Origin of the sequence: Roseivivax sp. THAF197b (assembly GCF_009363255.1) — a bacterium.
GTDB lineage: Bacteria > Pseudomonadota > Alphaproteobacteria > Rhodobacterales > Rhodobacteraceae > Roseivivax.
This window is the reverse complement of record NZ_CP045318.1, coordinates 2,726,317-2,781,265: the sequence shown is the minus strand read 5'-3', so window position 1 is coordinate 2,781,265 and position 54,949 is coordinate 2,726,317. Positions and strand designations below refer to the sequence as shown.

54 protein-coding genes (2 of these 54 running past the window's edge) are annotated in these 54,949 nt (G+C 64.7%); 28 read left to right on the top strand and 26 right to left on the bottom strand.

The features are described 5' to 3' along the window. Window positions 1-267 carry the 5' portion of a thioredoxin family protein gene (locus FIV09_RS13315; protein WP_152452589.1) on the bottom strand. Its footprint begins 114 nt before the window's first position, so the window shows 267 of its 381 coding nt (coding positions 1-267); it begins with the start codon at window positions 265-267; the stop codon falls past the left edge of the window. Window positions 268-343: 76 nt separating this feature from the next. Between FIV09_RS13315 and FIV09_RS13310 the strand changes: the two genes are divergently transcribed. From FIV09_RS13310 to FIV09_RS13260, 11 genes are all read left to right on the top strand, one after another. Then, entirely contained in the window at window positions 344-1,081 is a 738-nt protein-coding gene (locus FIV09_RS13310) for a cytochrome c biogenesis CcdA family protein (protein ID WP_152450526.1), read from the top strand. Between the two features lie 31 nt (window positions 1,082-1,112). Next, a complete protein-coding gene (locus tag FIV09_RS13305) occupies window positions 1,113-1,694 on the top strand; it encodes a thioredoxin family protein (RefSeq protein WP_152450524.1) in 582 nt (193 codons plus the stop codon). Between the two features lie 140 nt (window positions 1,695-1,834). Further along, window positions 1,835-2,308, top strand: coding sequence for a sulfur oxidation c-type cytochrome SoxX (soxX, locus tag FIV09_RS13300; protein ID WP_152450522.1), 474 nt, complete (start codon window positions 1,835-1,837; stop codon window positions 2,306-2,308). Window positions 2,309-2,343: 35 nt separating this feature from the next. Continuing rightward, a complete protein-coding gene (gene soxY, locus FIV09_RS13295; RefSeq protein WP_152450520.1) occupies window positions 2,344-2,772 on the top strand; it encodes a thiosulfate oxidation carrier protein SoxY in 429 nt (142 codons plus the stop codon). A gap of 22 nt (window positions 2,773-2,794) precedes the next feature. Then, window positions 2,795-3,124: a thiosulfate oxidation carrier complex protein SoxZ gene (soxZ, locus tag FIV09_RS13290; RefSeq protein WP_152450518.1), complete on the top strand. Its 330-nt coding sequence runs from the start codon at window positions 2,795-2,797 to the stop codon at window positions 3,122-3,124. A 72-nt stretch (window positions 3,125-3,196) separates the two neighbouring features. After that, a complete protein-coding gene (gene soxA, locus FIV09_RS13285; RefSeq protein ID WP_152450516.1) occupies window positions 3,197-4,039 on the top strand; it encodes a sulfur oxidation c-type cytochrome SoxA in 843 nt (280 codons plus the stop codon). A gap of 123 nt (window positions 4,040-4,162) precedes the next feature. Next, complete coding sequence (gene soxB, locus FIV09_RS13280) at window positions 4,163-5,863, top strand: thiosulfohydrolase SoxB (RefSeq protein ID WP_152450514.1); 1,701 nt, start codon at window positions 4,163-4,165, stop codon at window positions 5,861-5,863. An 87-nt stretch (window positions 5,864-5,950) separates the two neighbouring features. After that, window positions 5,951-7,228: a sulfite dehydrogenase gene (gene soxC, locus FIV09_RS13275; protein WP_152450512.1), complete on the top strand. Its 1,278-nt coding sequence runs from the start codon at window positions 5,951-5,953 to the stop codon at window positions 7,226-7,228. Continuing rightward, window positions 7,212-8,459, top strand: coding sequence for a c-type cytochrome (locus FIV09_RS13270; protein WP_152450510.1), 1,248 nt, complete (start codon window positions 7,212-7,214; stop codon window positions 8,457-8,459). The genes soxC and FIV09_RS13270 overlap by 17 nt, the downstream gene beginning before the upstream one ends. 3 nt (window positions 8,460-8,462) lie before the next feature. Continuing rightward, the gene (locus tag FIV09_RS13265; RefSeq protein WP_152450508.1) at window positions 8,463-9,170 is read left to right on the top strand and encodes a c-type cytochrome; all 708 of its coding nucleotides are present in this window, start codon (window positions 8,463-8,465) and stop codon (window positions 9,168-9,170) included. Window positions 9,171-9,223: 53 nt separating this feature from the next. Beyond that, window positions 9,224-10,483, top strand: a complete 1,260-nt coding sequence (locus FIV09_RS13260; RefSeq protein ID WP_152450506.1) for an NAD(P)/FAD-dependent oxidoreductase — start codon at window positions 9,224-9,226, stop codon at window positions 10,481-10,483. Between the two features lie 216 nt (window positions 10,484-10,699). Here the strand turns inward: FIV09_RS13260 and FIV09_RS13255 are convergent, their stop codons facing one another. Beyond that, a complete protein-coding gene (locus FIV09_RS13255; protein ID WP_152450505.1) occupies window positions 10,700-11,920 on the bottom strand; it encodes an FAD-binding domain-containing protein in 1,221 nt (406 codons plus the stop codon). Between the two features lie 198 nt (window positions 11,921-12,118). On the opposite strand from FIV09_RS13255, the gene FIV09_RS13250 reads away from it, so the two are divergent. Both FIV09_RS13250 and clpX read left to right on the top strand, forming a co-directional pair. Continuing rightward, window positions 12,119-12,751, top strand: coding sequence for an ATP-dependent Clp protease proteolytic subunit (locus FIV09_RS13250; RefSeq protein WP_152450503.1), 633 nt, complete (start codon window positions 12,119-12,121; stop codon window positions 12,749-12,751). A 159-nt stretch (window positions 12,752-12,910) separates the two neighbouring features. Continuing rightward, the gene (gene clpX, locus FIV09_RS13245; protein WP_152450501.1) at window positions 12,911-14,176 is read left to right on the top strand and encodes an ATP-dependent Clp protease ATP-binding subunit ClpX; all 1,266 of its coding nucleotides are present in this window, start codon (window positions 12,911-12,913) and stop codon (window positions 14,174-14,176) included. A gap of 81 nt (window positions 14,177-14,257) precedes the next feature. Here the strand turns inward: clpX and FIV09_RS13240 are convergent, their stop codons facing one another. Both FIV09_RS13240 and FIV09_RS13235 read right to left on the bottom strand, forming a co-directional pair. After that, a complete protein-coding gene (locus FIV09_RS13240) occupies window positions 14,258-15,355 on the bottom strand; it encodes a DUF563 domain-containing protein (RefSeq protein WP_152450500.1) in 1,098 nt (365 codons plus the stop codon). A gap of 1 nt (window position 15,356) precedes the next feature. After that, window positions 15,357-16,043 (bottom strand): FkbM family methyltransferase, encoded by a 687-nt coding sequence (locus tag FIV09_RS13235; RefSeq protein WP_152450498.1) that lies wholly within the window; start codon window positions 16,041-16,043, stop codon window positions 15,357-15,359. A 207-nt stretch (window positions 16,044-16,250) separates the two neighbouring features. On the opposite strand from FIV09_RS13235, the gene FIV09_RS13230 reads away from it, so the two are divergent. After that, the gene (locus tag FIV09_RS13230) at window positions 16,251-16,634 is read left to right on the top strand and encodes an NADH:ubiquinone oxidoreductase subunit NDUFA12 (protein WP_152450497.1); all 384 of its coding nucleotides are present in this window, start codon (window positions 16,251-16,253) and stop codon (window positions 16,632-16,634) included. Beyond that, window positions 16,631-17,002, top strand: a complete 372-nt coding sequence (locus tag FIV09_RS13225) for a DUF2155 domain-containing protein (protein WP_254702434.1) — start codon at window positions 16,631-16,633, stop codon at window positions 17,000-17,002. Before FIV09_RS13230 ends, FIV09_RS13225 begins: the two co-directional genes overlap by 4 nt. On the opposite strand, the gene aat is transcribed toward FIV09_RS13225, so the two are convergent. The 10 genes from aat to FIV09_RS13175 form a co-directional block, all read right to left on the bottom strand. After that, entirely contained in the window at window positions 16,966-17,601 is a 636-nt protein-coding gene (gene aat, locus FIV09_RS13220; protein ID WP_152450493.1) for a leucyl/phenylalanyl-tRNA--protein transferase, read from the bottom strand. The genes FIV09_RS13225 and aat overlap by 37 nt on opposite strands. Then, window positions 17,598-18,950 (bottom strand): acetyl-CoA carboxylase biotin carboxylase subunit, encoded by a 1,353-nt coding sequence (gene accC, locus FIV09_RS13215; RefSeq protein WP_152450492.1) that lies wholly within the window; start codon window positions 18,948-18,950, stop codon window positions 17,598-17,600. Before accC ends, aat begins: the two co-directional genes overlap by 4 nt. A gap of 7 nt (window positions 18,951-18,957) precedes the next feature. After that, window positions 18,958-19,449, bottom strand: a complete 492-nt coding sequence (gene accB, locus FIV09_RS13210) for an acetyl-CoA carboxylase biotin carboxyl carrier protein (protein WP_152450490.1) — start codon at window positions 19,447-19,449, stop codon at window positions 18,958-18,960. Between the two features lie 162 nt (window positions 19,450-19,611). Continuing rightward, window positions 19,612-20,028, bottom strand: coding sequence for a hypothetical protein (locus FIV09_RS13205; RefSeq protein ID WP_152455676.1), 417 nt, complete (start codon window positions 20,026-20,028; stop codon window positions 19,612-19,614). A 197-nt stretch (window positions 20,029-20,225) separates the two neighbouring features. Next, on the bottom strand, window positions 20,226-22,187 hold the full coding sequence (acs, locus tag FIV09_RS13200) for an acetate--CoA ligase (protein WP_152450486.1): 1,962 nt from the start codon (window positions 22,185-22,187) through the stop codon (window positions 20,226-20,228). 217 nt (window positions 22,188-22,404) lie between these two features. After that, window positions 22,405-23,160 (bottom strand): ABC transporter ATP-binding protein, encoded by a 756-nt coding sequence (locus tag FIV09_RS13195; RefSeq protein ID WP_152450485.1) that lies wholly within the window; start codon window positions 23,158-23,160, stop codon window positions 22,405-22,407. 83 nt (window positions 23,161-23,243) lie between these two features. Beyond that, window positions 23,244-23,999, bottom strand: a complete 756-nt coding sequence (locus FIV09_RS13190) for an ABC transporter ATP-binding protein (RefSeq protein ID WP_152450483.1) — start codon at window positions 23,997-23,999, stop codon at window positions 23,244-23,246. 10 nt (window positions 24,000-24,009) lie between these two features. Then, window positions 24,010-25,212 carry a branched-chain amino acid ABC transporter permease gene (locus tag FIV09_RS13185; RefSeq protein WP_152450482.1) on the bottom strand — a complete coding sequence of 401 codons (1,203 nt, stop codon included), beginning with the start codon at window positions 25,210-25,212 and terminating at the stop codon, window positions 24,010-24,012. A 4-nt stretch (window positions 25,213-25,216) separates the two neighbouring features. Further along, window positions 25,217-26,248, bottom strand: a complete 1,032-nt coding sequence (locus FIV09_RS13180; protein WP_152450480.1) for a branched-chain amino acid ABC transporter permease — start codon at window positions 26,246-26,248, stop codon at window positions 25,217-25,219. A gap of 129 nt (window positions 26,249-26,377) precedes the next feature. After that, complete coding sequence (locus tag FIV09_RS13175) at window positions 26,378-27,742, bottom strand: substrate-binding protein (RefSeq protein ID WP_152450478.1); 1,365 nt, start codon at window positions 27,740-27,742, stop codon at window positions 26,378-26,380. Window positions 27,743-27,959: 217 nt separating this feature from the next. On the opposite strand from FIV09_RS13175, the gene FIV09_RS13170 reads away from it, so the two are divergent. From FIV09_RS13170 to FIV09_RS13150, 5 genes are all read left to right on the top strand, one after another. Next, window positions 27,960-29,345 (top strand): helix-turn-helix domain-containing protein, encoded by a 1,386-nt coding sequence (locus FIV09_RS13170; protein ID WP_152450476.1) that lies wholly within the window; start codon window positions 27,960-27,962, stop codon window positions 29,343-29,345. A gap of 90 nt (window positions 29,346-29,435) precedes the next feature. After that, window positions 29,436-29,807, top strand: a complete 372-nt coding sequence (locus FIV09_RS13165; RefSeq protein ID WP_152450474.1) for a response regulator transcription factor — start codon at window positions 29,436-29,438, stop codon at window positions 29,805-29,807. Continuing rightward, window positions 29,804-30,085, top strand: coding sequence for a hypothetical protein (locus tag FIV09_RS13160; protein ID WP_152450472.1), 282 nt, complete (start codon window positions 29,804-29,806; stop codon window positions 30,083-30,085). The genes FIV09_RS13165 and FIV09_RS13160 overlap by 4 nt, the downstream gene beginning before the upstream one ends. Then, a complete protein-coding gene (locus FIV09_RS13155; RefSeq protein ID WP_152450470.1) occupies window positions 30,082-32,766 on the top strand; it encodes a sensor histidine kinase in 2,685 nt (894 codons plus the stop codon). The genes FIV09_RS13160 and FIV09_RS13155 overlap by 4 nt, the downstream gene beginning before the upstream one ends. A gap of 68 nt (window positions 32,767-32,834) precedes the next feature. After that, complete coding sequence (locus FIV09_RS13150) at window positions 32,835-34,016, top strand: FliM/FliN family flagellar motor switch protein (protein ID WP_172975729.1); 1,182 nt, start codon at window positions 32,835-32,837, stop codon at window positions 34,014-34,016. Between the two features lie 125 nt (window positions 34,017-34,141). Here FIV09_RS13150 and FIV09_RS13145 read toward each other — a convergent pair whose 3' ends face one another. The 3 genes from FIV09_RS13145 to FIV09_RS13135 are packed head-to-tail and all read right to left on the bottom strand — an operon-like array spanning window position 34,142 to window position 35,445. Then, window positions 34,142-34,576 carry a TIGR01244 family sulfur transferase gene (locus FIV09_RS13145; RefSeq protein WP_152450466.1) on the bottom strand — a complete coding sequence of 145 codons (435 nt, stop codon included), beginning with the start codon at window positions 34,574-34,576 and terminating at the stop codon, window positions 34,142-34,144. A gap of 9 nt (window positions 34,577-34,585) precedes the next feature. After that, window positions 34,586-35,020 (bottom strand): DUF6691 family protein, encoded by a 435-nt coding sequence (locus FIV09_RS13140; protein ID WP_371417705.1) that lies wholly within the window; start codon window positions 35,018-35,020, stop codon window positions 34,586-34,588. Beyond that, window positions 35,020-35,445, bottom strand: a complete 426-nt coding sequence (locus FIV09_RS13135) for a YeeE/YedE family protein (RefSeq protein WP_152450462.1) — start codon at window positions 35,443-35,445, stop codon at window positions 35,020-35,022. Before FIV09_RS13135 ends, FIV09_RS13140 begins: the two co-directional genes overlap by 1 nt. Before the next feature lie 227 nt (window positions 35,446-35,672). Here FIV09_RS13135 and FIV09_RS13130 point away from each other — a divergent pair, with 227 nt between their 5' ends. Beyond that, the gene (locus FIV09_RS13130; protein ID WP_152450461.1) at window positions 35,673-37,679 is read left to right on the top strand and encodes an enoyl-CoA hydratase-related protein; all 2,007 of its coding nucleotides are present in this window, start codon (window positions 35,673-35,675) and stop codon (window positions 37,677-37,679) included. Window positions 37,680-37,808: 129 nt separating this feature from the next. After that, window positions 37,809-39,710: an acyl-CoA synthetase gene (locus FIV09_RS13125; RefSeq protein ID WP_152450459.1), complete on the top strand. Its 1,902-nt coding sequence runs from the start codon at window positions 37,809-37,811 to the stop codon at window positions 39,708-39,710. A gap of 84 nt (window positions 39,711-39,794) precedes the next feature. On the opposite strand, the gene FIV09_RS13120 is transcribed toward FIV09_RS13125, so the two are convergent. From FIV09_RS13120 to pcaD, 5 genes are read right to left on the bottom strand one after another with little or no spacing between them, the layout of a single operon-like run. Continuing rightward, a complete protein-coding gene (locus FIV09_RS13120) occupies window positions 39,795-40,874 on the bottom strand; it encodes an alcohol dehydrogenase catalytic domain-containing protein (RefSeq protein ID WP_152450457.1) in 1,080 nt (359 codons plus the stop codon). After that, window positions 40,871-42,085 (bottom strand): MFS transporter, encoded by a 1,215-nt coding sequence (locus FIV09_RS13115; protein WP_152450455.1) that lies wholly within the window; start codon window positions 42,083-42,085, stop codon window positions 40,871-40,873. Before FIV09_RS13115 ends, FIV09_RS13120 begins: the two co-directional genes overlap by 4 nt. A gap of 3 nt (window positions 42,086-42,088) precedes the next feature. Next, window positions 42,089-43,414, bottom strand: coding sequence for a lyase family protein (locus FIV09_RS13110; protein ID WP_152450453.1), 1,326 nt, complete (start codon window positions 43,412-43,414; stop codon window positions 42,089-42,091). Further along, on the bottom strand, window positions 43,411-44,121 hold the full coding sequence (locus tag FIV09_RS13105) for an alpha/beta fold hydrolase (RefSeq protein ID WP_152450450.1): 711 nt from the start codon (window positions 44,119-44,121) through the stop codon (window positions 43,411-43,413). Before FIV09_RS13105 ends, FIV09_RS13110 begins: the two co-directional genes overlap by 4 nt. 11 nt (window positions 44,122-44,132) lie before the next feature. Further along, window positions 44,133-44,924: a 3-oxoadipate enol-lactonase gene (gene pcaD / locus FIV09_RS13100; protein ID WP_152450448.1), complete on the bottom strand. Its 792-nt coding sequence runs from the start codon at window positions 44,922-44,924 to the stop codon at window positions 44,133-44,135. A 159-nt stretch (window positions 44,925-45,083) separates the two neighbouring features. Between pcaD and FIV09_RS13095 the strand changes: the two genes are divergently transcribed. After that, a complete protein-coding gene (locus tag FIV09_RS13095; protein ID WP_152450446.1) occupies window positions 45,084-46,265 on the top strand; it encodes an alpha-hydroxy acid oxidase in 1,182 nt (393 codons plus the stop codon). On the opposite strand, the gene FIV09_RS13090 is transcribed toward FIV09_RS13095, so the two are convergent. Beyond that, window positions 46,228-47,367 (bottom strand): MFS transporter, encoded by a 1,140-nt coding sequence (locus FIV09_RS13090; RefSeq protein ID WP_254702433.1) that lies wholly within the window; start codon window positions 47,365-47,367, stop codon window positions 46,228-46,230. The genes FIV09_RS13095 and FIV09_RS13090 overlap by 38 nt on opposite strands. A 216-nt stretch (window positions 47,368-47,583) precedes the next feature. On the opposite strand from FIV09_RS13090, the gene FIV09_RS13085 reads away from it, so the two are divergent. The 3 genes from FIV09_RS13085 to FIV09_RS13075 all read left to right on the top strand — a co-directional run bounded on the left by FIV09_RS13085 (window position 47,584) and on the right by FIV09_RS13075 (window position 49,468). Continuing rightward, window positions 47,584-48,249 (top strand): 50S ribosomal protein L25/general stress protein Ctc, encoded by a 666-nt coding sequence (locus FIV09_RS13085; protein ID WP_152450441.1) that lies wholly within the window; start codon window positions 47,584-47,586, stop codon window positions 48,247-48,249. 120 nt (window positions 48,250-48,369) lie between these two features. Next, the gene (gene pth / locus FIV09_RS13080; protein WP_152450439.1) at window positions 48,370-49,068 is read left to right on the top strand and encodes an aminoacyl-tRNA hydrolase; all 699 of its coding nucleotides are present in this window, start codon (window positions 48,370-48,372) and stop codon (window positions 49,066-49,068) included. A gap of 19 nt (window positions 49,069-49,087) precedes the next feature. Continuing rightward, window positions 49,088-49,468, top strand: a complete 381-nt coding sequence (locus FIV09_RS13075; protein ID WP_152450437.1) for a DUF2237 family protein — start codon at window positions 49,088-49,090, stop codon at window positions 49,466-49,468. A gap of 366 nt (window positions 49,469-49,834) precedes the next feature. Here the strand turns inward: FIV09_RS13075 and trpB are convergent, their stop codons facing one another. The 3 genes from trpB to trpA all read right to left on the bottom strand — a co-directional run bounded on the left by trpB (window position 49,835) and on the right by trpA (window position 53,458). After that, a complete protein-coding gene (trpB, locus tag FIV09_RS13070) occupies window positions 49,835-51,055 on the bottom strand; it encodes a tryptophan synthase subunit beta (protein WP_152450435.1) in 1,221 nt (406 codons plus the stop codon). Window positions 51,056-51,141: 86 nt separating this feature from the next. Beyond that, window positions 51,142-52,455, bottom strand: a complete 1,314-nt coding sequence (locus FIV09_RS13065) for an NAD(P)/FAD-dependent oxidoreductase (RefSeq protein WP_152450433.1) — start codon at window positions 52,453-52,455, stop codon at window positions 51,142-51,144. Window positions 52,456-52,666: 211 nt separating this feature from the next. After that, a complete protein-coding gene (trpA, locus tag FIV09_RS13060) occupies window positions 52,667-53,458 on the bottom strand; it encodes a tryptophan synthase subunit alpha (protein WP_152450431.1) in 792 nt (263 codons plus the stop codon). 99 nt (window positions 53,459-53,557) lie between these two features. On the opposite strand from trpA, the gene FIV09_RS13055 reads away from it, so the two are divergent. Together FIV09_RS13055 and ppk2 are read left to right on the top strand one after the other, a co-directional pair. Continuing rightward, window positions 53,558-54,460 (top strand): NAD(P)-dependent oxidoreductase, encoded by a 903-nt coding sequence (locus FIV09_RS13055; RefSeq protein ID WP_152450429.1) that lies wholly within the window; start codon window positions 53,558-53,560, stop codon window positions 54,458-54,460. 83 nt (window positions 54,461-54,543) lie between these two features. Further along, window positions 54,544-54,949, top strand: partial view of a polyphosphate kinase 2 gene (gene ppk2 / locus FIV09_RS13050; protein WP_254702432.1) — the start only. Its footprint extends 494 nt past the window's final position; 406 of the gene's 900 nt are visible here — the first part of the coding sequence; the start codon lies at window positions 54,544-54,546; its stop codon lies off the right edge, out of view.

The following is a 54,949-nucleotide window of genomic DNA, read 5'->3' as shown; positions in this document are numbered from 1 at the left end:
CTCTCCCTCGTCGATCAGGATGAAGGTCGGGGTGAAGTTCACGCGACGCTCGTAGGTGACGCCGTCGGGTGCGCCATCGCGGAGCTGCGCGCGCAGGAGGGGCGCGAAGCTGCCTTCCGCCGTGTTGGGATAGGTGGGCGCGATTTCGTCGTCCCAGGCCGCGCAATAGGCGCAGCCGGGTTGTTCGACCATGATAAGCCGCACCTCCGCCCAAAGGGGCAGGGGCAGCAATACGAACGCGTAAAATAGGGCCGCGAGGCGTCTCACGTCTTTCACCGATTGACCTTTCCGCTATCCACTATGTAATTTGAATATGTGAATTGGACAAGAAAATAGGCGCGTCATGTTCGAAATCAGCTACCTTGGCGCGCTTTTTGCAGGACTTCTGAGCTTTTTCACCCCCTGCATCCTGCCCATGGTGCCGTTCTATCTGTGCTACATGGCAGGAATGTCCATGACCGAGCTGCGCGCGGATAGCGGGATCGCGCCGGGGGCGCAGCGGCGGCTGTTCCTGCAATCGCTGCTCTTCGCGCTGGGCGTGACCACGATCTTCGTGCTGCTCGGGCTCGGGGCCACGGCGCTGGGTCAGGCCTTCGCGGATTACCGCGAGCCGCTGAGCTATGTGGCCGCGGGTATCCTCGCGATCTTCGGGCTGCATTTCCTGGGCGTGGTGCGGGTGCCGTTTCTCTACCGTGAGGCGCGTGTCGAATCCGCGGTGGAGCCCACGACCATGATCGGCGCCTATGCGATGGGGCTGGCCTTCGGCTTCGGCTGGACCCCATGCGTGGGGCCTGCGCTGGCCTCGATCCTGATGATCGCAAGCGGTATGGGCGATCTGACGCGCGGGGGCTTCCTGCTTTTCGCCTATGGCGCCGGGATGACCGCGCCCTTCATCGTCGCCGCGGCGTTTTCGGGGCCGTTTTTGCGCTGGACCGCGCGGAACCGTCGGTATTTGGGCTATGCCGAGAAGGTGATGGGGGCGATGCTTCTCGTCTTTGCTATCCTGATCGCGACGGGCACGGTGAACTGGATCGCAAATCTGATGCTGGAATGGTTCCCGGGCTTTGCCTCGCTGGGCTAGGGCGCGGGATCCGAAAGGGAGGAGAGAGACCATGAAACACTGGATCACGACCATCGCGACCGTCCTGGCGCTTGCAGCGCCGGTCGGTGCGGCCGAGCTTGGCGATGACGGGCTGCACAAGGCAGACTGGATGCGCGATACCTTCAAGGACCTGCAGGAGGACCTCGCCGAGGCCAATGCCGAGGGCAAGCGCCTGCTTCTGATGGTGGAGCAGCGCGGCTGCGTCTATTGCACGAAGATGCACCAGGATGTGTATCCGCAGCCTGTTCTCGACGAGTACATCACAGAGAATTTCTTCGTTGTGCAGATCAATCTGCATGGCGATACGGAAATCATCGACACCGATGGCGAGGCGCTGAGCGAAAAGGATGCGGTGGGCAAGTGGCGGGTCCTCTTCACGCCGACGCTTGTCTTCCTTCCCCAGGAGGTCCCCGAGGACCAAAGCGCCATCGAGGCGTCGGTCGCGGTCATGCCGGGCGCGTTCTCGCTAGGCACGACCCTCGACATGTTCACCTGGGTCAACGAAGAGCGGTATCTCTTGGATAACGGGGAAGATTTCCAGCGGTACCACGCGCGCATGATTCGCGAACGGGATGACGGGCGGACCGATTGAGGGTCGGGGTAACGCGCCCGACTTACTCAATTATTCGCAATTGTGAATTTGTTCTTGCTCAAAACGAGTACCTGCGCATAGGGTACACAAAAGAGTACAGGGTCGCAAAAGGCCCGCATGATGTAGCCAAGGGAGGGATCATGAGGCTCGTAGCAATTACGGCGGCCGTTGTTGTCGCTGGCGGTGCGTTCGCCGCCGAAGTCGCACCGACAGAAGTGTCTTACGGAGAATACGGGGCGGTGGAGACATCTTTGTCCGGCACGCCGGGCAATGCCGAAGAGGGCGCGCTCATCGCGGGCGACAAGAGCCGCGGCAATTGCGTGGCCTGCCACCAGATCTCCGCGCTCGAAGATGTCCCGTTCCAGGGCGAGGTTGGCCCGCCGCTCGACGGTGCCGCCGATCGCTGGGAAGAGGCCGATCTGCGGGGCATCGTGGCTAATGCCAAGATGACCTTCCCCGAAAGCGTGATGCCCGCCTTCTACAAGACCGTCGGCTTCACCCGTCCCGGTGACGCCTATACCGGCAAGGCCGCGCCCGATGATCTGCCGCCGATCCTGTCGGCGCAGGAAATCGAGGACGTCGTCGCCTTCCTGATGACCCTCAAATACGAATGATCCGGGCCTGGCCCCGATTGACCAAGGAGACAGACATGACCTTTACCAGACGTGAGACCCTGGCCATCGGCGCGGGCGCGGCACTGACCGTGATGCTGCCCGTGCAGGGCTTCGCCGAAGCCCATGCCGACCTCGAAGCGCTCGTGACCGAGTTCACCGGCGGCGCCGAGACCGGTGCCGAGGGCGTGACCATCAACGCCCCCGAGATCGCCGAGAACGGCAACACGGTTCCGATCGAAGTGTCCGCCCCCGGCGCCACCGCGATCACCGTCTTTGCCGCGGGCAATCCGACGCCGCCGGTCGCGACCTTCCGCTTCGGCCCGATGGCTGCCGCGCAGACCGCATCGACGCGGATCCGTCTCGCGAAGACCCAGGATATCGTCGCGGTCGCACAGCTTGCCGATGGCAGCTTCGCGCGCACCTCGGCCAACGTCAAAGTGACCATCGGCGGCTGCGGCGGCTGATCGGGCAGAAGGAGACAGACACATGGCAGACAACGTCAAACCCCGCGTCAAGGTGCCCTCGAAGGCCTCGGCTGGCGATGAGATCACGATCAAAACCCTGATCTCGCACCCGATGGAATCGGGTCAGCGCAAGGACAAGGAAGGCAACGTCATTCCGCGTTCGATCATCAATCGCTTCACCTGCGACTTCAACGGCGAGAACGTCGTCGACGTGACCCTCGAGCCCGCGATCTCCACGAACCCGTATTTCGAGTTCATGGCCAAGGTGCCGGAGAGCGGCGAGTTCAAGTTCACCTGGTACGATGACGACGGCTCCGTCTACGAGGACGCCAAGTCGATCACGGTCGGCTGATATCCAAGATCGCCACGCGCTCCGGTCAGCCGCCGGGGCGCGCAAGAGCGGCTCCAAGGGAGGGAACCAAACATGAGAACACTGACACTGACCGCGATCATGGCGCTCACCGCCAGCGGCGCGGCATTTGCCGACGAAGACGCGGACCTCGTCGTCAACGGCGAGATCGAGATGGTCGTGCGCACCGACGCGCCCGCGCACATGGAAAACATCGACACGATCTATTCCGGCTGGGTTTTCCGCTCGGACGAGACGCAAGCCTTCCAGATGGACGATTTCGACAACCCGGGCATGATCTTCGTCGATCAGGCCATGGATGCCTGGAACACCGTCGAGGGCGCGGCCGAGAAGTCCTGCGCCTACTGCCATGAAGGTCCCGAGGACAGCATGAAGGGCGTCCGCGCGGTCTACCCCAAGTGGAACGAAGAGGCGGGCGAAGTCCGCACGCTGGCGATGCAGATCAATGCCTGCCGCACCGAGAACATGGAAGCCGAGCCTTATGGCTACACGTCGGGTGACATGGCCGCGATGGAAGCGCTGATCTCCGTGCAGTCGCGCGGCATGCCCGTGGACGTGGCCATCGACGGTCCCGCAGCGGATACATGGCAGGCTGGCAAGGATCTCTACTACACCCGCACCGGTCAGCTTGAGCTGTCCTGCGCCTCCTGCCACGAAGAGAATTACGGAAACTACATCCGTGCGGATCACCTGAGCCAGGGGCAGATCAACGGATTTCCGGTCTACCGCCTGAAGAACACGAAGCTCAACACGGCGCATGCGCGCTTCAAGGGCTGCGTGCGTGATACGCGGGCGGAAACCTTCGACCCCGGCAGCGACGAGTTCGTCGCCCTTGAGCTCTATGTCGCATCGCGCGGCAATGGCCTGTCGGTCGAGGCCCCTTCGGTCCGTAACTGATCCCAGCTTCAGGCCCCGCTTGATTGCATCAGGTGGGGCCGAGCCCGCTCAAATACATGCAAATATGCGAATGTATATTCGGTTGATCCCGGCATTCGCCACGCCAATCGAGAGGCCCATCCCATGATCTCACGCCGCGATTTCCTGCAAGCCTCCATGGCCGCCTCGGCCCTTATCGGCGCTTCGGGCTTCGGCAATTGGTCCCGCCTCGCGGCGCAGCAGGCGCTGAGCCAGGATCAGCTTCTGCAGTTCGACACGTTCGGGAATGTCTCGCTCATCCACATGACGGATATCCACGCGCAGCTGACCCCGATCTATTTCCGCGAGCCCGAGGTGAATATCGGCGTGGGCGGAAACAAGGGCGAGGTGCCGCATATCACCGGCGCCGAGTTCCGCAAGCTCTACGGCATCGAGGATGGATCACCCTCGCATTACGCGCTGACCTACAACGACTTCGCAGCGCTCGCGCAGGCTTACGGGCGTATGGGCGGTCTCGACCGCATCGCCACGGTGGTGAAGTCCATCCGCGCCGCACGGCCCGACGCGCTTCTGCTCGATGGCGGGGATACCTGGCACGGCTCCTATACTTGCCTGAAGACGCAAGGGCAGGACGTGGTCGACGCGATGAACCTGCTGAAGCCCGACGCGATGACCTTCCACTGGGAATTCACGCTGGGTTCGGAGCGGGTGCACGAGCTGATCGACGGTCTGCCCTTCGATGCACTTGGCCAAAACGTGTTCGACGCCGAATGGGACGAACCGGCCGAGCGCTTCGCGCCCTACAAGTTCTACGAGACGGGCGGCGTGAAGGTCGCCGTGATCGGCCAAGCCTTCCCCTACATGCCCATCGCGAACCCCGGCTGGATGTTCCCCGAATACTCCTTCGGCATCCGCGACGATCGCATGCAGGAGATGGTCGACGAGGTCCGCGCGCAGGGCGCGGAACTGGTCGTCTGCCTGTCGCACAATGGCTTCGACGTGGATAAGAAGATGGCGAGCGTCGTGTCCGGCATCGACGTGATCCTTTCGGGCCACACCCATGACGCGCTGCCCGAGCCGGTTCTGGTGGGCGAGACGATCATCGTGGCCACCGGATCGAACGGCAAGTTCGTTTCCCGCGTGGATCTCGACGTGCGCGACGGCCAGATGATGGGCTTCCGCCACAAGCTCATTCCGATCTTCTCGGACGTGATCGAAAGCGATGCGGAGATGGCCGCGCAGATCGCCTCTTCCCGTGCGCCGTTCGAGGCCGAGATGTCCGAGGTGATCGGGCAGGTGGGGCAGGGCACGCTCTATCGTCGCGGCAATTTCAACGGCACGTGGGATGATGTCATCTGCGACGCGCTGTTGTCGCAGCGGGACGCGCAGATCGCGTTGTCGCCCGGCGTGCGCTGGGGCCCGTCGCTGATCCCCGGTCAGGACATCACGCGCGAGGATCTCTTCGGTGTGACCTCCATGAGCTACCCCGAAGCCTATCGCACGGAGATGACGGGTGAGTTCCTGAAAGTCGTGCTCGAGGATGTGGGCGACAACATCTTCAACCCCGACCCGTTCTACCAGCAGGGCGGCGACATGGTCCGCGTGGGCGGGCTTGGCTACCGGATCGACGTGACCAAGCCGCAGGGTGAGCGGATTTCTAACATGACGCTTCTCGCCACGGGCGAGGCCATCGACCCCGCCGCCTCCTACACGGTCGCGGGCTGGGCTTCGGTCAACGAAGGCACCGAAGGCCCGCCGATCTGGGACGTGGTCGAGGCGCATATCCGCGAATTGGGCACCGTCGAGGCCCGCGAGAACACAAGCGTCGAGGTGGTGGGGGTCTGACCCCCCGCCCGCCGCGACAGGTCAAAAAAATTTCGCCAATTCATTCACATAGGCGAATTTGATGATGAGAGTTGAGAGGAGAGAGACATGGCCGATACGTCCGATCTGACGCCGTCCCGGCGCGCCTTCCTGAGAGGTTCGGCTGCCGGGCTCGCCGGCGCCGCAATGGGGGCGGGGGCTGCGCACGCGGCGGAGCCCGACCCGCTGATCACCGAAACCCAGGGCTTCGCGCAGGGCCTCGGCGACGGTGTCGACGCCACACCTTACGGGCTGCCGATCAGCTACGAGGACGACGTGGTCCGCCGCAACGTGGAATGGCTGACCGCCGACACGATTTCGTCGATCAACTTCACGCCGATCCATGCGCTCGACGGCACGATCACGCCGCAGGGCTGCGCCTTCGAGCGGCACCATTCCGGCGCGATCGAAATGTCGAAATCCGAATACCGGCTGATGATCAACGGTCTGGTCGATCGCCCGCTGGTCTTCACCTATGAGGATCTGGAGCGTTTCCCGCGCGAAAACCACGTCTATTTCTGCGAATGCGCAGCGAACACCGGCATGGAATGGGCAGGCGCGCAGCTCAACGGAGCGCAGTTCACCCACGGCATGATCCACAACATGGAATATACCGGCGTGCCGCTTCGCACGCTTCTGCAGGAAGCGGGTCTTGGCGACGATCTGGAAGGCAAGTGGGTCTTCGTCGAAGGCCATGATGCCTCCTCCAACGGCCGCTCGATCCCGATGGAAAAGGCGCTCGACGACGTGCTGGTGGCGTTCAAGGCCAATGGCGAGGCGCTGCGCAAGGAACACGGATACCCCGTGCGGCTCGTCGTGCCGGGCTGGGAAGGCAACCTCTGGGTCAAGTGGATCCGCCGGATCGAGGTCACGGACGCCGCCGTCGAAAGCCGCGAGGAAACCTCCAAATACACCGACACGCTGGCCGATGGCACATCACGCAAATGGACCTGGGTGATGGACGCCAAGTCGATCATCACCTCGCCCAGCCCGCAGATGCCGATCACCCATGGCCCGGGGCCGATGGTGATCTCGGGCCTCGCCTGGTCGGGCCATGGCGCGATCACCCGCGTCGATGTCTCCAAGGATGGCGGCAAGACCTGGGAGACCGCGCGTCTCGCCAAGCCCGGCGAGAAGATGGCGCTCACGCGCTTCTATCTCGACACCAACTGGGACGGCGAGGAAATGCTCCTGCAGGCCCGCGCCATCGACGAGACCGGCTATGTCCAGCCCACCAAGGCGCAGCTGCGCGAGGTGCGCGGCGAGAACTCCATCTACCACAACAACTGCATCCAGACCTGGCATGTGAAGACGAGCGGGGAGGCAGAAAATGTCGAAGTCTCTTAAACTTTTTGGCGGTGCATTGGGCGGGGCGGTCGTCGTCCTGCTCGGCGCCGTGAATTTCGCCGACCGCTTCGTGACCGAAGCTCCTGCGCCGAAGCCGCGCGTGGTCGCGGCCCAGCCCGCGCCGTCCTCGCCGCCCGCGCCCGAAGTGGCGGAAGCCGCGGCGGAGACCGCCCCGGAGAGCGGCGGCTTGCTTGTCGCCGCGGCCAATGCCGACGAGCAGAGCGCCGCCACCGGCAAGTTCGGCATCGGGCGCGAAGCCCTGCCCGAAGAGGTCGCCGCGTGGGACGTCAACATCATGCCCGACGGCACGGGTTTGCCTGAAGGCTCGGGTTCCGTTGCTGATGGCGAGATCCTGTTCTCGGACAATTGCGCCGCCTGTCACGGTGAGTTCGCCGAGGGCGTGGGCAACTGGCCCGAGCTTGCGGGCGGCGAAGGCACGCTTGCGGACAAGGATCCGGTGAAGACCGTGGGCTCCTACTGGCCCTACCTCTCGACCGCTTGGGATTACGTGCACCGCTCCATGCCCTTTGGCAATGCGCAATCGCTGAGCGCCGACGAGACCTACGCGATCGTGGCCTATATCCTTTATTCCAACTGGATCGTGGAGGATGATTTCGTCCTGTCGAAGGAGAACTTCCTCGAGGTCGAGATGCCCAATGCGGACGGGTTCATCGTCGATGACCGGGCCGAGACGGAATATGCCCAGTGGCGGAGCGAGCCTTGCATGTCCGACTGCAAAGACGCGGTCGAGATCACCATGCGCGCCACGGTTCTCGACGTGACCCCCGATGAAGGCGGCGACGAAGAGGCCGCCATGGCCGAGGAGGAGACCACCGCGACCGAGGCTGCCCCGACCGAAACCGCCGCCGTTGCAGAGGAGGCGTCGGCCGAGGAGACCACCATGGCCGCCCTCGATCCCGAGCTTGTCGCCGCGGGCGAGAAGGTCTTCCGCAAATGCTCCGCCTGCCACAAGGTCGGCGAGGGTGCCAAGAATGGTGCCGGCCCTCAGCTCAACGGGATTGTCGGGCGCGAAGTCGGTGGCGTGGATGGCTTCAAATATTCCTCGACCATGGCCGATCACGGCGGTGTCTGGGACGAGGCCTTGCTGGCCGCGTTCCTCGCCGATCCGCGCGGCTCCATGAAGGGAACCCGGATGGCCTTTGCCGGTCTGAAAAAGGAAGCCGATATCGACGCGGTCGTGGCCTTCCTGAAATCGACCGAAAGCCAATAAGCGATGCGGCGCTCCCTTCTCGCCGCCTTGCTGGCCTGGATCCCGCTTGCCGGGGTCCAGGCCGACCAGATCGCGATCCCGCTCGGCGATCCGCAATCCGGTGCTGAGATCTACAAGAAATGCCGCGCCTGCCACCAGGTGGGCGAGGGCGCGGAAAACCGCATCGGCCCGCATCTCAACGGCGTCTTCGGTCGCGCCGCTGCGGGGCTCCCGGATTTCGATTATTCCGACAGCATGGAGCGCGCAGGCGTAGATGGTGTCGTCTGGGACATCGAACATCTCGATGCCTTCATCGAGAACCCGCGCAGCCTCGTCTCCAAGACCCGCATGGCCTTTCCCGGCATCAAGGACGAGACCGAGCGCGCGAATTTGCTGGCCTTCCTGCGCCAATATTCCGACAATCCGGCCAACATCCCCGAGGCCGAGCCGACGGCGCTTCCTGCGGAGGTGGCCCTGTCCGCCGAGGTGCTGGCCCTTCAGGGCGACCCTGAATACGGCGCCTATCTCGCCTCGGAATGCCTGACCTGCCACCAGGCCGATGGCGGCAATGACGGCATCCCCTCGGTGACGGGCTGGCCCGACGAGGATTTCGTGGTGGCCATGCATGCCTACCGGCAGAAGGTGCGTCCGCATCCCGTCATGCAGATGATGGCCGGGCGCTTGTCGGACGAAGAGATCGCGGCCCTTGCCGCATATTTCGGCGATCTTTGAGGAGGGATTGCCCGCGACTTTGCACTGATTGCAGCCAAAGGGAGGAACCGGCCATGCAATTCAACAGAAGAACGTTTCTCGGGACATCCGCAGCCGCGTTGACGCTGAGTGCGCCGATGCTGAAGGCGCAAGGCACGCCGCGTGTCGTCGTCGTCGGCGGCGGTGCGGGCGGTGCCACCGCGGCCCGCCAGATCGCGCAGGACAGCGAAGGCGCCATCGAGGTCACCCTGATCGAGCCCTCGCGTACCTATTACACCTGCTTCTTCTCGAATCTCTATATCGGCGGCTTCCGCGAGATGAATTCCATCGCGCATAATTACGCGACGCTGGCCTCCGACTACGGCATCAACGTCGTGCATGACTGGGCCACGGGTGTGGACCGCGATGCCAGGACCGTGGCCCTCGCAGGCGGCGGGGCGGTGCCTTACGACCGTCTGATCCTGTCGCCCGGCATCGATTTCGTGGGTGGCGCCGTGCCGGGCTGGGACCTCTCGGCGCAAGGCAAGATGCCCCATGCCTACAAGGCCGGCACGCAGACGGCGCTCCTGAAGGACCAGATCGAGGCGATGCCCCAGGGCGGCACCTATGTCATGGTGGCCCCGCCCAATCCCTATCGCTGCCCGCCCGGCCCTTATGAGCGTGTCTCCATGGTGGCGCATGTGCTGAAGGCCACGAACCCCACCGCGAAGATCATCATCGCCGACCCCAAACCGAATTTCTCCAAGCAGGCGCTGTTCGAGGAAGGCTGGCAGAAGCATTATTCCGGCATGATCGAACGGATCGGCCCGGATTTCGGGGGCGAAAACACCTCCGTCAATCCCGCCGACATGACCGTCGATATCGACGGCGAGGTCATCCAGGCGGATGTCGTCAACGTGATCCCGGCGCAGAAAGCAGGCCTGATCTGCGAGGCGGCCGGTCTGACCGACGGCAACTGGGCGCCCGTGGTGCCTGCCACGATGCAAAGCCGCATGGATGAGAATATCCATATCCTGGGCGATGCCAGCCAGCAGGGCGACATGCCGAAATCGGGCTTCTCGGCCAACAGCCAGGCCAAGGTCGCGGCCATGGCGATCCGCGGCGCGCTGACCGGCGCGCGGGTCTTCCCGGCGCGCTTCTCCAATACCTGCTGGTCGCTGATCGAGACGAATGACGGCGTGAAGGTCGGCGCCACCTATGAGGCGACCGAGGAAAAGATCGCCAAGGTCGACGGGTTCGTCAGCCAGACGGGCGAGGCGCCGGAGGTGCGCGAAGCGACCTACGAGGAAAGCATCGGCTGGTACGAGGGCATCACCGCCGACATGTTCGGCTGACCCGCCTCCTGTCAACGCACAAACACAAAGGCCCCGGATTCCGTCCGGGGCCTTTTCCATTCACATCGCCCGCGCGGCCCACGCCCCAATAAGGGCGCCGCGCCCTGTCACGTTCGGACCGAAAATACCTCCGGGGGTCTGGGGGCAGCGCCCCCAGCGGATCGGCGCCGAAGGCGTCGATCCTGCAGCGAAAAACCCATCCGCCGGGCCGACCGGTCAGGCGGCGCGCAATCCCCGCATCTCGCCCAGAAGGGCCGGGATCTTGTCCTTGAACTTGAAGAACCCGGCGGTCGCATGGGGCCAGGCGCGCTGGTCATAGGGGCGGAGCGGCCGCAGGACGGGCAGCCCATGCACCTCGTGCAGCAGATCGGCCACCGGGCCGACCGGCGCGTAGGATGTGACGATCTGCTCGGCCCCTGCCTCTCGCGCCCAATCCACGATCGCCTGCGCCTCGCGCAAACCTTCCGTGACCACTCCCATTTGGCCCTCGTGACGCGTCACGCAATCCCGCATCAGCGAGGATTTCAGCGCGCCCACATGCGCGGCGGGTGTCAGGATCGACAAACGCTCCGTCACGTCGAGCGTCGCGGTCGCCACAGGCTCCAGCCCGCGCTCGAGGAGCCAATCGGGGGACAGATCGTCGTCATGCAGCAGGAACGCCGTTTTCTTCGACGGATCGAAACTGTCGCCCGTGGGCGCTTCCATTCGCGGCGGATTTTCCGCGCCCTGTACCGGCAGGCATTCTCCGGCCAGCTGCCATTTCGGGTGGAACCGCTCATTGGTGTATTTGCGGATGTTGGAGGCCCGCGCCTGGTAGGTCTTGCCCGGCGTCTGCAATCCCGCGACCCAGCGCCAGCCCAGCGTGTTCGAAGCAGGATCCCCGTCGCAGAGATGGCGCAGGAAGAAATCGGCCCCAAGCGCCCAGGGCAGGTTCAGCGTGAAGATCCAGATCGAGGCGAACCACATCCGCGCGTGATTGTGCAGATAGCCCGTCTCCACCAGCTCCCGAGCCCAGGCATCGAAACACTCGATCCCGGTCTCGCCGTTGCAGGCATCTTCCCAGGCGCGGCGCAGGCCCGATTGGGTCTGGACCTGGTCCCAGGCGAAGCTCAGCTCGGAGCGGTAGCCACCCCAGACCGGCGGGCGCATCTCCAGCCAGCCCTTGAAATAGGTGCGCCAGAAAACCTCCTGGATGAACTTCTCGGCCTCCGTGCGGGAATGCCGGGCCAGGACCGCCTGCAGCACCTCTTCCTCGGTCAGGACACGATGCCGCAGGTAGGCCGAGAGCATCGAGACATTGTCATGCGCGCCGGGGCCCAAATCGTAATTCCGCCGCGTGGTATAGTCGCGCGCCGCGTTCGGCACGAAGGCCTGCAGCCTGTCGAGGGCGGCCTCACGGCTGGGCGGGAAGGTGTTCAATGCGCGCTCGGTGCTCATGGGGCAGGCATCCTCGTCGGTCTGCAGGTCGGGTTGTGACGTTGACCGGGAAGGGTAGGCGCGCGCGCCGGTCCTTCAACCGCGACCGCGTTCACGACAATTCGCGCAAGCCCGCCCCTTGCAGCCCCCATGGGCGACCACTAAGACTCTACCGACCAGGCGAAGACGCAACGATCCAACACCTTTGAGGCAGCTCCGATGACCGATCCCTTCGAGACATATATGAACACCCTCGTGCCCATGGTGGTCGAGCAGACGAGCCGCGGCGAGCGCGCCTATGACATCTTCTCGCGCCTCCTGAAGGAGCGGATCATCTTCCTGTCGGGCCCCGTGCATGACGGCATGTCGAGCCTGATCGTGGCGCAGCTTCTGCATCTCGAGGCGGAAAACCCGTCCAAGGAAATCTCGATGTACATCAACTCGCCCGGCGGTGTCGTGACGAGCGGTCTGTCGATCTATGACACGATGCAGTACATCAAGCCCGCCGTCTCCACGCTGGTGATCGGCCAGGCCGCCTCCATGGGCTCGCTGCTGCTGACCGCGGGCGAAAAGGACATGCGCTTCTCGCTGCCCAACAGCCGCGTCATGGTGCACCAGCCCTCGGGCGGCTATCAGGGTCAGGCGACGGATATCATGATCCACGCCGAGGAGACGCTGAAGCTCAAGAAGCGGTTGAACGAGATCTACGTTCACCACACCGGGCAGGATTACGAGACGGTCGAGAAGGCGCTCGAGCGCGACAACTTCATGTCGCCCGAGGACGCGAAGGCCTGGGGCCTCATCGACGAGATCGTGGCCAGCCGTGCCGCGGCCGAAGAGGCCAAGTCTTAATCAAACATTGACCGGGGCGGTGTAGCATCCGCCCCGCGACGAATTTGCGATTGTAGGCCAAAGAGGGCTGCCCTAAGCTTCCTGTCACTTGGCAAGACCGGGGAAGGGGCTTGGCGCATTAGCCGGGTCCGGTGAAATCAGGGCCGAGAAAGGTGATTCATGGCGACGAATAACGGCGGCGACAGCAAAAACACGCTCTACTGCAGCTTTTGCGGAAAAAGCCAGCACGAGGTGCGCAAGCTGATCGCAGGTCCGACGGTGTTCATCTGCGACGAATGCGTCGAGCTGTGCATGGACATCATCCGCGAAGAGACCAAGGGCTCCGGGCTGAAATCCACCGATGGCGTTCCGACGCCGCTGGAAATCTGCCAGGTGCTCGACGATTACGTGATCGGCCAAGCCAAGGCCAAGCGCGTGCTCTCGGTTGCGGTGCACAACCATTACAAGCGTCTGAACCATTCGGCCAAAAGCTCGGATATCGAGCTGAACAAGTCGAACATCCTGCTGATCGGACCCACGGGTTGCGGCAAGACGCTCTTGGCCCAGACGCTGGCGCGCATCCTCGATGTGCCGTTCACGATGGCCGATGCGACCACGCTGACCGAGGCAGGTTACGTGGGCGAGGATGTGGAGAACATCATCCTCAAGCTGCTGCAGGCCAGCGAATACAACGTCGAGCGGGCGCAGCGCGGCATCGTCTATATCGACGAGGTCGACAAGATCACCCGCAAGTCCGAGAACCCCTCGATCACCCGCGACGTGTCGGGCGAGGGCGTGCAGCAGGCGCTCCTGAAGCTGATGGAGGGCACCGTTGCCTCCGTGCCGCCGCAGGGCGGGCGCAAGCATCCGCAGCAGGAATTCCTGCAGGTGGACACGACGAACATACTGTTCATCTGCGGTGGCGCCTTCGCGGGTCTCGACAAGATCATCAGCCAGCGCGGCAAGGGCTCGGCCATGGGCTTCGGCGCCGATGTGCGCGGCGTGGATGAGCGGAACGTGGGCGAGGTCTTCCAGGATCTCGAGCCCGAAGATCTGCTGAAATTCGGGTTGATCCCGGAATTCGTCGGCCGCCTGCCGGTTCTGGCGACGCTCGAAGACCTCGACGAAGACGCGCTGGTCACGATCCTGACCCAGCCGAAGAACGCGCTGGTGAAGCAGTATCAGCGCCTGTTCGAGATCGAAGACACGACGCTGACCTTCACCGATGACGCGTTGAAATCGATCGCGCTGAAGGCCATCGCCCGGAAGACCGGCGCGCGGGGTCTGCGCTCGATCCTGGAAGACATCCTACTCGACACCATGTTCGAACTGCCCGGCATGGATGAGGTCGTCGAAGTGGTCGTGAACGAGGAAGCGGTCACATCCGATGCCAAACCGCTGATGATCTACGCAGATCAGAAGAAGGAAGAAGCGTCGGCGGGCTGATCCCCGACCCTTCTGAAACAACAAAGGCGGTGCCATGGGCGCCGCCTTTTTCTTTTCCGGATGCGGGTGGGGGGAGGCGCTTCAATCTTCGCGCTTGCGCGGCTCGTAGCGGTCGCCGATCACGCGGCGCACCTCGTTCCAGCGGATCTTGTCCCAGGGAGCGGCACCATCCGCGATGAAGCCGCGCGCGGCCAACTCCTCGCGTACGCCGTCCATATGGATGACGCCCAGATCGTGGCGTTTCTTGTGCCCGCCCTTCTTCCGGAAGATGCGCTGGAGCCGTTCGATCTGCGCCATCTCGATGCCGCAGAAGCTGCGCAGGTGCTCCGCGATCTGGTCGGTGGCGCCGGATTGGCGGCGCAGGATCGTGGCGACCTGTTGCTCCGGCCGTCCGACAAAGCCAAAGAGATGCAGCGCGGAGCCTTCCGCCGCCACCACCTGCTTCGCGGCCTTGTAGCGGGCGATCTGGGTGGGCAGATCGTGGTCCTGCGGGTGGAATATCTCGTAGCCGTGCTGCGTCAGTTGCTCCTCAAGCCGCGTCTCACCGATCAGCCCTCCCTTGGAGAGGCCGAGCTTTGAGCGCGACAGATACAAGCGCTCCGGCCCGTCGGGGGCGATGCCTCGTGCAAAATGCCCGGCCATGTAGCTGCGAAAGGCGGGCGTGCCTGAGATGATATCGCCCAGCCCGAAGCCCTGTCCCGGCACGACGAGTTCTTCCACGCGGGCCGGTTCGGTCAGGACGCGCACGGGAAGGTCAATGCCGCACATCTCCCAGAAGGCGCGCTGCCAGCCTGCGATCTCGTCACCACGGGCAGGGCGCTTGGGCATGTAGAGGATGCCGTCGAACGCCTGTTTCGCGGCCTCGATCCCCCAGAGCCGTCCGGTGCTTTCCACCAGGAAATGGCCGAAATGCACCCAGAGCACCCCGGCCCAAAGCCAGCGGCCCGGCAATGTCTCGGCGATCCGGTCCGGTGCGGCGGGGGCCGTGGTCAGCGGCCGGTGGTTCCGCCAGAACGCGCCCGTGTCGCAATAGCTGCCATCGGCGCGCAAGATGCCAGCCGGTTGCTGAAAGGCACTTTCGACCGGCGGGACGACAACCGCATCCTGCAAGGTTTCAAGGGATTGGGCCCAGCCGCCTGTCGGGTCCGGTTTGTCCTGGGCAGGCGCTTCCGCCAGCATCTCAGCCCGCCTTTTCGCAGGTCCAGACCAGCCGCGTCGACACATCGTCATTGCGCACGAACCCGGCCCTTTCGAGGATGCGCTTGCATTCGCGCATGCCCTCGCGGCCATAAGCGCCGGGGTGGAATTCCATCACCACGGCGCGCACGCCAGACAGGTCCGCATGACGCAGGAAATCCAGCTCGCCGCCTTCGATATCGCACAGGATCACGGTCGGGTTCAGCTCTGCGTGGACATCCTCGAAGGAGACGGTTTCAACCTCCACTGGCTCAGACCGGCGCGCCTCGGGCTCGATGAGCGACGAGCCCAGGAAGGATGCGTGGACATGGAAGGTCACGGTCCGGGGCGCGTCCGGTGCGGCCATGACAACGCGATTGCGGACGGCGATCCGCTCCTCGATGCCAGAGGCTGCATAGAGCGCTTCTATGTGCGGGACGAGATGCGGATTGGCCTCGAAGGAGATGACCCGTTCGGGTGCCCGATTGAGCGCGGCCACCGCGCCCACAACGCCAAGGCCAGACCCCATCTCAAGCACGCGATCGCCTTCGCGCACGACGGTCAGTGCGCCCGCGATTTCGTCACCCTCGTAGCGCGCCGCCTCAATTCGGGCGATCCGGGTTTCGTTCAGGTACGGCGAATGGGGCACCTGCACGCCGTGGCACACGGCGGCGATAGACATATCTTTCATGACACTGCTCTGCGTTGTGGTCCGCAATTTTCGGCACGATAGCAAAGCCGCCGCCCGAAAAGTAGAAAAACTGCATCGCACTCTCAGCGATTTGTCGCGACTGCGCGCCTTTTGCCGCGCCTGTGAGGGGCCCTCGGGCCCGGCATCGCTGGACGTTGCCCGGTCAATCGTGCATACCCCAAGTCAAACGTCTGATGAGGCTTGACGATGGGCATTCTGAATACCCTTCTGCGCGCGGTGACCTGGTGGAACGGCCAGACCCTGAACACGCAGCTCTGGACCTGGCGCAATGGCGAGAAGGTCGGTGAGGACAAGCAGGGCAACGTCTTCTACCAGACCAAGGACGGCAAGCGCCGCTGGGTCATCTTCAACGGCGAGGCCGAGGCCACGCGCGTCGATCCCGATTGGCACGGCTGGCTGCATCACACGTTCAAGGAGCCGCCGACGGAGCGTCCGCTGGCTCACAAGTCCTGGGAAAAGCCGCATATCGAAAACCTGACCGGCACGGCACTCGCCTATGCGCCGAAGGGCTCGATCCGTCAGGCGCGCCCCGAGGAGCGGTCCGACTACGAGGCATGGAGCCCCGAGTGATCGTGCGCTTCCGCCGTTTTTTGCTCGCAGTCGCCGCGGCTGCGATGCCCGGTCTTGCCGCGGCCCAATCCGTCGACAATGGCACCGGCGCGGAGCTGCGCATCCTCGACAAGCTGAACGGCATCACGCAGGACCAGCGCCTCACCAATCAGGAGCGGGTCATTCAGGGACGGATCGAGGTCGAGCTTCAGGAATGCCGCTATCCGGTGGGCAATCCGGCCGGTGAGGCCTACGCCTTCGTGACCGTGCGCGAAATCGGTGTTGCGGAGCCTGTCTTCCGCGGCTGGATGATCGCCTCATCCCCGGCGGTGAACCCCATGGATCACCCCCGCTACGATGTCTGGGTGTTGCGCTGCACGACCTCCTGACCGGAAGCGGCCAGCGGTGTTTCAGAAAATCGCGTCTTCAGAGGTAGGGCGTCTTTCAACAGCGCCTGGTAGGCCGCGCGGCTGATCTCCTGCCCGCCGAGCGAGGCCAGATGCGGCGTGACGAACTGCGTGTCAAACAGCACGAAACCTGCGCGGCGCAGGTGATCGACCAACCAGGCCAAGGCGACCTTCGAGGCGTCCCGCATGTCGGAAAACATGCTCTCGCCGCAGAACGCGCCCCCCACGGCCACGCCGTAGACCCCGCCGACCAGTCTGCCCTCGTGCCAGACCTCAAGGGAATGGGCGTGCCCCGCGACCTGAAGAGCGGTGTAGACCCGGTGGATTTCATCGTTGATCCAGGTTTCGCTTCGGGCGGCACAGCCCTGCATCACACCGCTGAAATCGCGATTGATCGAGATGTCGAAGCGGTCCTGGCGCAAGGTCCGCGCCAGGCTGCGTGAGATGTGGAACCCGTCGAGCGGGATAACGCCCCGATGCTTCGGATCGACCCAGAAGATATCCGGGTCGTCGCGGCTTTCGGCCATGGGGAAGACGCCGACGCGATAGGCCTGCAGGATCAGTTCCGGCGAGACGCTCACGGGTCGCCGAACGTCCTGTCCAGCCAACCTTCCAGCCAATGGATGTTATACGCGCCGCTATGGATGTCCTCGTTCTCGAGCAGCATCCGAAAGAGCGGGATCGTGGTCTCGACGCCGTCGACGATCAACTCGCCAAGCGCCCGGTCGAGCCGTGCCAGCGCCTCTTCGCGGTCGCGGCCATGCACGATCAACTTGGCGATCAGGCTGTCGTAATAGGGCGGGATCCGGTAGCCCTGATAGAGCGCGCTATCCATGCGCACGCCCAGACCGCCCGGTGCGTGATACTGGGTGATCGTGCCGGGCGAGGGCGAGAAGTTCGGCAGCTTTTCGGCGTTGATCCGTGCCTCGATCGCGTGGCCGGTGATCTTCAGATCCTCCTGCGCGAAGGACAGGGGCAGGCCGGATGCCACGCGGATCTGCTCGCGCACGAGGTCGACATCGAAGATCGCCTCGGTCACGGGATGTTCGACCTGCAGGCGGGTATTCATCTCGATGAAGTAGAACTCGCCGTTCTCGTAAAGGAATTCGATCGTCCCGGCGCCCGCGTAATGGATCTTGGCGACCGCATCGGCGCAGACCTTGCCGATGTGATTGCGCTCCTCCTCGGTGATGATCGGGCCGGGCGCTTCTTCGAGGACCTTCTGGTGGCGCCGCTGGAGCGAGCAGTCGCGCTCGCCCAGATGCACGGCATTGCCCTTGCCGTCGCCGAAGACCTGCACCTCGATATGACGCGGGGTGGTCAGGTATTTCTCGATATAGACTTCGTCATTGCCGAAGGCGGCCTTGCCTTCGGAGCGCGCGGTCTGGAAGGCACGTTCCATCTCGGCTGCGGATTTCGCCACCTTCATGCCGCGCCCGCCGCCACCTGCCGTGGCCTTGATGATGACCGGATAACCGATCTCCTCACCGATGCGCTTGGCCGTTTCGAGATCCGGAACGCCCCCGTCGGAGCCCGGAACGCACGGCACGCCCAGCTCTTTCATGGTGTCCTTGGCGGTGATCTTGTCGCCCATGATCCGGATATGTTCGGCGCGCGGACCGATGAAGGTCAGGCCATGATCCTCGACGATCTGCACGAAGCGCGCATTCTCGGACAGGAAGCCGTAGCCCGGGTGGATCGCCTGTGCGCCCGTGACCTCGCAGGCCGAGATGATGGCCGGGAAGGACAGGTAGCTGTCGGTCGAGGAGGCCGGGCCGATGCAGATCGTCTCGTCGGCCATGCGCACATGCATCGCGTCCGCGTCGGCCGTGGAATGCACCGCGACGCTGGCGATGCCCATCTCGCGGCATGCGCGGATGACACGCAGCGCGATTTCACCGCGATTGGCGATCAGGATCTTGTCGAACATACGGCCCTCACTCGATGATAACGAGCGGTGCGCCAAACTCGACCGGGGCGCCGTCTTCGACCAGGATGCGCTTGACCGTGCCGGATTTCGGCGCCGGGATGTGGTTCATCGTCTTCATAGCTTCGACGATGATCAACGTATCGCCTTCGGAAACCTCCGCGCCGACCTTGATGAAGGCGGGCGAGCCGGGCTCCGGTTGCAGATAGACCGTACCGACCATCGGGGAAAGGACCGCGCCGGGATGGGCGGCGGGATCTTCGGGCGCGTCGGTGGATGCCGCGGCCGGCGCGCTTGTTGCCATGGATTGTGCCGGGGCAGGCTGTGCGGAGACGACTTGCGCGGGCGCGGCCTGCGGCTGCATGCGACTCACCCGGACGTTCAGGCTGTCATTGTCCGAATATTCGCGTTTGACCTGCAATTCGGTCAAATCATTCTCGCGAAGCAATTCCGCGAGCGCCGCGATGAAGGCGACGTCGGAGTCGTGGGTCTTGTTGCTCATACCATCCTCAACCAATGCGCATTGGGCTGTCGGTCTCTTTGGACGCGACGTTACTTCGCTTATAGGCCAAGCGGGAAGGGGAGAAAAGCAGCCTCCGTTGTCCGTGCGTGATGGGAGCTTTCGCCATGCTGAAGGCCCGAGGCCCGGTATGCACGGCCTGGGTCAGGATTTGGTGTCAGCGGTCACGTCATTCGGCCTCGGTGCAAGCTCCGTGGAGGCGAAGCCTATCGGGTCTTCCGCGGGCATATTATCAGGGTTTGCCGCGGATGTGTCGGGGGCGATATCGCCGCCCCTTGTGTCTGCATCGCGCTCGAATTGGAGGGCCGCGATCTTCAATTGCATGATCGAGGGGGGCGCGACATGGTCGGATTGCGTCGGTGACGAAAGGCGCAGCGCGTCGATATCCGCGGGCGTTTGGGCTGTTGGGTTGGCAGCAGAAGTCGTCGGCGCCTGACCTTCTGTTTTCGGAAGCAGGGCGTGCGGGCCGCCCGCTTCGGCGTGGTTCATCGTATTGCGGCCCATTGCGCCTGCATGTCCGAGAGTGTTTGAGCCCAGAGATGTATCGGTCTGAATTTGCATGGGATCCTCCTTTGACAGGCGGATATTCATGCGCTGTGGAATGGTGGAAATATCCGTCGGAACGTGGCTATTGTAACCTAGCCCACTGGAGCCGCTACAGATTTCGGATTGTATGGTTACCGCGGCCTTAAGTGCTTCGGTCGAGAAAAAATGACGGGCCCAGGAAAGGCCCGTCTGTCGCTCTGATTTTGAGGTGGTTACCCGCGGTTCATGCGATTTTCGATGAGGTCGTCGACGACCTCGGGCTCGGCGAGGGTGGAGGTGTCGCCCAGGGCGCCGTAGTCGTTTTCGGCGATCTTGCGCAGGATGCGGCGCATGATCTTGCCGGAGCGGGTCTTGGGCAGGCCCGGCGCCCATTGGATGAGATCGGGCGAGGCGATGGGGCCGATTTCCTGGCGGACCCAGTTGCGCAGCTCCTTGCGCAGCTCGTCCGAGGGCTCCTGGCCAGACATCAGGGTCACGTAGCAATAGATGCCCTGGCCCTTCACGTCATGCGGATAGCCGACCACTGCGGCCTCGGCGACGGAATCGTGGCTGACCAGCGCCGATTCCACCTCGGCCGTGCCCATCCGGTGGCCCGAGACGTTGATCACGTCATCGACCCGGCCGGTGATCCAGTAATCGCCGTCCTCGTCCCGGCGGCAGCCATCGCCCGAGAAGTAATAGCCTTTGTATTGCTGGAAATAGGTGTTCTCGAACCGCTCGTGATCGCCCCAGACGGTGCGCATCTGGCCGGGCCAGCTATCGGCGATGGCCAGCACGCCCTCGGCGGGGTTGCCCTCGATCTCCTTTCCGCTTTCGGCCTCTAGAACGACCGGTTTGATCCCGAAGAACGGCTTCATCGCCGCGCCGGGTTTGGTTGCATGCGCGCCGGGCAGGGGGGTCATCAGGTGCCCGCCGGTTTCCGTCTGCCACCAGGTATCGACGATCGGGCAGCGCCCGCCACCGACCAGATCGTTATACCAGGTCCAGGCCTCGGGGTTGATCGGTTCGCCCACCGTTCCGAGGAGTCGCAGCGAGGATAGATCGCATTTCGTTACGAAATCGTTGCCCTGGCCCATCAATGCGCGAATCGCCGTGGGTGCGGTGTAGAATTGGGTGACCTTGTGCTTCTCGCAGACCTGCCAGAAGCGGCTGGCATCGGGGTAGGTGGGCACGCCCTCGAACATCAGCGTGGTGGCGCCATTGGCGAGCGGGCCATAGATGATGTAGGAGTGCCCGGTGACCCACCCAACATCTGCGGTGCACCAATAGATGTCGCCTTCATGGTAATCGAAGGTGACCTCATGGGTCAGGGCGGCGTAAACCAAATATCCACCACTTGAGTGCACAACCCCCTTGGGCTGGCCGGTCGAGCCGCTCGTATACAGGATGAAAAGGGGATCTTCGGCGTCCATGGGTTCGGGCGCGCATTCAGCGGAAGCCTCCGCCATGGCGGCTGTCACATCCACGTCGCGGGCCGCGTCCCAGGCAACGTCGCCGCCGGTGCGGCGCACGACAAGGCATTTGACGGACGCGTCGCATTGCGCCAGCGCCTTGTCCGCATTGGCCTTGAGCGCGGTCTTGCGCCCGCCGCGCGGGGCCTCGTCGGCGGTGATGACGCATTTGGCGTCCGAGCCGTTCACGCGCTGCGCCAGCGCATCGGGGGAAAAGCCCGCGAAGACGATGGAATGGATTGCGCCGATCCGCGCGCAGGCGAGCATGGCATAGGCGGCCTCGGGGATCATCGGCAGGTAGATCACCACGCGGTCGCCGCGGGCCACGCCCTGGTCCTTCAGGATGTTGGCCATCTTGGAGACATTGGTCGCGAGGTCGCGATAGGTGATGTGCTGCGCGCCCTCCTGTGGGTCATCGGGCTCCCAGATGATGGCGGTCTGATCGCCGCGGGTCTCGAGGTGGCGGTCGATGCAATTCGCAGCCACGTTGAGCTGGCCGTCCTCGTACCACTTGATCGAGACATTGCCGTATTCGAAGTTCACATCCTTGATCTTCGTGGGCGCGCGCATCCAGTCGATGCGCTGACCCTGCTCGGCCCAGAACCCCTCCGGATCGGAAATCGAGCGGGCATACATCTCCTCGTAGCGCGCCGCATCCACATGCGCGCGCGATACCGTCTCCGCGCTCGGCGCAAACGTCTCATGCGGGTCGTGATGGCTCATGTTCTCACTCCTCCTGTGATATGCCCACAAAACCGCGAGCCTTTTGTATTCATTCCTGTCGCGGAATTGCAGAAGCCCGGTTCCCCCGACACTTCCCGAATCGTGCCGTTCCAACGGGTTGGGGCTCGCGTTCGTCTCAAATTGTTCGCATTTCGGTGTAATAAAAAGGCCGGGAGCGTGCACCCCCGACCTTTCGACGACCAAAGCCGGACCGCATTCAGATGGCCAGGTATTCGTGGCGCAGCTCTTCGTTTTCGAGCACTTCGGCGGCAGTTCCGTCATAAACGATGGAGCCGGTGTCGAGGATGATCGCCCGGTCCGCCAGTTGCAGCGCCCGCACGGCGTTCTGCTCGACGAGAATCGTGGTCATGCCCTGCTCCTTGATCAGGCGCAGCGTCTTTTCGATCTCGTCGACGATCACGGGGGCCAGACCCTCATAGGGTTCGTCCAGAAGCAGGACCTTGATGTCGCGGGCCAGCGCGCGGGCGATGGAAAGCATCTGCTGCTCGCCGCCAGAGAGGGTCACGCCTTCCTGCCGACGGCGTTCGCCCAGCCGCGGGAACAGGTCGTACAGCCGCTCGATCGACCAGCCGATGGGCGGCTGGATCTGCGCCAATTGCAGGTTCTCTTCGACGGTCAGGCCGGGGATGATGCGCCGATCCTCGGGCACGAGGCCGAGCCCCGCGACCGCCGCCTGATGCGACGACATGGTGTGCAGGGGTTGGTGATCGAGCCAGATTTCCCCCTTCTGGACCTGCGGATCGCCCAGCCGCGCGATGGAGCGCAGCGTCGTCGTCTTGCCCGCGCCGTTGCGGCCCAAAAGGGCCAGAATCTCACCTTCGTGCACGTTGAAGGAGATGCCCTGGACGATGTAGCTTTCGCCGTAATAGGAATGCATGTCCCAGACCGACAGGTAGGCGGGCGCGGTCTCGGCGTGGTTGGCGTTTTTCGAAAAATCGGGCCGGACGTTCATTTTCTTTTCCTCCCGTCCCGAACCTGATCCGGGACCTCAGCGGTGGAGGCCCCGGCGCGGGGCCGGGGCGCGTTATGCTTGGATCAGGCGGCTTCGCCCAGATAGGCTTCCTTGACCTTGGGGTGTCCCTTGATCTTGTCGGGCGTGTCCTCGACCAGCGGCGTGCCCTGGGCGAGCACCGTGATCCGGTCGGCAAGCGAGAAGACCACATGCATGTCATGCTCGATGATGCACATGGTGATGTCGCGCTTCTCCTTGATCTCCTTCAGCAACTCGATCGTATTGTTGGTGTCGGCGCGCGCCATGCCCGCGGTCGGCTCGTCCAGGAGCAGAAGGCGGGGTTGCTGGATCAGGCACATCGCCATTTCCAGCCGCCGCTTGTCGCCGCGCGACATCGAGGCCGCGTGCATATCCTGCTTGTCGAGCATGTTGACCTCGTCGAGCATCTGCTCGGCCTCGGCGCGCAAATCGCCCTCATCCTCGACGGATTCGATCGCGTGCAGGCGGAACGATCCGTCGCGCTTGGCCAGCAGCGGGATCATCATGTTCTCCATGACGCTGAGATCGCCGAAGATCTCGGGCGTCTGGAAAACCCGGCTGATGCCCATCTGGTTGATCTCGTAGGGCTTGCGCCCCAGCACGGACTGGCCTGCGAACATCACAGACCCGGTATCGGGGATCAGCTTGCCCACGAGGCAGTTCAAAAGCGTGGACTTGCCCGCGCCATTCGGTCCGATAATCGCGTGGACCGTGTTCTCGGCGACCGAGAGGTTCACATCGCCGAGCGCCTGCAAGCCGCCGAAGCGCTTGTTGACGTTCTTGACCTCAAGAATTCCCATGTCGCGCTCCTTATTCAGCGGGGGTTTTCTGGTTGGCGGTATCGCCATCCGTGTCGTCGGCCTTCTTGCGGCGGAACATCGCCGCGAGCTTCTGGCCGCCCTGGACGAGGCCGCCGGGCAGGAAGATCACCACGGCCATGAACATCAGGCCCAGCGTCAGGTGCCAGCCCTTGCCCACGAAGGGGTAGAAGATCGTCACGAGAAAATCCTCCATCCCGTCGGGCAGGAAGGCGAACCATTCGTGCAGGACGGTCGAGTTGATCTTGGAGACGATGTTTTCCATGTACTTGATGAACCCCGCGCCGAGCACTGGGCCAATCAGCGTGCCCGCACCGCCGAGGATCGTCATGAGCACGACCTCGCCGGAGGCCGTCCAGAACATCCGCTCCGGACCGACCTGCGTGTCCATCGCCACCATCAGCCCGCCTGCGAGACCGGCATACATGCCGGAAATCACGAAGGCCGCGAGGGTGTAGGGCTTGGAGTTGAGGCCGGTATAGTTCATCCGCTGCTGGTTCGATTTGACCGCGCGCAGCATCATCCCGAAGGGCGAGCGGAAAATGCGGATCGCCATGTAGAAGGCCAGGACCATCACCACGGCGCAGACATAATAGCCTACGTTCATGGTGAATTCCCAACCGCCCAGGCGGATGATGGAACTGTCGGACATCTCGAGCCCGAAGAGGCTCGCGCGGCCGATCTCGCCCTCGGGAATGTTCGACAGAAGCGGGTTGTCGCCGGGCTTGATCTGCAGGCCCGTCTCGCCGCCGGTGAGCGGGGTCAGGACCGAATAGGCCAGTGCATAGGACATCTGCGCGAAGGCGAGCGTCAGGATCGAGAAGTAGATCCCCGACCGGCGCAGCGAGATATAGCCCACGAGCACCGAGAAGAGCCCCGCGAACACGATCGCCATGATGATGCCCGGGATGATGTTGAGCGAGACGAGCTTCATCATCCAGATCGCGGCGTAGGAGCCCACACCGAGGAAGGCCGCGTGCCCGAAGGACAGGTACCCGGTCAGCCCAAACAGGATGTTGAAGCCAATGGCGAAGATCCCGAAGATCACGAAGCGCTGCATCAGGTCGGGATAGCCCGCGTTGAACTGCGCCATGGCGCTGTCCACCGGGAAGGGGTTGAGCAGGAACGGAGCCAGCAGGGCCAGCGCCGCGACGAGGATGAAGACCGACAGGTCCTTACCTTTGATACCGAGCATGGTCTTACTCCTCCATGACGCCCTTGCGGCCCATGAGGCCACGCGGACGGGTCAGCAGAATGATGATCGCAACGAGGTAGATGATGATCTGGTTGATGCCGGGCAGCAGCTCCACGATGGCGGGCATCGAGGCGAAGCTCTCCAGAACCCCGAGCAGGAAGCCTGCGAAAACGGCGCCGGGCAGCGAGCCCATGCCGCCCACGACCACCACGACGAAGCTCAGCACCAGGAAGTCCATGCCCATGTGGTAGTTGGGCGCCACGATGGGCGCGTACATCACCCCGGCCACGCCCGCGACGCAGGCCGCGATGGCGAACATCAGCGTGAAGCGGCGGTCGATGTCGATGCCCAGAAGACCCACGGTCTCGCGGTCGGCCATGCCTGCGCGGACAACCATGCCGAAGGTGGTGAATTGCAGGAAGGCAAAGACAGCGCCGATGATCAGGGCTGCGAAGCCGAAGTAGACGAGGCGCCAGTAGGGATACATGATCGTCAGCGGATCAAAGCCCAGAAGCACGCCGAAATCGAAGCTTCCGGTGAAGGCTTCGGGGGCAGGGGTCTGGATCGGGTTGGCGCCGAAGAACGCCTTGACGATCTCCTGCAGCACGATGGCCAGGCCGAAGGTCACGAGGATCTGGTCCGCATGCGGGCGCTTGTAGAAATGCTTGATCAGCCCGCGCTCCATTGCAAAGCCCACGCCGATCATGACCGGTATGGAGAACAGGATCGACAGCGGCACGGCCCAGTCGATGATCGACGCGCCCAGTTCGGGCCCGAAGATATCGTGCATGTAGGGCACGTCGATCTTCATCGGATTGCCGAGGAAGTCGGTGCGCGTCTCGTCGACGACCTCGTGGCTGAGGCTCAGGATGCGCGAGAACACGACCGCGCAGAACGCGCCCAGCATGAAAAGCGCACCATGGGCGAAGTTCACGACGCCGAGCGTGCCGAAGATCAGTGTGAGCCCGAGCGCGATCAGCGCATAGGCCGATCCCTTGTCGAGCCCGTTCAGGACTTGGACGATTATCTGATCCATGGCTGTAGAGCCCCCTCAGAGTGGAATGTCTTGAATCCGGACTTGTCCGGTCCGGTCGGATCATGTGCCGGGGACGGGGAAGCGCCCCCGGCGCCTGGGCCTCACGCTAGGCGCGCAAGGCCCGAGGGATCATGCACCGTTGTTGCACGAGCCGAGCGAACCGCCCGCGAATTGCGGGTGATCGGGCGCGTAGGTGACCTGCTCGGTCGGGGTGACCTCGACGATCTCCACCAGGTCGAACTCGTTCTCCGGGTTCTCCTTGCCGCGCACAACGACAACGTCCTTGAAGCACTGGTGGTCGTCGGCACGGTAGGTGGTGGGACCATTGCCCAGGCCGTCGAATTCGAACCCTTCGAGGGCCTCGACGACGGCGCAGGGGGCAAAGGAGCCGGCGCGGGTCACGGCATCGGCATAGAGCAGCGTCTGCACGTAGCAGGTATGCGCGGCCTGGCTCGGCGGGAAGCCGTACTTTTCGCCGAAGGACTGCACGAAGGCATTGGTGCCCGTGTAGCGCGCGCCCAGCTGGTTCTCGAGTTTCCAGTCCCAGTTCTGGGAGCCAAGGATGCCCGCGATGTTCTGGCCCGCACCGCGTGCCATCAGCTCGGAGTAGAGCGGCACGACGATCTCGAACTTCTTGCCGTTGGCTTCCGCCTCACGCAGGCCGAACTGAACCGCGTTGGTCAGCGAGTTGACCATGTTGCCGCCGTAATGGTTCAGAACCAGAACGTCTGCGCCGGAGTTCAGAACCGGGGCGATGTAGGACGAGAAGTCGGTCTGGGTGAGCGGCGTCTTGACCGAGTTCACGGTCTCCCAGCCCAGAGCTTCCGTGGAGGAGGCCATCGCCTCTTCGGTGGTGTAGCCCCAGTTGTAGTCTGCGGTCAGGTGGTAGGCCTTGCGGTCCGCGCCGTACTGGTCGACGAGGATCGGCGCGAGAGCGGCACCGGACATGTAGGAGTTGAAGAAGTGACGGAAGCCGTTGGCCTTCCGGTCCTTGCCGGTCGTGTCGTTGGAGTGGGTCAGACCGGCCATGAAGATGATGCCCGCCTCCTGGCAGAGCGCCTGCACGGCCACCGCGACGCCCGAGGACGAGCCGCCGGAAATCATCACCGCGCCGTCCTTCTCGATCATCGAGCGGGCGGATGCGCGGGCCGCGTCCGACTTGGTCTGCGTGTCGCCGGTGACGTATTCGACGCGCTTGCCGAGGATACCGGTGCCTTCCAGCGCCTTCGAGGAGAAGGTCTGCAGCATGCCGCCATCGCCTTCGCCGTTCAGATGCTCGACCGCGAGCTCGAACGCGCGCAGCTCGTCGGCGCCCTCATCGGCATAAGGGCCGGACTGGGGCACGTTGAAGCCCAGCGTGACCGTGTCGCCCGTGGGGGCATTGGTGAAGCCTTCGTGGCCGGCAGCGCTGAGATAGGTGGGTAGCGCGAGGCCTGCGCCCGCAACGGCGCCGGTCTTGATCACGCCACGGCGTGTCAGGTTGTGTCTGGACATAAAAATCCTCCCTTTTTGAAACTGCGCTCGGCTTCCTCCGGCCGGTGGCGCAGCGCACATGTCGTGCAAAGTCAGTATGAGTGGGATATCGAAAACGAGGCAACAACGCGCTTTGTGTCTTCACTTTTTTTGTCAATGAATGAACAGTATACAGGTGTAGTCTGTAAATTATTTGATGCGGCGCCGCAGAAAGGTGCTGTGGGGACAGGATTTTTTCATGGCGCGCGACACGCTCACCGGCAGCCGCATCCGCGAACGGCGCATCATCCTCGGTCTCAAGCAGGCCGAATTGGCCAAGCGGGCCGAGATCTCGCCATCCTATCTGAATCTGATCGAGCATAACCGGCGCAGAATCGGCGGACGGCTTCTGGTGGATATCGCCCGTATCCTGGAGGTGGAGCCGTCGGTGCTGACCGAAGGGGCGGAGGCCGCGCTGATCGGCGCGCTGCGCGAGGTCGCCTCGGGACCGCTTGGCGCCACGGCGGAGCTTGACCGTGTGGACGAGTTCGCGGGCCGCTTTCCCGGCTGGGCGGCGCTTCTGGCACGGTCGCAGCGGCGCATCCAGTCGTTGGAGCGCGCGGTCGAAACCCTGTCGGACCGGCTGACACACGATCCGCAACTGGCAGCCTCGCTCCATGAGATGCTGAGCCGGGTCACCGCGATCCGCTCCGCCGCGTCGATCCTGGCCGAGCCCGGGGATATCTCGCCCGAATGGCAGGGCCGCTTCCATCGCAACATCTACGAGGACAGCGATCAGCTGGCCGAGACGTCGCGCGCGCTGGTCGCGTATCTGGAGGCCGCGGACGAGGATACCGGCAGCTCCGCCACCGCCCCGCAGGAAGAGCTTGATGCGATCCTCGAGGAGGCACAGTTCCGCTTCCCAATGCTGGAAAGCGAGGCGCAGCCAATACATGCGGCCCCGTCCGATCCGTCAGGGCGCGCGGCGCAGGACGGCCCATCCCAGCCCGCGCGCCTTGCCGCAACCCTGACTCAAAGCGGATCGGAGGCGGCGCGCATGCTTCTGACCGAACATCTGACGCGCTATGCCCGTGATGCCGCCGCCTTGCCGCGCGCTCGTCTGATCGAGGCGCTGGCCGAGACAGGACCCGATCCGGTGGCCTTGGCGGCCGCCTTGGGGCAGGGCGTCGCGCTGGTGATGCGGCGGCTTGCCATGCTCGATCCGGAAAATGCGGGCGGCGACGGGCCGGGCGGGTTCGGCCTCGCGATCTGCGACTCGTCCGGCGTTCTCACCTTCCGCAAGCCGCTCGCGGATTTCCCGATGCCGCGTTTCGGGGCGGGCTGTCCGCTCTGGCCGCTTTATGCCGCGCTGAACCGTCCCGGCGCGCCCATTTCCGCACCACTTCTGCAACCCGGCGAGCCGCCGCGTCCGATCCGGGCCTATGCCATCGCGGAACAGGTCGGGCCGCCGCGACTTGACCGGGCACCGCTTTACGAGGCGACGATGCTGGTCGCCCCCACATCCGAGGCCTTCGTGCCGGAGGCCCTGCCGGTCGGGGTCAATTGCCGGATCTGCCCGCGACGCGGCTGCGAGGGACGGCGCGAACCCTCGATCCTTGGCCGCGACCCGCGAGAGGAATTTTGAGCGCATCGCGGCGCCTGTCGGAAAGAGGCTGGTCAGCGCATGACATTTCGGCGACAGTCAGCGTGTTAGGCGGAGGGGAGGCCACCTGGCATGACAAAGCGTCTGCTGTTGATCGAAGATGAACCCAATATCATCGAAGCGATCGGATTCATTCTGGCCCGTGACGGCTGGCAGGTCAAAAGCCATACATCCGGCAAGGACGCCGCGGAGGTTGCACGCCGCGAGCGCCCGGATGTGGTCATCCTCGACGTGATGCTGCCGGGCAAGTCGGGCTACGACATCCTGCGCGAGATCCGCGCGGATGAAAGCCTGGCCGGTCTGCCCGTGCTGATGCTGACCGCGCGCGGCCAGTCCAAGGATCGCGAACTGGCCGAACAGGCGGGGGCGAGCCAGTTCATGACCAAGCCCTTCTCCAACAGCGAGGTGCTGGACGCCGTGCGGGCGCTGGCCCCGGCGTCATGAGCGATCCCGACGACCGGCCGGTCTCGCCGGTCTTCTTCGAAAGGCGCACCTATCGCCGCAGGCGCCTTCAGGACGCCGCGCGGATCCTGCCCGTGATCGGCGCCTTTGCCTGGCTGATCCCGCTGCTCTGGCCGCGCGGATCCGAGGATGGCCCGCCGATGAGCCAGGCCCTGATCTACATGTTCACGGTCTGGGTCCTGCTGATCGTGATCGGCGCGATCCTGTCGCGCAAGCTGACCGCGGGCGACGCCGCCGAGGCTGAGCGGAGCCAGGAATGATCTCGTTCAACGGGCTTGTGGCGATCTGCCTCGCCTATGTGGTTCTGCTCTTCGCGGTGGCCTTCTTCGCCGACCGGTCTGCCCGGCGCGGACGGGGCGGCTGGTTGCGCTCGCCCTTGGTTTACACCCTGTCGCTGTCCGTGTATTGTACCGCCTGGACCTTCTATGGCGCGGTCGGATCGGCGGCGCGCAGCGGGCTCGAATACCTGACGATCTATATCGGGCCGAGCCTCGTGATGATCGGCTGGTGGTGGATCCTGCGCAAGCTCGTGCGGATCGGACGGTCCCAGCGGATCACGTCGGTGGCGGATCTGGTCTCGTCACGCTTTGGAAAGTCGAACCTGCTTGCGATCAGTGTGACCCTGCTGTCAGTGACGGCCACGACGCCCTATATCGCGCTGCAGCTTCAATCCGTGACCGTGTCATTCGAGGTGTTCAGCGGAGCCGCCTCAGAGGCGGCGGGATCGGCGCCAAGCGCCAATTCGGCCTTCATCGTCGCCATGGGCCTTGCGCTTTTCACGGTGATCTTCGGCACCCGCAACCTCGATGCGAACGAGCGGCACCACGGCGTCGTCATGGCCATCGCGGTCGAGGCGGTGGTCAAGCTCTTCGCGCTGATGGCGGTGGGCGTCTTCGTGGTCTGGGGCCTTTCGGGTGGCATCTCCGAGACGCTTGCCCGGATCGAGGCGTCGCCCCTGCGCGCATGGGACGTCCATGGCGGGCGCTGGGCGGGCCTGATCTTCCTGTCGGCGGCGGCCTTCATCTGCCTGCCGCGCATGTTTCAGGTCCTCGTCGTGGAGGCCGCGGACGAGGATCACCTGCGCACAGCAAGCTGGGCCTTCCCGCTTTATCTGCTTCTGATGTCGATCTTCGTCGTGCCTATTGCCGCGACCGGTCTCGATCTTCTGCCCGCAGGCGCCAATCCGGACCTCTTCGTCGTTACGCTGCCGCTGTCGGAGGGCCAGGTCAGCCTTGCGGTCCTGTCCTTTCTCGGCGGCTTCTCCTCGGCCACATCGATGGTCATCGTGGCGGCCATCGCGGTTTCGACGATGGTGTCGAACCATATCGTCATGCCGCTCTGGCTGCGGCTCGCGGGCGGACGCGCCTCGATGTCGGGCGATGTGCGCCATGTCGTGCTGACGGCACGGCGCGTCTCCATCGTGTCGGTCGTTCTGCTGGGCTATTTCTACTACGCGCTCTCGGGGGGCGGTACGGCGCTTGCCTCCATCGGGATCATCTCCTTCGTGGGCGCGGTGCAGGTTCTGCCTTCCATGCTGGGCGGCATCTTCTGGCGGGGGGCGACACGGCTCGGGGCGATGGCCGGGATCATGACGGGCGCGACCCTGTGGGCTTACACGCTGTTCCTGCCTTCTTTCGGCCCGGTCATCTTCTCCTCCGAGATGATGGCCTCGGGGCCGTTCGGGATCGGGTGGCTGGCCCCGCAGGCCCTGTTCGGCCTGCGCGACATGGACCCGTTCCTGCATGCGCTTTTCTGGTCGGTGTCGCTGAACACGCTGGCCTTCTTCGTGGGCTCGGTCTGCAGCTTTCCCATCCCGGTGGAGCGGCTGCAGGGCGCGCAATTCGTCAATATCTTCCAGCATTCGGGCGGGCCGCGCAGCTGGTCGGCGGGTGTTGCGCAGACCGAGGATCTGCTGATCATGTCGCAGCGCATTCTCGGCTCCGAGGAGGCCATCGCGCTGTTTCGGCGCGAGGCCCGGCGCATGGGCCTCAAGGGCGATCTGCCGGAGCCGCAGCCGGGCTTTCTCGAAACGCTCGAGCGTGAGCTTGCAGGATCGGTCGGGGCCGCGACAGCACACGCCATGGTCGGTCAGATCGTCGGCGGAACCTCCGTGTCGGTGCAGGACCTGATGGCCGTTGCGGACGAATCCGCGCAGCTCATGGAATATTCCGCCCGCCTCGAGGCGCAATCGACGGAGCTGTCGCGCACTGCCGGCCAATTGCGCGAGGCCAACCGGAAGCTGACGCGCCTGTCGGTGCAGAAGGACGCCTTTCTCAGTCAGATCAGCCACGAGCTGCGCACGCCGATGTCGTCGATCCGTGCCTTTTCGGAGATCTTGCGCGATCAGGACAGCCTGTCGGATGCCGAACAGTCCAAGTTCGCCTCCATCATCCACGACGAGACGATTCGCCTGACGCGGCTTCTCGACGATATCCTCGATCTGTCGGTGATGGAGAACGGCCGGGTCAGCCTCAACCTGCGCGAAGGGGCGCTGAGCGACGTGATCGACCGCGCGCTGGCGGCGGCCGCGGCGGGCGAGGCAGGAGGCCTGCGTATCCACCGCAACCACGTTTCCGAAGTGGTGAAGCTGCATACCGATCTTGATCGCCTGGCGCAGGTTTTCATCAATCTTATCGCGAATGCGCGCAAGTATTGCGAGGCGGAGGCGCCCGCGTTGACGATCCGGGTGCGGGACCTCGGCGATACGCTCTGCATCGATTTCATCGATAATGGGGCGGGCGTGCCGGAGGAATCGCGCGACATGATCTTCGAGAAATTCTCCCGCATTTCCGACCAGAAGGCAGGCGGCGCGGGCCTTGGCCTTGCGATCTGTCGCCAGATCATGGAGCGGCTCGGCGGCACCATCGCCTATCTGCCCGGCGAAGGCGGGGGCGCGTTCCGGGTCACCCTTCCGCGTGACGCGGCACTTGCGGCGGAATGACCACAAATCAAGGAAATGGTAACCAAAGGGCCCCATAACCCCGGGTAGTCAGGGGTATGGGACCGACAATGGACGACGCGCGAAACGCCGAAAACATGGATGTGCTGCGTCGCAAGGCGTCGCTCGGTCGCCGTGCGTTCGAGGCCCATGGCATGTCGCCCGAAAAAGCGCTGAACCGGGCGCTGACCCGCGCGGCGGAAACGCATTGGAACCTGGCCTTCCTGGCGCGCGAGGTGCGGCAATCCCGGATCGACCAGGCCGGGTGCGAGGCCATGTTGGGCACAGGCGGCATGATCGTGCTGCTTGACGGGCCGGATGGCCAGCCGGGCTTTGCGCTGATCGACGGGGGGCTGGTGGCCGGGCTGACGGAGGTGCAGACCTTCGGCACGATCAGCGCTATGGAGCCGGAGGAGCGGACTTTCACCGCGACGGATGCGGCGATGACCGCACCGCTTCTGGATCAGGGGCTCGAGAATTTCGCAAGGCTCTTGGCCGCGCATCCCTTGCGGCACCAGGTGGCGGAGTTCCGCTTCGGCGCCCGGGTCGAGACGGCGCGCGTCGCGGGCACGCTCATGGAGGCGGCGTTCTACACCCTCTTTCGGATGGAGGTCGATCTGGGCGGCGGGTGTCGCACCGGTCAGATGACGCTGGCCTTTCCCGAACGGCCCGAGGAAACGGGCGAGGAAGACGAGGACGCGGAGCCTGCCAGCCCGCGCCACAGCCAATTGATGATGACCCTGCCTGCGCAGCTCGATGCGGTTCTGTGTCGTCTGACCCTGTCGCTCAAGGACGTCGAGGCGCTGGACATCGGCACGCGCCTGAACCTGCCGCGTGATGCGCTGACCCGGACGGAGATTTGCGCGGCGGGCGGGCAGCCCATCGCCGAGGGCACGTTGGGTCAAATGAACGGGCAGCGGGCGTTGCGCTTGGGCCGTGCGGCAAGCCCCGGCAAGCTCGACGATCTGGTCGCGGGGCAGGGGGCCATGGGGGCCGCATTGGGGATGGACGCAGCCGCCGCCGCGCCACCCCTCGATTTCCAGCAGATGGTCGATGCTGCGGAGCCTGCGATGGACGCGCCCGGCCAGCCCGATATCGCCTCTCCCATCATGGACCTGCCCGACATCCCCGAGCTGGACGACCTGTCCGCGGCACCGGCCTTTGACAGCACTGCGGGCCTGCCGACCGATTTTGCCGATCTGCCGGATTTACCCGATCTGCCGGATTTGCCCGATTTTCCGATGCAGAAATGACGGGACGCGCCGCCCGCGCGGTCGCATCCCGGCTTTGGATTGCAGTAGAGGGGGCAAACGACCTAGCGCCTTATGAGCTTGCAGGCCGCACGTCCCAGATGTGTCGACCAATCCGGAAAGGAATGTCAGCTCTTGGATTGGGCTGCCATCGCCTCAAGCGTGGGGCGCAGACCGCCAAGATCGTAGCCGCCTGCCGCCGCCTTGGAGAGAATGTCGTCCACGGGCTCCTCGCCCGCGCGGGACAGCGCCCAGATGACCGTGCAGCGCGTGCCCGAGGCGCAATAGGCCAGGACCTTGCCGGGGGCGTCAGCCACCAAAGTGGCCTGCGCCGCGACATTTTCGGGCGTCATGGTCTGGTGGGTCAGCGGCAGGACCTCGAAGTCGAGCCCGACCGCTTCCGCCGCAGCGCCGATCGCCGCGGCCTGATGGCTCGGCGGGACCTCCGCATCGGGGCGGTTGCAGATCACGCGGGTGAAGCCCGCGTCGCGGATCGCCGCGATATCCTCGGGGTCGATCTGCGGCGAGACGAAATAGCGGTCGGTGATTTGGCGCGGTTCCATATCCCTTGCCTATTCCGCCGGAAGGGCGCTGTCCAGACGGCGGCGCAGGAATGGCGCGGCAGCCATGCCTGCGAGCATTGCCGCGAGGAAGATCCAGACGCCCGGCCCTCCATAGCTCAGCGAGGCGATGACCGGCCCGGGGCACAGTCCGACAAGCCCCCAGCCCATGCCGAACAGCACCGATCCCAGAACCAGATTCCGGCCGAGGCGCGGCTCGGGCGGGGCGGGAAAGCTGCCGCCTGTCACGGGGGCCGCGCGGCGGGCCGCGATCTGCCAGGCGATAGCCATGGGCACGATGGCCCCGCCCATCACGAAGGCCAGTGTCGGATCCCAGGCGCCGAACACATCGAGCCAGCCCTGCACCTTCGCCGTGTCGGTCATGCCCGAGATATACAACCCGGCGCCGAACAATCCGCCCGCGATCAAAGCAAAAACCATGCGCATCACATCACCCCCAGGCCGTGACGCAGGAGCGCGATCGTGACGCCGCCTGCGAGAATGTAGAAACAGGTCGCCACGATCCCGCGCAGCGACAGGCGCGAGATGCCGCACACCCCGTGTCCCGAGGTGCAGCCATTGGCGATACGGGTGCCCACGCCCACGAGGAGACCCGCCAGAACCAGCAGAATGACGTTTTCCGTCAGGTGGTTATCGACGCCCCCGAAGATCAGCGCGAGCAGGAACGGCACGCCCGCCGTGCCTGCCAGGAAGGCGATCCGCTCTCCGGCATTGCCGCGCCCGGAGCCATCGACGAGCCCGCCAATCAGCCCGGACGCGCCCATGACGCGTCCGTTCATCAGCAGAAACACCGCGCCCCCAAGGCCGATGAGCCCACCGCCCAGCAATCCCATGATCCAGTCTGTCGGCATGGTCTGTCCTTTTATTTGATGCCCCGAAATCTCAGTTCGAGAACATATATAAAAAAGTGAATGTATTGCAAGAGGGACTCGCTTTGCCGTCCCAACGTATTCGCGATGGCGCAGTGCTTGCCGGCCTGTGGATAATTTCGTCTAATGCCTGAAATTCCGGCACAAGTCCGGATCGGGCAGGCAGTGGCAGTCCTTCGGCTGACCACGATCGGACAAAGGGCAACACGATGCCGGATCTCGTGCATCGGCAATTTTCGGACGGGATCGCGATCCTCGAGATCTCGAACCCGCCGGCGAATGTCATCTCGGCTGATCTGCGGGCGGAGCTGAGCACAGCGCTGTCTGCCGCGCTGTCCGATCCCGATATAGCCACGATCCTGCTGATTGCAGCGGGCCGCGATTTCTGCACCGGCTTTGATTTCTCCGAAACGCGCAGCCCGAAGTCGCGCAAGGCGTCCGATGCCGCGCCCTCGCTGCTTGCGCTCTGCGCGCAGATCGAAACGTCTCCCAAGCCTGTGGTCGCGGCCATTCAGGGCATGGCGTTTTCCGGCGGGGCCGAGATCGTTCTCGCATCGCATTACCGTCTGGCGCAGGCGGGCGCGCAGATCGCCTTTCCGGATGTGCAGATGGGCCTTCTGCCGCATGCGGGCACGACCCAGCGACTGCCGCGGCTTCTGGGGGCAGGGCCTGCGCTGGATCTGCTGCTGGGCGGCCGTCCTGTTCCCGTGGCGCGGCCCCCGGTCCGCGCCCTCTTCGATGCCGTGGTCGCCGAGGATCTGCGCGGTGCAACGCATCGGTTTTGCGCCGCCTTGAAGGATGCAGGCTCGGGCCCCCGTCCGAGCAACGCCGCCATGGCCGGTCTGCGCGATCCGATGGCGTTCCAGGCCGCCATCGCGGAGCGGCGGCAGCGTCTCGAAAACCATCCCGAGCGGGCGCGCCACGCCATCCTCGATTGCGTGGAGGCCGCGCAGCTATTGCCGTTCGAGGCCGGGCTCGCCCGCGAGGAGGCAGCGTATTTTGAGCTGGCCGGAAGCGAGCAGTCGCAGGCCTTGCGCCACATCTTCCTTGCCGAACGGCGGCTTCTGTCGGGGGCCGCGCAGGAAGCCGCGCGCCTCAGACCGGATGCCCGCATCGCGGTTCTGGGCGGGGGGCCGCTTGCGACACAGGTCGTCATTCGCGCGCTGGAACACGGGCTAACCGTCCAATGGGGCACGCGCGATCCCACGAAATTGCGCGCGGGCATGGCCGAGGTCACCGAGGTTCTGACGGCCAAGAAGGCGCGCGGGGCCGTGACGGATAAGGCGCTGCGCAACCTGCTCGATCGGCTGACGCTGGGTGAAAGCCACAAGATGGCGGAGAATGTCAGTGCCGCGATCATCGCCGCACGCGGACAGGGCGCGGTGCCGCTGCCTGAGGGGGCGCCGCGACTGAAGCTCTTTCCTGATCCGGTGACCCATGTGGACCTGCGTCTCGCCACACCGATTGGCACGTCGAATTTCGCCGAAGTACTCATCGGGTCCGAGGCATCGGAGGACGAGGTGCGCACCGCGCGTGCCCTTGTGCGTCGGCTGGGAAAGCTGCCGCTTGCGGTCGTCACGCGCGGTCCGGGTGTGACCGAGCGGATGATGAGCACTCTGCACGCGGCCGCGGACGCGCTGATCGACATGGGGGAAGATCCGTATTCCATCGATCTCGCGGTCCGTCGCATGGGGTGGCCGCGCCCGCCCTTCGAGACGCGCGATCTGAGAGGGCTTGCGGACTTCGCCAATGAGAAACGGGTCGAGGGCGCGCGCAACTGGTCTGCGGTCGTGGCCCAGACCGGACGACAGGGGCTTGAGGCAGGACGCGGGTTCTACCTGCATCAGCAATCGGGCATGCGGCCCGACCCGTCCGTGCTGAAACTGCTTGATGACATGCGCCCGCCCGCACGGTCGCCCCGCAGCGTCGAGGAGATCACGGAGCTGCTGCTGGCGGTCCTGGCCAATGAGGGGGCCGCCATGCTGCAACGCCGAAGCGTCGCGCGTCCCTACGAGATCGACATCGCGATGCATCTCGGCGAGGCCTTTCCGCGCTGGCTGGGCGGGCCGATGATGGCCGCCGACCGGGCCGGTCTGTTCCACGTCAAACGCATCCTCGAAGGCGTGGATCACCCCGATACCCGGCTCTGGCATCCGCATCCCGTCTGGGCGGAGCTGGTGAAGAACGGCAAGCGCTTCGGCGATCTGAACGGCTGAGGCCCCAGGCGGCCCGTCCGCGCGCTCCGGACGTCGCGTCAGACAGGTTTTGCCGTGGCGTTCCGCGTCTTGTAAGAGCGCCGCGAAGACAACAAAGTACCACCGGGGAACATTGGGAGGAGAGCCAAAATGAGTTTTGCATCGAAGGCGGACAGAGACGCCATCGAACAGGAAATGCCCTGGGCGGAGCGTGATCTGCCCAAGACGCTCTATGGTCTTCTGTCGCAGACCGCGGGCAAGTTTCCGGATCGCCCGGCGATCAGCTACCAGATCTTCTCGGGCCCGACCGACAAGGCCGAGACCGTCACCTGGAAAGAGCTGCACGCGAAGACCGCACAGGCCGCGAACCTCTTCCGCTCGCTCGGCGTGGGCGAGAAGGACGTGGTGGCCTATGTGCTGCCCAATGCCAACGAGACGATCTACACCCTGCTGGGGGGCGCCGTCGCGGGCATCGCCAATCCGATCAACCCGCTTCTGGAGCCCGAGCAGATCGGCGCCATCCTGCGCGAAACCGGCGCCAAGGTTGTCGTCACGCTGAAGCCCTTCCCGAAGACGGACGTGGCCCAGAAGGTGGCCGAGGCCGTGCGCCACGCGCCGGCCGTGCACACCATCCTCGAGGTCGATCTCAATCGCTACCTCACGCCGCCCAAATCCTGGATCGTGCCGCTGATCCGTCCCAAGGTCGAAGGCAATCCGCACGCCAATATCCGCAGCCTGACCAAGGAGATGGCCAAGCAGCCGACCGAACTGACCTTCGAGGACAGCAAGGACGACCGCGTCGCCGCCTATTTCCACACCGGCGGGACCACCGGCATGCCGAAGGTCGCGCAGCACCTCTATTCTGGCATGATCTATAACGGCTGGCTCGGACACCGGCTGTTGTTCACCGAGGAAGACAACATCATCTGCCCGCTGCCCTTGTTCCACGTCTTTGCCTGCCATGTCATCCTGATGGCGGCGCTGGCCTCGGGCGCGCATGTGGTCTTCCCGACGCCGCAGGGATATCGCGGCGATGGCGTGTTCGACAATTTCTGGAAGCTGGTGGAGCGCTGGAAGATCAGCTTCGTGATCACCGTGCCCACCGCGGTGTCGGCGCTGATGCAGCGCAAGGTCGATGCCGATGTCTCGTCGGTCAAGACTGCGTTTTCGGGCTCCGCGCCGATGCCGCTGGAGCTCTTCACGCGGTTCGAGGCGGCCTCCGGCGTCACCGTGGTCGAAGGTTACGGCCTGACCGAAGCCACCTGCCTCGTCTCCTGCAACCCGCCCGATGGCGAGAAGAAGGTGGGCTCCATCGGCATTCCCTTCCCCTACACGCAGGTGAAGATCGTCAAGCAGACGGATGGCGGCCCGCAGGAATGCGCCGTGGACGAGATCGGCGAGATCTGCATCTCGAACCCCGGCGTCTATGCGGGCTCGACCTACACGGAGGCGGACAAGAACCGCGATCTCTTCCATGAAGGGCAGTACCTGCGCACGGGCGATCTGGGCCGGATCGACGCGGATGGATATCTGTGGATCACCGGCCGCGCGAAGGACCTGATCATCCGTGGCGGGCACAATATCGACCCTGCCGAGATCGAAGAGGCGCTGCTCACCCATCCCGCGGTCGCCTTCGCGGGCGCCATCGGCCAGCCCGATGCCCATTCGGGTGAAATGCCCTGCGCCTATGTCGAACTGGTCGACGGTGGTCAGGTCACGCCTGAAGAGCTGATGGAGCATTGCAAGATCCACGTGCACGAGCGCGCCGCGCAGCCCAAGCATATGGACATCCTCGATGAACTGCCGAAAACAGCTGTGGGCAAGGTGTTCAAACCCGACCTGCGCCGGATGGCGATCACGCGGGTCTATAACGCCGCGCTCGAAAAGGCGGAGTGCCCGGCGCGCGTGACGTCGGTGATCGACGACAAGAAGCGCGGTCTGGTGGCGCAGGTCACCGGCCACGGCGCGCCCGAAGGCGATATCAACGCCGTCCTGTCGGCCTTCACCCGGCCCTGGGAATACGAAGATCAGGCGCAGGTCGCGGCAGAGTAAATCCGCAGACCTTGCAAAGACAAGCGCCGGTCCACCCCGTGGATCGGCGCTTTTTCGTTGGAGGGGCGAAACCCCTGAGGCCTGTCAGAGCAGGATCACATTGCGCCGCGCCGCACCGGTCTTGGTATCGGCCACGGCCTCGTTGATCTGCCCGAGAGACCACCGCCCCGAGATCAGCTCGTCGAGCTTCAGCCGTCCCTGCGCCCACAGATCGGCCATCCACGGGATGTCGCGCGCGATCACAACGTCGCCCATCTTGGAGCCGATCATCGACTGCCCGGTAAAGGCCGCGATCACCGGCTCGTAGCTGGCTTTCTGGCCCGAATGGGGCATGCCGACCATGACCATGCGGCCGCCATAGCCCAGATAGCGTGGTGCGGCCTCGTAGGCGGGGATGGCGCCCACGGTCACGACGCACAGATCCGCGCCCCGGCCAAGCGCGCGCATGGCGCGGCGCCAGGGCTTCGCGTCGCTCGCGAGAACCCCGTCCGTCGCGCCGAATGCGCGCGCGATCTCGAGCTTGTCCTCGCTCATGTCGACGGCCACGATACGCCGCGCGCCTGCGATCCGCGCGCCCTGGATGGCGTTGAGGCCGACGCCGCCTGCGCCGATGACCACGACATCCTCGCCCGGACGCAAGCGGCCTGCATGGATGACCCCGCCCACGCCGGTGATGACGCCGCAGCCCAGCAGGGCCGCCACCTCGCCGGGCATGCTGTCCGGGACGGGCACGCATTGGTTCCGCCCGATGACGACGCCGGTGGCGAAGGCGCCGCAATCCATCTCGGCCATGACGGGCGTGCCATCGGGCCGGGAGAGGGGCGTCAGATGCCGCGCGGGCGTCTGGCATAGCGTCGGCCGCCCGCCCGCGCAGGTCGCACAGGTGCCGCAGGCGCGGATCAGTGTGATAACCACGCGCTGGCCGATCTCCAGATCGGTCACGCCGTCCCCGAGCGCCACCACGCGGCCCGCCGCCTCGTGCCCCAGCACCAGCGGCGGCTTGCCGCCATAGCCGCCTTCGGCATAGGCAATGTCCGAATGGCAGATCGCGACGGCCTCCACCGCGACTTCGATCTCGCCCGCACGCGGGGCCGCAAGATGCAGCGTCTCGATCTCGAACGGTGCGCCGAAGGCGTTGAGGACAGCGGCCTGTATCTCGGTCATGTGGGGATCTCCTCCTTGCGGCCCACCCCGCGGGGGCCGAACATCAGCGCGAGCGCCACGGCCAGGATGCCGACCGACAGCGCGAAGGGCGCGCCCGCGAACCCCGGCCCGTCGCCCCGGGTGAAGATGAAGAACGTGGTCGTCATCACGGGTGGCGAAAGGATCGCGGCCATGGCGCCACAAGCGCTGAAGAGACCCTGCAATGCGCCTTGTTCGTCATCCGGCACCTGCCGCGCAAGAAGCCCCTGGATCGCGGGCGATGTCACCGCCGCGAAGCCTGCCAGCGGGACGAGGAACAGCACCAGCGTGCCCGAGGTCAGCACCGACAAAAGGGTGAAGACCAGCGCGTTCATGCACAGCCCGTAAATGACAGTGCCCCGCTCGCCCAGGATTCGCAGGAAGACGCGAATGAGGCCCGCCTGCATGATCGCCGCCGTGATGCCGAACAATCCCAGCGACAACCCGATGGTGCGCGCGTCCCAATCAAAGCGGGCCACACCGTAATAGGACCAGATCGAAGGATAGACGAAGAACGCCACTTGCAGCAGGAAGAAGACCAGAAGCGTGCGCGAGGCGCCGGGAATGCGGCCCATCGCCCGAAAGGCCCCCAGTGGGTCGAGGCGCCTGGGGTCGATTGCGCGGCGATTGGCATCCGTCACCGTCTCCGGCAGGGCGAGATAACCGATGAGGAGGTTCAGCGCGGCGAGGGCTGCTGCAGCAAAGAAGGGCGCGCGGGTGCCGAACTCTCCCAGAAAGCCGCCGAAGATCGGCCCGATGACGAAGCCCATGCCGAAGCCCGCGCCGATCAGCCCGAAATTCGCGGCTTTCTCATGGGGCGCGGAGAGGTCCGCCATGGCCGCCGAGGCCGCCGATTGCGTGGCCGCCGTCATGCCCGAAACGATACGGCCCAGGAGCAACAGCCAGAACGTGCCCGCCACCCCCATGATTATGTAATCGAGCGCCATGATGAAAAGCGCGCCCAGCAGCACCGGACGCCTCCCGAACCGGTCCGACAATGAGCCCAGAAGCGGCGCGCACAGGAACTGCATCAGCGCGAAAGACGTGGCCAGAAGCCCGCCCCAAAGGGCCGCGTTCGAGATATCGCTGCCCGTCACCTCGCGCATGAGGTCGGGCATGACCGGCATGATCAGCCCCACGCCCATCGCGTCGATCATCACGGTGGATACGAGGAAGACCTTGGCGGTGCGCATCGCTCAGCCCGCATCCCGGACGGCGCGGGCAAAGGCGCGCGCTTCGTCGGGCGCGGTGCCGGTCAGCCGCTCGGGCGTGAAATCCGCAGGCTCTAGATCGGGATAGGCGCGGGCCGCCGTAGCCACGAGATCCGCGCCGCTTTCGGCGGTGTCGCGGGTCAGCGCCTTCATCGCAGCCTGCGCCTCGGGGCGGGGCATGGTGCGGGCCAGCGCGAAGGACAAGGCTTCGGCGGCCAGCGCGCCTTTCGATGCCGCCAGCGTGGCGCGCATCGCGGCCGGATCGGGGGCCAGGTCTTCGGTGAGCGGACCTGCGCGTTCCAGCGCTGCCGCCCCGGTCAGGCAGAGCTGCGGCAGCGTCATCCATTCGGTGAACCACGCCGCCCCGTCGCGCTGGTGCCGATGCACCGCGGCATTTTGCAAGGAGCTTGAAAGGCTTGCGGCATGATGTTGAAGCATCACGAGAACGGAGGGCGCGACCGGGTTCTGCTTTTGCGGCATGGTCGAGGAGGCGCCCGTGCCCCCAAGGCGCAGCTCCCGGCATTCGGAGGCGGTGAGCGCGATCAGGTCTTCGCCCATCTTGCCAAGTGCCACGGTCAGGCGCGCGATCCACGCGCCAAGCCGGGTGATGGCCCCGCGATCCGTGTGCCAGGAATGGCCGGGATCGGCGAGGTTCAGCGCCTTTGCCAGGGCCGCGCGCACGGCCGCGGGATCGGGCCCCAGCACCGAGGCCGTGCCCGCAGCACCCGACAGGGAGACGGTGAGCCCGTCCCGCAGATCCGCAAGCTCGCCGCGCAGTGCCAGAAGCGGCCAGCCCCAGGACGCGGCCACGGCGCCGAAGGTCGTGGGCGTGGCGTGCTGGCCATAGGTGCGCGCGGCCATGGGCAGATCGGCATGGGTCTCGGCCTGGGCGGCCAGCGCGCGCAACACGCGCGTCAGGCCGGTCTCATAATGGCTCAGCACCTGCCGCAGCCGCAGCATCAGCGCAGTGTCCATGATGTCCTGCGAGGTCGCGCCGAAATGGATGTATTGCGCGTGTTCGGGCGCTTGCATCAACTCGCGGAAGGCCGCGACGAGCGCCGGGACCGGCACGCCGTTTTCGCCTGTGGCCTCCGCCAAACCGCCGGGATCGATCTGCAATTCGAGCGACGCGCGGTGAATCGCCTTGGCGCTGATCTCGGGGATCAGGCCCGCAGCGCCCTGGACCTGCGCAAGCGCGCCTTCGACGATCAGCATCGCCCGGACCTCGGCCGTGTCGGAGAAAAGCCGCGCGACCTCACCGGTGGGAACGAGCTTGCCGTAAAGCGCGCTGTCGAAAAGGCTCGCGCTCATGTGCCCGCGATCCGCGTCAGATGGGCGGCAAGGCCCGCCGGGTCCGAAAAGAAGGGCGAATGCGAGGTCGCCATGCGCGTGACGTCTGCAGCCGGGAAATCGGCGGCCATCTCTTCCTGGAACTCGGGCGGGATCGCGCTGTCTTCTTCGCAGATGATGTAGGCGCGGGGCACCTTTGCGTAAGTCGCACCCAGTGTGACCTTGGTGTCCTGCGGCAGCACCGCTTGCGGGCAGACGTGGTCCAGCGCGAAGGCGACCTGCTCGTCGCTGCAATCGTGGTAGAAGACCTCGCGCGCATGGTCCGGCAGAATGGAGAAGGTGACGCCGTCCTCGGCCTTTCGCACGGCTTTCAGGATTGGCTGACGGGGGGCGCTGAGGCGCATCTCGATCAGCGAATGGCCGGGCCGGGGCACATAGGCGCAGAGATAGACCAGCTTCTCGATATGGGTCGGATCGAGATCGGCCGCCCGGCTGATCGGGTAGCCGCCCATGGAATGGCCCACCACGATCGAAGGCCGGTCGAGCGCGTCGTGAATGGCCGCGGCGTAATCGTCGAGCGTCACATCGCCGGGCGGGGTCGGATCGTTCCCGTGCGACGGCAGGTCGATGGCACGGGTGGTGTGTCCCTGCGCCTCGAGCGCCGGGATCAGGTCGCGCCAGCACCACGCGCCATGGCACGAGCCGTGGACCAGAAGGAAATGGGCCATACGGTACCTCCTCAGTTTTCTGCGGGCAGACCTGTCAGGAAGTCCGACAGGACGCGGGCATATTCCTCGGGCGCCTCGACGCAGGGCAGGTGGCCCGCGCCGCGAATGAGGTGAAAGCGGGAGCCTTCGATCAGGTCCACGGTCTCGCGTACGAGGTCAGGCGGGGTGGAGCCATCTTCCGAGCCTGCAATTCCGAGTGCCGGCATCCGCAGCGCTGCGGTCGTGGTGTAGAAATCGCTGCCCGCAATGGCCGCGCCGCACCCGGTCCATCCTTCCATGGGTTGGCGAACGAACATGTTGCGCCAGGCGTGGAAGGCGTCGGTGCCGCGGAAGGCGTCGGAGAACCAGCGCTGCATGGTGGCATCGGCGAGCGCCTCAAGCCCGCCTGCCTCCGCGGCGGCGATCCGTTCGTCCCACATGTCGCGCGTGCCGATCTTGGCGCCGGTATTCGACAGCACGATGGCGCGCACGAGGTCGGGCCGCTTGGCCGCAAGGCCCTGCGCGATCAGCCCGCCGATGGACAAGCCCACGAAAACGACGTTGCCGAGGCCCAGATGGTCGATCAGCATCTCGGCGTCGCGGACCAGCGTGCCCATGCCGTAGGGCGGCTTGGTCAGTTGCGTTAGTCCGTGGCCACGCTTGTCGTAGCGGATGTAGCGGTAGCCCTCGGGCAGGAGCGGCAGGATCGAATCCCACAGCCGCAAATCCGTGCCAAGCGAGTTTGCGAAGACCACCGGCTGCCCGTTCGGGTCCCCGTCTTCGCGGTAATTCACCTTCAATCCGTCCAGTGCGACGACCTGCATGCCCGGGCTCCCTTCTCCGTGTGAGGTTATGTCTAGCGGCGTTCCCCGGCGATGGAAACGCCCCCGAGGCGGGGATGCGACACCGGGGGCCTCGGCACCGCATTGCGGGGCCTGCGCCCGCTTGCTAACGATTGTCGGAGAACGGGAGGAGACGAGCCAATGCCCACCATCACCGAGATCGAGGATCTGCGCCGCATCTACCGCCGCCGCGTCCCGAAGATGTTCTTCGATTACACCGAGTCGGGCAGTTGGTCGGAACAGACCTTCCGCGAGAACAGCTCTGATTTCGACCGGATCTACCTGCGCCAGCGCATCGCCAAGGATATGGCCGACCGCTCCACCGCGAGCCAGATGATCGGGCAGGACGTGTCGATGCCCGTGGCGCTGGCCCCCGTGGGGCTGACCGGCATGCAGCATTGGGACGGGGAGATCAAAGCGGCCAAGGCGGCCGAAAAGTTCGGCGTGCCCTATTCGCTGTCGACTATGTCGATCTGCTCCATCGAGGACGTGGCCGCCAATATCTCCAAGCCCTTCTGGATGCAGGTCTACACCCTGAAGGACGATGATTTCATGCAGCGTCTCTTCGACCGCGCGAAGGAGGCCAAGTGCTCGGCCGCCATCATCACGGTCGATCTGCAACTGCTGGGCCAGCGCCACAAGGACGTGAAGAACGGGCTTTCCGCGCCGCCGAAACTGACGCCCGCCTCGGTCGCCAACATGATGACCAAGGTGCAATGGGGCCTTGGCATGCTGTCCACCAAGCGCCGCTTCTTCGGCAATATCGTGGGCCATGCGAAAGGCGTGTCGGACCCGTCCTCGCTGTCGACATGGACCTCGCAGGCCTTCGATCAGTCGCTCGACTGGGACCGGATCCGGCAGTTCCGCAAGATGTGGGACGGCCCGCTCATCATCAAGGGCATCATGGATCCCCGCGATGCGCGGGAGGCGCTGAACGTGGGGGCTGACGCCATCGTCGTGTCGAACCATGGCGGGCGGCAGCTTGATGGCGCGCTCTCCTCGATCCGCGCGCTGGAGCCCATTCTCGACGCCGTGGGCGACAAGATCGAGGTGCATTTCGACAGTGGCATCCGCTCCGGTCAGGACGTGCTCAAGGCAATCGCGCTGGGCGCCAAGGGCACCTATATCGGGCGCGCCTACGTCTACGGTCTGGGGGCGATGGGGCAGGCGGGGGTGACCCGCTCGCTCGAGGTGATCCAGAACGAGCTGAGCACCACGATGGGCCTTTGCGGGCATCGCAACATCGCGGATGTGGACCGCGATATTCTCATGGTGCCCAAGGGCTTCAGCGACGGATGGGATCAGGCGCCGCGCGACGCATGAGCGGCAGGAGCACGACCGGGATCGCAAGGATCAGGACCGCCAGCGCGGTGAAGGAGGCGGCAAGGCCGAACCCTTCGGCCAGAAGGCCCATCATCGGCGGTCCCGCAAAAAAGCCCGCATAGCCCACGACCGACAGGCGCGAGACCATGAGCGCCCGGTCGCGAGCCCGGATGCGCTTGCCCGCCCAGGCGAAGACCGTGGGCACGATGAGCGACAGGCCAAGCCCCATGATCGTGAAGCCCGCATAGGCCAGGCCGAGCTGCGGCGCATGGGCGGCCAGGGCCGCACCGGATGCCGCCACCAGTGCCGCCGCCCGGATCAGGACCGATTCCCGCACATAGCGCGTCGCAACCTGCCCGAAGAGTCGTCCGATCCCCATGGTCAGCCCAAGAAGGGCAGGACCGATGGCACCGGCTGCAGCGCCTGCGTCATGGCTGCGTTCGAGATGCAGCGCGGACCAGCCCTCGGTCCCCTGTTCGGCGAGAAAGGCCAGGCAGATGATCGCACCGCCCGACAGGATGATCGGCAGCGACAGCGCGGGCCCTTCCGGTCCCTGCTGGCTGGCGTCCGGACCTTCGGATGCGGCTCCGGCCGGGGCAGGCACCCGCAGAACGTAGAACGCGGCAAGTCCGCTCAGCAGTGCCACGGCGGTGAAGATGGCCAGGGGTGCTGCGCCCCATTGCCGCGCCAGACCCGCCGCAACCGCGGCTACCGCGTAAATCAGCGAATAGGCTGCGTGATTGAGGTTCATCAGGCTGCGCCCGCTCTCGGCCTCAAGCGCGCTGACGCGGGCATTCATCGCCACATCCAGAAGGCCGTAGCCCGCACAGGCCGCTACCATCGCCGCCGTGAAGGCCAGCGGCGAACCCGCCAGACCCGGCAGCAGCGCCCCGAAGGCCGCGATCCCGGTGATGACGCCAAGCGCCCGCGCGCCGAGCCGTGCCTCGATACGCGGCGCCAGCCACATCGCGGCCACAGCCCCCAGCGTCGAGACCAGAAGCGCGAGCCCCAGACCCGCATCGCTGAGACCGGCTGCGCGTTTGACATCCGGCACCGAGGCCGCGAAGGCACCCCAGAACAGGCCCAACGCCATGAACGACATGGCGGGCCCTCGGCTGATGCGAAAATCCTTGGCGAATCCCATGCGTGTCGACTGACATAGCGGGCCACGATCGGCCAGAGGATATGCGGCCGGGTGACATGATGCGGATTCTGCAGGATCCACACTTGTCAAACCGCCCCAACCGCTATATCGCGCGGGCTTCACGCGGGGATACAGCCTTGGAGGATCCCTGCCCGTATTATGGAGAATTGAGATATGGCTGGAGAGATTCCTGATCTTCACGCCCTGGAACGGACGGGGACAGGCAAGGGCGCCGCTCGTCAGGCCCGCCGCGATGGCATGGTTCCGGGCATTGTTTTTGGTGGCGACACGGACCCGCTGCCGATCAACATCCCGTACAACGCGCTGATCAAGCGCCTCAAGGCCGGTCGCTTCAAGGCGACGCTGTTCAACCTCAAGGTTGAAGGCCATGACGATGTGCGTGTGATATGCCGCGACGTTCAGCGCGACGTGGTCAAGGACCTGCCCACGCATTTCGACCTGATGCGTCTGCGCCGCACCTCGAAGATCGCGATCTTCATCCCGGTCGAGTTCACCGGCGAAGAGGAATGCCCCGGCCTCAAGGCAGGCGGCGTTCTGACCGTGATCCGTCCCGAGATCGAACTCGTGGTGACCGCGGGCGACATCCCCGAGAAGGTGGTTGTGGACCTCTCGAAGCTCGAGATCGGTGATTCCGTGTCGGCCTCCGACGTGGAATTCCCCTCCGGCTCCAAGCCCACGATCGACCGCGACTTCGCGATCTGCTCGATCTCCGCACCCTCCGGCCTGGCCGCGTCCGACGACGACGAAGAGCCCGAGACCGAGGTCATCGAGCAGAACGCCGAGACCGTCGAAGGCGAGACGGAGCAGGGCGAAGAGTAATCCGCCCCTCTGGTCTGATTTCAACGGCCTCGCCTTCGGGCGGGGCCGTTTTCGTTTGCGGTGTTTGCAGCGCGCAGGGGCTTGCCCTATCTGTGAGCCAGAACGGCAAAGGGGTATGCGATGAAACTGCTGGTGGGTCTTGGAAATCCCGGGCGCGATTATGCCGGGCATCGCCACAATATCGGTTTCATGGCGCTCGACCGGATTGCCGAGGATCATGGCCTCGCACCGTGGAAGTCGAAGTTTCAGGGCGAGATCGCGGAGGGGCGGCTCGGCCGTGACAAGGTGCTGCTGCTCAAGCCTGGCACGTACATGAACAAGTCCGGCCAAGCCGTTGGAGAAGCTGCGCGTTTCTACAAGATTGCACCGGAGGATATCGTCGTTTTTCACGACGACCTGGACCTTGCACCGGGCCGGTTGAAGGTGAAGCAGGGCGGCGGTCACGCGGGCCATAACGGCCTCCGTTCGATCCACGCGCATATCGGGGAAAACTACGGGCGTGTGCGCCTCGGCATCGGGCATCCGGGCCGCAAGGAGCTTGTCTCGGGCTATGTCCTGCACGATTTCGCAAAGGCAGAGCAGGACTGGCTCGACGATCTGATGCGCGGCATCTCGGACGGGGCGCCGATGCTGGCAGACGGGGACAATGCCGGGTTCATGAACAAGGTGGCATTGCGCACCGCACCGCCGCGCAGTTCAACGTCGCCTGACAAGCCTCAGAAACCTAAGAGCAAACCGGAGCCGGCGCCCGAGGCAGCCCCTGAGCCCGCACCGGATGATCGCTCGGCGCTGCAGCGCCTTGTCGATCGGTTCAAGTAATCCTGCGAAGGAGCGGAGAATGGAAAAAGATCCATCCATCAACGTGCTGGGAGAGCCGCTTGAACCCTGTTCGAGCGATCCGCTGACCGGCTTTTTCCGCGACGGGGCCTGCAATACCTGCGATGCCGACCGCGGCAGCCACACGGTATGCGCCGTTCTGACAGAGGAATTTCTGGCTTATTCCAAGTATGTAGGGAACGATCTTTCCACGCCCCGGCCCGAGTTCAACTTCCCCGGTCTGAAACCCGGTGACAGCTGGTGCCTCTGCGCGGGCCGGTTCATGCAGGCCCATGAGGAGGGCTGCGCGCCCCGCGTATCTCTGTCCTCGACGCATCAGCGGGCCTTGGAGATTGTGCCGATGGACGTGCTCGAAGCCCATCGGAGTGATCCGAGCGAATGATCGCCTCTCAGGTCCGTTTTGAGCGGGCCGATATCTGCGCTCATTACAGATCTCGTGGGTGGCAGCATAGCTCTCGCGGGCATCGCTTCTCCAGCGGCCTTGTGAAAAATCAATGAATTTTGCGAATTTCGGGGGCGATTAGGCGTAAGAATTTCATATTCCGAACAATTTTGAAGATGCGGGCCAGATTTCGCCTTTACCCCCTGTCCCAACAGTCCTGCGCGTCACATCGGTCCAAAAACAATCGCGCGCCCAGCAGTGCCGGACGCGCGATAGATGACGCAAAAAGGGTAACGCGTGCAGGACGTGCCCTTCAGCGCGAAGGAACCGCCATCGCGATCTGACGGCGCCTCACACCTTCCGGATTTACGACAGGTCCCGGCCCAAGGCCTTGGCGACCGTGAAGATATCCTTGTCGCCGCGCCCGCACATATTCATGCAGATGATATGATCCGCAGGCAGTTCGGGTGCGATCTTCATGACGTGGGCCAGCGCGTGCGACGGCTCCAGCGCGGGGATGATGCCCTCGCTTTCGCAACAGAGCTGGAACGCCTCCAACGCCTCGGCATCGGTGATCGAGACGTATTTCGCGCGGCCGATATCGTGCAGCCAGGAATGCTCCGGCCCGATGCCGGGATAATCGAGGCCCGCCGAAATCGAGAAGCCTTCGAGGATCTGCCCGTCATCGTCCTGCAGCAGGTAGGTGCGGTTGCCGTGCAGCACGCCCGGGCGTCCGCCGGTCAGCGAGGCGCAATGCTCCATCTTGTCGGAGACGCCCTTGCCGCCCGCTTCGACGCCGATGATGTTCACCGACGGGTCGTCGAGGAACGGATAGAACAGTCCCATCGCGTTGGAGCCACCGCCGATGGCCGCGATGATCGTGTCGGGCAAACGGCCCTCGGCCTCGTGCATCTGTTCGCGCGTCTCCTTGCCGATGATCGACTGGAAGTCGCGGACCATGGCCGGGTAGGGGTGCGGACCCGCCACCGTGCCGATGCAGTAGAAGGTGTCGCGCACATTGGTGACCCAGTCGCGCAGTGCGTCGTTCATTGCATCCTTGAGGGTCCCGCGGCCGGAGGTCACGGCCACCACCTCGGCACCGAGAAGCTTCATGCGGAAGACGTTGGGCTGCTGCCGCTCGACATCATGGGCGCCCATGTAGACCACGCATTTCAGGCCGAACTTCGCGCAGACCGTCGCGGTGGCCACGCCGTGCTGGCCGGCGCCCGTCTCGGCGATGATGCGGGTCTTGCCCATGCGGCGGGCGAGGATGATCTGGCCCAGCACGTTGTTGATCTTGTGCGCACCGGTATGGTTCAGCTCGTCGCGCTTCATGTAGATCTTGGCGCCGCCCAGCCGCTCGGTCAGACGTTCGGCATGATAGAGCGGCGAGGGGCGGCCGACGTAATGCTTCCAGAGGAAATCCATCTCGTCCCAGAAGCTCTGGTCGGTCTTGGCATGCTCGTACTGTTCCTCAAGCTCGAGGATCAGCGGCATCAGCGTCTCGGAGACGAAACGGCCACCGAAATCGCCGAAGCGGCCCTTTTCGTCGGGCCCGGTCATGAAGGAATTAACGAGTTCGTTCATCGCTTGGCGCTCCCAGGTCAGGTTTTCCCGTACCTACGGAAGAGCCGGGGGCGTGGCCAGAGGAAAACTGTCGCAGATATGCGCGCTCAATGCAGTTTGAGCTTGGGACGCAGAACCTTGTTCACCCGGCCGGCGGCAATCATGAACGCGCCCATGAACCAGCCATGCACCGCAAGCAGGTGCATGCGGTAAAGCGAGTTATACGCAAACCGCGCGATCCGGCCCTGCAGCGCCATCGAACCGCCCATGAGATTGCCCATAAGCGATCCGATCGTGTCGAAGCGTGAGAGGTTCACCAGCGCGCCGTGGTCCTTGTAGACGAAATCGCGCGGCGTCTGCTTGGACATGATGCGGTTGAGATTGTCGAAGACGCAGGACGCCATCTGATGCGCGGATTGCGCACGGGGCGGGATCGGCCGGTCGTCGCCCGGCAGCGTGCAATTCGCGCAATCGCCAATCGCGAAGATCCGGTCATCCGTGACCGTCTGCAGGGTGGGACGCACCAGGATGCGGTCGATGCGATCGAGTTCCAGATCGCTCATCGCAGCCACGCCGTGGTCCCCGCGCACGCCCGCGGCCCACAGGATCATGTCCGCCTCGATGGGATCGGCATCCTTGACGTGAACGCGGTTCTTCTCAACTTCGGAGACCATCGCGCCGGTGCGGACGTCGATGCCGAGCGCGCGCAGCTCGGTCGAGGCGGCCTCCGACAAATCCTCGCGCAGCGCGGGCAATATGCGCGGCCCGGCCTCCAGGAGCGACACCTCGAGCGCGTCTTCGTCGAACACTTCAAGCCCGTAGGTGCGCAGGCCCTTGGCAGCGTTGAACAATTCCGCCGAAAGCTCGACACCGGTCGCACCACCGCCGACGATGCAGATCTTCAGCTTGGCATCGCTGTCGCCGCTCTGGCGCCGTTCGTTGACGCGCAGACAGGCATTGAGAAGGCGCTTGCGGAAGGCATCGGCCTGCGGGCGGTTCTCCAGAAACATCGCATGGTCGCGCACGCCCGGAATGCCGAAATCGTTGGAGACACCGCCGATGGCCAGCACGAGGTAATCATAGCGGATCTCATGGCGGTCGATTATGACCTCTCCGTCGTCATCGAGAAGCGGCGCGGTGATGATCTTTTGTCGTTCGCGATCAATGCCTTCGAGCGCGCCGTTAAAGAAGCGATAGCCCCATCGCGCGGCGTGGCCGCCATAACCCACCTCGTCGAGATTGGGGTCGAGCGAGCCCGCCGCCACCTCGTGCAGGAGCGGTTTCCAGACATGGGTGCGGTCGCGGTCGACAAGGATGATGTCGTGCTTTTCGCGCCCGTATTTCGCGCCGAGCCGCCGAACGAGTTCAAGCCCGCCTGCGCCGCCGCCCACGACGACGATCTGGGTTTTGGGTGTCGGCATGCTGTCCTCTCGGGTCGGGGTCTTGCGGTGTAATGTCGTGCGCTCGCGCCTCAGGGCAAGTAAATGTATGCCGGTTGCTCCGCGCGGGGTCCGGATCAGGGCCCTGTGCTCAATCGCTGCAAAATGGGGGCGGTAAGGCCGCCTCGCAGGGCGGGCCAGCGCAGAGGCGCTTCTAGATCAGGGATGCGGTGCGCGACATCCGCGCAAAGGCTCAGGCCCGGTGCGCGCCATCCGCAAGGGATTTCACGAAGGCCAGTACTTCGGAGACCGGCTTGCCCTGAGCCATCTCGCTCACGATGGCCGAGCCCACGACGCAGCCATCGGCAATCGCCGCGATGCTCTCGGAGGCGTCGGGCGTGCGGATGCCGAAGCCCACGATGACCGGCAGATCGGTCTGCGCCTTGATGCGGGCCACCTCGGGCGCTACGTCTTCGGCCTTGGCCGCGGCCGCACCGGTGATCCCGGTGATCGAGACGTAATAGACAAAGCCAGACGTGTTCTCGAGCACCTTGGGCAGGCGCTTGTCGTCGGTGGTGGGGGTGGCGAGGCGGATGAAGTTCAGCCCGGCCTTCTGGGCGGGAATGCAGAGCTCGTCGTCTTCCTCGGGCGGCAGGTCGACGATGATCAGCCCGTCGATCCCGGCTTGCTTGGCCTGTTCCAGGAACCGGTCCACGCCGCGCGAATAGATCGGGTTGTAATACCCCATCATCACGATCGGCGTCTCGTCATCGCCCTTGCGGAAATCGGCCACCATCTGCAGCGTCTGGTCGAGGGTCATGTGCCCGGCCAGCGCACGCTGGCCAGCTTCCTGGATCGTCGGGCCGTCGGCCATTGGATCGGTGAAGGGCAGGCCCAACTCGATGATGTCGACACCTGCGCCCGGCAGGCCCTTGATCAGCTCGAGCGAGGTCGGCACGTCGGGATCACCCGCCATCACGTAGGACACGAAGGCTTTCTTGCCTTCTGCGCGCAGCGTCGCGAACTTGGCGTCGATCCGTGTCATTCTAAGTCCCGTCCTGTGATCCGAGCGTGTGAGTGCCGGATCGGCGACGGAAAATCAATGGCCCATCGACAGGTCAATGTCGGGGCGAAGGAGGCTCAGATGCGTATCGTGTTCACAGGCGGCAGCGGCAAGGCGGGGCGGCACGTGCTGCCCTATCTGCGCGATCAGGGGCATCGCATCCTGAACCTGGACCAAACGCCGCTCGGCGCGGAGGGCATCCATGATCTCGACGTGGATCTGACCGATAGCGGACAGGTCTGGAACGCGATGACGCAGGTCTTCGACATTGCCGATCTCGATGGCAAGGGCGTCGAGCCCGTGGATGCGGTGGTGCATTTCGCCGCCGTGCCGCGGATCGGGCTCACGGCGGATAACGTGACCTTCGCCAACAACGTCACCTCCACCTACAACGTCATCGAGGCGGCGGTGAAACTCGGTGTGCCGAAGATCATCTTCGCCTCGTCGGAGACGACCTACGGCATCTGTTTCGCGCAAGGCGAGGTGCGCCCCGACTACCTGCCCGTCGATGAAGCGCATCCCACGGTGCCCCATGACAGCTACGCCATGTCGAAGATCTGCAACGAGGCCACGGCGCGGTCCTTTCAGGCGCGCTCGGGCCGCGATATCTACGGGCTGCGCATCAACAACGTCATCGAACCCCATGAATACGAAGAAATGTTTCCGGACTTTGTGGCCGATCCCGACCTGCGCCGCCGCAACATCTTCGCGTATATCGACGCGCGCGATCTGGGCCTGATGGTGGAGCGGTGCCTGCGCACCGACGGGCTGGGCTATGAGGTGTTCAACGTCGCCAACCCGGAGCCTTCCGTCGATCTGAGCACCGCGGCGATTGCCGAACGCTTCTATCCCGGCGTGCCCTTCGCATCCGAGATGGGCGAATACGAGACGTTCTTCTCCATCGAGAAGGCCCGCCGCCTTCTGGGCTTTGCCCCGCCGGAACGCTGGCGCGACGCGTTGGGAATGCCGCCGCGACCGGAATGAGCTTTCGTTGACCTGCATCAAGGTCCTGCCATTGCGACGCGCATAGTCTCCGGTCGATCCCGACGATGACAGGAGACGACAGGATGGCGCCCAAGGACACTGCTGCCCAGCCCGATGAGGTCATTGAAACACCCGCCCCGGAGCCAACCACCTTCGATCAGAGCGGCTATCCCTACCAGACGCGGCTGTCGCGCCGCAGCTACGAGCGCGAAAAAGCACGCCTGCAGGCCGAACTGCTGAAGGTCCAGCTCTGGGCGCAGGAGACCGGCCAGAAATTCGTGCTTCTGTTCGAGGGGCGCGATGCGGCCGGGAAGGGCGGCACGATCAAGCGCTTCACGGAGCATCTGAATCCACGCAGCGCGCGCGTCGTGGCGCTGAACAAACCGACCGACGAAGAGCGCGGGCAGTGGTATTTCCAGCGCTACATCGATCATTTGCCGACCTGCGGCGAGATCGTTCTGTATGACCGGTCCTGGTATAATCGTGCCG

What these genes read in the sequence shown, in the direction of transcription:
- FIV09_RS13310 (WP_152450526.1), top strand. Translation starts at nt 344, where the DNA reads ATGTTCGAAATCAGCTACCTTGGCGCGCTTTTTGCAGGACTTCTGAGC.
- FIV09_RS13305 (WP_152450524.1), top strand. Translation starts at nt 1,113, where the DNA reads ATGAAACACTGGATCACGACCATCGCGACCGTCCTGGCGCTTGCAGCG.
- soxX (WP_152450522.1), top strand. Translation starts at nt 1,835, where the DNA reads ATGAGGCTCGTAGCAATTACGGCGGCCGTTGTTGTCGCTGGCGGTGCG.
- soxY (WP_152450520.1), top strand. Translation starts at nt 2,344, where the DNA reads ATGACCTTTACCAGACGTGAGACCCTGGCCATCGGCGCGGGCGCGGCA.
- soxZ (WP_152450518.1), top strand. Translation starts at nt 2,795, where the DNA reads ATGGCAGACAACGTCAAACCCCGCGTCAAGGTGCCCTCGAAGGCCTCG.
- soxA (WP_152450516.1), top strand. Translation starts at nt 3,197, where the DNA reads ATGAGAACACTGACACTGACCGCGATCATGGCGCTCACCGCCAGCGGC.
- soxB (WP_152450514.1), top strand. Translation starts at nt 4,163, where the DNA reads ATGATCTCACGCCGCGATTTCCTGCAAGCCTCCATGGCCGCCTCGGCC.
- soxC (WP_152450512.1), top strand. Translation starts at nt 5,951, where the DNA reads ATGGCCGATACGTCCGATCTGACGCCGTCCCGGCGCGCCTTCCTGAGA.
- FIV09_RS13270 (WP_152450510.1), top strand. Translation starts at nt 7,212, where the DNA reads ATGTCGAAGTCTCTTAAACTTTTTGGCGGTGCATTGGGCGGGGCGGTC.
- FIV09_RS13265 (WP_152450508.1), top strand. Translation starts at nt 8,463, where the DNA reads ATGCGGCGCTCCCTTCTCGCCGCCTTGCTGGCCTGGATCCCGCTTGCC.
- FIV09_RS13260 (WP_152450506.1), top strand. Translation starts at nt 9,224, where the DNA reads ATGCAATTCAACAGAAGAACGTTTCTCGGGACATCCGCAGCCGCGTTG.
- FIV09_RS13255 (WP_152450505.1), bottom strand. Translation starts at nt 11,920, where the DNA reads ATGAGCACCGAGCGCGCATTGAACACCTTCCCGCCCAGCCGTGAGGCC.
- FIV09_RS13250 (WP_152450503.1), top strand. Translation starts at nt 12,119, where the DNA reads ATGACCGATCCCTTCGAGACATATATGAACACCCTCGTGCCCATGGTG.
- clpX (WP_152450501.1), top strand. Translation starts at nt 12,911, where the DNA reads ATGGCGACGAATAACGGCGGCGACAGCAAAAACACGCTCTACTGCAGC.
- FIV09_RS13240 (WP_152450500.1), bottom strand. Translation starts at nt 15,355, where the DNA reads ATGCTGGCGGAAGCGCCTGCCCAGGACAAACCGGACCCGACAGGCGGC.
- FIV09_RS13235 (WP_152450498.1), bottom strand. Translation starts at nt 16,043, where the DNA reads ATGAAAGATATGTCTATCGCCGCCGTGTGCCACGGCGTGCAGGTGCCC.
- FIV09_RS13230 (WP_152450497.1), top strand. Translation starts at nt 16,251, where the DNA reads ATGGGCATTCTGAATACCCTTCTGCGCGCGGTGACCTGGTGGAACGGC.
- accC (WP_152450492.1), bottom strand. Translation starts at nt 18,950, where the DNA reads ATGTTCGACAAGATCCTGATCGCCAATCGCGGTGAAATCGCGCTGCGT.
- accB (WP_152450490.1), bottom strand. Translation starts at nt 19,449, where the DNA reads ATGAGCAACAAGACCCACGACTCCGACGTCGCCTTCATCGCGGCGCTC.
- FIV09_RS13205 (WP_152455676.1), bottom strand. Translation starts at nt 20,028, where the DNA reads ATGCAAATTCAGACCGATACATCTCTGGGCTCAAACACTCTCGGACAT.
- acs (WP_152450486.1), bottom strand. Translation starts at nt 22,187, where the DNA reads ATGAGCCATCACGACCCGCATGAGACGTTTGCGCCGAGCGCGGAGACG.
- FIV09_RS13195 (WP_152450485.1), bottom strand. Translation starts at nt 23,160, where the DNA reads ATGAACGTCCGGCCCGATTTTTCGAAAAACGCCAACCACGCCGAGACC.
- FIV09_RS13190 (WP_152450483.1), bottom strand. Translation starts at nt 23,999, where the DNA reads ATGGGAATTCTTGAGGTCAAGAACGTCAACAAGCGCTTCGGCGGCTTG.
- FIV09_RS13185 (WP_152450482.1), bottom strand. Translation starts at nt 25,212, where the DNA reads ATGCTCGGTATCAAAGGTAAGGACCTGTCGGTCTTCATCCTCGTCGCG.
- FIV09_RS13180 (WP_152450480.1), bottom strand. Translation starts at nt 26,248, where the DNA reads ATGGATCAGATAATCGTCCAAGTCCTGAACGGGCTCGACAAGGGATCG.
- FIV09_RS13175 (WP_152450478.1), bottom strand. Translation starts at nt 27,742, where the DNA reads ATGTCCAGACACAACCTGACACGCCGTGGCGTGATCAAGACCGGCGCC.
- FIV09_RS13170 (WP_152450476.1), top strand. Translation starts at nt 27,960, where the DNA reads ATGGCGCGCGACACGCTCACCGGCAGCCGCATCCGCGAACGGCGCATC.
- FIV09_RS13165 (WP_152450474.1), top strand. Translation starts at nt 29,436, where the DNA reads ATGACAAAGCGTCTGCTGTTGATCGAAGATGAACCCAATATCATCGAA.
- FIV09_RS13160 (WP_152450472.1), top strand. Translation starts at nt 29,804, where the DNA reads ATGAGCGATCCCGACGACCGGCCGGTCTCGCCGGTCTTCTTCGAAAGG.
- FIV09_RS13155 (WP_152450470.1), top strand. Translation starts at nt 30,082, where the DNA reads ATGATCTCGTTCAACGGGCTTGTGGCGATCTGCCTCGCCTATGTGGTT.
- FIV09_RS13150 (WP_172975729.1), top strand. Translation starts at nt 32,835, where the DNA reads ATGGACGACGCGCGAAACGCCGAAAACATGGATGTGCTGCGTCGCAAG.
- FIV09_RS13145 (WP_152450466.1), bottom strand. Translation starts at nt 34,576, where the DNA reads ATGGAACCGCGCCAAATCACCGACCGCTATTTCGTCTCGCCGCAGATC.
- FIV09_RS13140 (WP_371417705.1), bottom strand. Translation starts at nt 35,020, where the DNA reads ATGCGCATGGTTTTTGCTTTGATCGCGGGCGGATTGTTCGGCGCCGGG.
- FIV09_RS13135 (WP_152450462.1), bottom strand. Translation starts at nt 35,445, where the DNA reads ATGCCGACAGACTGGATCATGGGATTGCTGGGCGGTGGGCTCATCGGC.
- FIV09_RS13130 (WP_152450461.1), top strand. Translation starts at nt 35,673, where the DNA reads ATGCCGGATCTCGTGCATCGGCAATTTTCGGACGGGATCGCGATCCTC.
- FIV09_RS13125 (WP_152450459.1), top strand. Translation starts at nt 37,809, where the DNA reads ATGAGTTTTGCATCGAAGGCGGACAGAGACGCCATCGAACAGGAAATG.
- FIV09_RS13120 (WP_152450457.1), bottom strand. Translation starts at nt 40,874, where the DNA reads ATGACCGAGATACAGGCCGCTGTCCTCAACGCCTTCGGCGCACCGTTC.
- FIV09_RS13115 (WP_152450455.1), bottom strand. Translation starts at nt 42,085, where the DNA reads ATGCGCACCGCCAAGGTCTTCCTCGTATCCACCGTGATGATCGACGCG.
- FIV09_RS13110 (WP_152450453.1), bottom strand. Translation starts at nt 43,414, where the DNA reads ATGAGCGCGAGCCTTTTCGACAGCGCGCTTTACGGCAAGCTCGTTCCC.
- FIV09_RS13105 (WP_152450450.1), bottom strand. Translation starts at nt 44,121, where the DNA reads ATGGCCCATTTCCTTCTGGTCCACGGCTCGTGCCATGGCGCGTGGTGC.
- pcaD (WP_152450448.1), bottom strand. Translation starts at nt 44,924, where the DNA reads ATGCAGGTCGTCGCACTGGACGGATTGAAGGTGAATTACCGCGAAGAC.
- FIV09_RS13095 (WP_152450446.1), top strand. Translation starts at nt 45,084, where the DNA reads ATGCCCACCATCACCGAGATCGAGGATCTGCGCCGCATCTACCGCCGC.
- FIV09_RS13090 (WP_254702433.1), bottom strand. Translation starts at nt 47,367, where the DNA reads ATGTCGTTCATGGCGTTGGGCCTGTTCTGGGGTGCCTTCGCGGCCTCG.
- FIV09_RS13085 (WP_152450441.1), top strand. Translation starts at nt 47,584, where the DNA reads ATGGCTGGAGAGATTCCTGATCTTCACGCCCTGGAACGGACGGGGACA.
- pth (WP_152450439.1), top strand. Translation starts at nt 48,370, where the DNA reads ATGAAACTGCTGGTGGGTCTTGGAAATCCCGGGCGCGATTATGCCGGG.
- FIV09_RS13075 (WP_152450437.1), top strand. Translation starts at nt 49,088, where the DNA reads ATGGAAAAAGATCCATCCATCAACGTGCTGGGAGAGCCGCTTGAACCC.
- trpB (WP_152450435.1), bottom strand. Translation starts at nt 51,055, where the DNA reads ATGAACGAACTCGTTAATTCCTTCATGACCGGGCCCGACGAAAAGGGC.
- FIV09_RS13065 (WP_152450433.1), bottom strand. Translation starts at nt 52,455, where the DNA reads ATGCCGACACCCAAAACCCAGATCGTCGTCGTGGGCGGCGGCGCAGGC.
- trpA (WP_152450431.1), bottom strand. Translation starts at nt 53,458, where the DNA reads ATGACACGGATCGACGCCAAGTTCGCGACGCTGCGCGCAGAAGGCAAG.
- FIV09_RS13055 (WP_152450429.1), top strand. Translation starts at nt 53,558, where the DNA reads ATGCGTATCGTGTTCACAGGCGGCAGCGGCAAGGCGGGGCGGCACGTG.